Source organism: Limnobaculum parvum (assembly GCF_003096015.2).
Classification (GTDB): domain Bacteria; phylum Pseudomonadota; class Gammaproteobacteria; order Enterobacterales; family Enterobacteriaceae; genus Limnobaculum; species Limnobaculum parvum.
Window position 1 is genome coordinate 1,323,014 of sequence record NZ_CP029185.2, and the last position, 57,671, is coordinate 1,380,684.

51 protein-coding genes, 2 tRNA genes and 1 pseudogene (1 of these 54 cut by a window edge) are annotated in these 57,671 nt (G+C 43.7%); 28 read left to right on the top strand and 26 right to left on the bottom strand.

The window, feature by feature from the left end:
- Positions 1–2,552, top strand: the 3' portion of a protein-coding gene (gene gyrA / locus HYN51_RS05280; protein ID WP_108901875.1) for a DNA topoisomerase (ATP-hydrolyzing) subunit A. The gene continues 100 nt to the left of window position 1, outside the view; 2,552 of the gene's 2,652 nt are visible here — the last part of the coding sequence; the start codon falls outside the window, past its left edge; its stop codon occupies positions 2,550–2,552.
- Positions 2,553–2,621: 69 nt separating this feature from the next.
- Here the strand turns inward: gyrA and HYN51_RS05285 are convergent, their stop codons facing one another.
- Both HYN51_RS05285 and HYN51_RS05290 read right to left on the bottom strand, forming a co-directional pair.
- Positions 2,622–2,864, bottom strand: a complete 243-nt coding sequence (locus HYN51_RS05285; protein WP_108901876.1) for a DinI-like family protein — start codon at positions 2,862–2,864, stop codon at positions 2,622–2,624.
- 253 nt (positions 2,865–3,117) lie between these two features.
- A complete protein-coding gene (locus tag HYN51_RS05290; protein WP_108901877.1) occupies positions 3,118–3,342 on the bottom strand; it encodes a YdcH family protein in 225 nt (74 codons plus the stop codon).
- 196 nt (positions 3,343–3,538) lie between these two features.
- Between HYN51_RS05290 and HYN51_RS05295 the strand changes: the two genes are divergently transcribed.
- Positions 3,539–3,790: a DUF2513 domain-containing protein gene (locus HYN51_RS05295; RefSeq protein WP_157952990.1), complete on the top strand. Its 252-nt coding sequence runs from the start codon at positions 3,539–3,541 to the stop codon at positions 3,788–3,790.
- 330 nt (positions 3,791–4,120) lie between these two features.
- The gene (locus HYN51_RS05300; protein WP_157952991.1) at positions 4,121–6,109 is read left to right on the top strand and encodes a hypothetical protein; all 1,989 of its coding nucleotides are present in this window, start codon (positions 4,121–4,123) and stop codon (positions 6,107–6,109) included.
- Positions 6,110–6,276: 167 nt separating this feature from the next.
- On the opposite strand, the gene HYN51_RS05305 is transcribed toward HYN51_RS05300, so the two are convergent.
- The 4 genes from HYN51_RS05305 to HYN51_RS05325 all read right to left on the bottom strand — a co-directional run bounded on the left by HYN51_RS05305 (position 6,277) and on the right by HYN51_RS05325 (position 9,208).
- Positions 6,277–6,498 carry a hypothetical protein gene (locus tag HYN51_RS05305; protein ID WP_108901880.1) on the bottom strand — a complete coding sequence of 74 codons (222 nt, stop codon included), beginning with the start codon at positions 6,496–6,498 and terminating at the stop codon, positions 6,277–6,279.
- Positions 6,499–7,028: 530 nt separating this feature from the next.
- A tRNA-Pro gene (locus tag HYN51_RS05315) sits at positions 7,029–7,105 on the bottom strand.
- A gap of 72 nt (positions 7,106–7,177) precedes the next feature.
- Entirely contained in the window at positions 7,178–8,959 is a 1,782-nt protein-coding gene (yejM, locus tag HYN51_RS05320; protein WP_108902176.1) for an LPS biosynthesis-modulating metalloenzyme YejM, read from the bottom strand.
- Between the two features lie 21 nt (positions 8,960–8,980).
- A complete protein-coding gene (locus HYN51_RS05325) occupies positions 8,981–9,208 on the bottom strand; it encodes a YejL family protein (protein WP_108902177.1) in 228 nt (75 codons plus the stop codon).
- A 310-nt stretch (positions 9,209–9,518) separates the two neighbouring features.
- On the opposite strand from HYN51_RS05325, the gene yejK reads away from it, so the two are divergent.
- The gene (yejK, locus tag HYN51_RS05330; protein ID WP_108901881.1) at positions 9,519–10,529 is read left to right on the top strand and encodes a nucleoid-associated protein YejK; all 1,011 of its coding nucleotides are present in this window, start codon (positions 9,519–9,521) and stop codon (positions 10,527–10,529) included.
- Positions 10,530–10,618: 89 nt separating this feature from the next.
- Here the strand turns inward: yejK and rplY are convergent, their stop codons facing one another.
- The 3 genes from rplY to HYN51_RS05345 form a co-directional block, all read right to left on the bottom strand.
- Positions 10,619–10,903 carry a 50S ribosomal protein L25 gene (gene rplY / locus HYN51_RS05335; RefSeq protein ID WP_108901882.1) on the bottom strand — a complete coding sequence of 95 codons (285 nt, stop codon included), beginning with the start codon at positions 10,901–10,903 and terminating at the stop codon, positions 10,619–10,621.
- A 125-nt stretch (positions 10,904–11,028) separates the two neighbouring features.
- Positions 11,029–12,783 (bottom strand): DEAD/DEAH box helicase, encoded by a 1,755-nt coding sequence (locus tag HYN51_RS05340; protein WP_108901883.1) that lies wholly within the window; start codon positions 12,781–12,783, stop codon positions 11,029–11,031.
- A complete protein-coding gene (locus HYN51_RS05345) occupies positions 12,783–13,022 on the bottom strand; it encodes a YecH family metal-binding protein (protein WP_108901884.1) in 240 nt (79 codons plus the stop codon). Before HYN51_RS05345 ends, HYN51_RS05340 begins: the two co-directional genes overlap by 1 nt.
- A gap of 124 nt (positions 13,023–13,146) precedes the next feature.
- Here HYN51_RS05345 and rsuA point away from each other — a divergent pair, with 124 nt between their 5' ends.
- From rsuA to HYN51_RS05360, 3 genes are all read left to right on the top strand, one after another.
- Positions 13,147–13,851 (top strand): 16S rRNA pseudouridine(516) synthase RsuA, encoded by a 705-nt coding sequence (gene rsuA / locus HYN51_RS05350; protein ID WP_108902178.1) that lies wholly within the window; start codon positions 13,147–13,149, stop codon positions 13,849–13,851.
- A gap of 133 nt (positions 13,852–13,984) precedes the next feature.
- The gene (locus HYN51_RS05355) at positions 13,985–15,172 is read left to right on the top strand and encodes a Bcr/CflA family multidrug efflux MFS transporter (RefSeq protein WP_108902179.1); all 1,188 of its coding nucleotides are present in this window, start codon (positions 13,985–13,987) and stop codon (positions 15,170–15,172) included.
- A 370-nt stretch (positions 15,173–15,542) separates the two neighbouring features.
- Positions 15,543–15,890: a YejG family protein gene (locus tag HYN51_RS05360; RefSeq protein ID WP_407936336.1), complete on the top strand. Its 348-nt coding sequence runs from the start codon at positions 15,543–15,545 to the stop codon at positions 15,888–15,890.
- A gap of 62 nt (positions 15,891–15,952) precedes the next feature.
- Here the strand turns inward: HYN51_RS05360 and yejF are convergent, their stop codons facing one another.
- The 7 genes from yejF to HYN51_RS05395 all read right to left on the bottom strand — a co-directional run bounded on the left by yejF (position 15,953) and on the right by HYN51_RS05395 (position 24,411).
- Positions 15,953–17,542 (bottom strand): microcin C ABC transporter ATP-binding protein YejF, encoded by a 1,590-nt coding sequence (gene yejF, locus HYN51_RS05365; RefSeq protein WP_108901886.1) that lies wholly within the window; start codon positions 17,540–17,542, stop codon positions 15,953–15,955.
- A gap of 1 nt (position 17,543) precedes the next feature.
- Positions 17,544–18,569, bottom strand: a complete 1,026-nt coding sequence (locus HYN51_RS05370; RefSeq protein ID WP_108901887.1) for an ABC transporter permease — start codon at positions 18,567–18,569, stop codon at positions 17,544–17,546.
- Positions 18,566–19,660 carry a microcin C ABC transporter permease YejB gene (locus HYN51_RS05375; RefSeq protein WP_108901888.1) on the bottom strand — a complete coding sequence of 365 codons (1,095 nt, stop codon included), beginning with the start codon at positions 19,658–19,660 and terminating at the stop codon, positions 18,566–18,568. The genes HYN51_RS05370 and HYN51_RS05375 overlap by 4 nt, the downstream gene beginning before the upstream one ends.
- Before the next feature lie 9 nt (positions 19,661–19,669).
- Positions 19,670–21,538 carry an extracellular solute-binding protein gene (locus HYN51_RS05380; RefSeq protein ID WP_108902180.1) on the bottom strand — a complete coding sequence of 623 codons (1,869 nt, stop codon included), beginning with the start codon at positions 21,536–21,538 and terminating at the stop codon, positions 19,670–19,672.
- 235 nt (positions 21,539–21,773) lie between these two features.
- Entirely contained in the window at positions 21,774–22,349 is a 576-nt protein-coding gene (gene mepS, locus HYN51_RS05385) for a bifunctional murein DD-endopeptidase/murein LD-carboxypeptidase (protein ID WP_108901889.1), read from the bottom strand.
- A 293-nt stretch (positions 22,350–22,642) separates the two neighbouring features.
- Positions 22,643–23,350 carry a phosphatase PAP2 family protein gene (locus HYN51_RS05390; RefSeq protein WP_108901890.1) on the bottom strand — a complete coding sequence of 236 codons (708 nt, stop codon included), beginning with the start codon at positions 23,348–23,350 and terminating at the stop codon, positions 22,643–22,645.
- Positions 23,351–23,439: 89 nt separating this feature from the next.
- Positions 23,440–24,411, bottom strand: coding sequence for a CobW family GTP-binding protein (locus HYN51_RS05395; RefSeq protein WP_108901891.1), 972 nt, complete (start codon positions 24,409–24,411; stop codon positions 23,440–23,442).
- 300 nt (positions 24,412–24,711) lie between these two features.
- Between HYN51_RS05395 and HYN51_RS05400 the strand changes: the two genes are divergently transcribed.
- A complete protein-coding gene (locus tag HYN51_RS05400) occupies positions 24,712–25,035 on the top strand; it encodes a type 1 fimbrial protein (protein ID WP_108901892.1) in 324 nt (107 codons plus the stop codon).
- A gap of 89 nt (positions 25,036–25,124) precedes the next feature.
- On the opposite strand, the gene yeiP is transcribed toward HYN51_RS05400, so the two are convergent.
- The 3 genes from yeiP to HYN51_RS16540 form a co-directional block, all read right to left on the bottom strand.
- The gene (yeiP, locus tag HYN51_RS05405; protein ID WP_108901893.1) at positions 25,125–25,697 is read right to left on the bottom strand and encodes an elongation factor P-like protein YeiP; all 573 of its coding nucleotides are present in this window, start codon (positions 25,695–25,697) and stop codon (positions 25,125–25,127) included.
- Positions 25,698–25,850: 153 nt separating this feature from the next.
- Entirely contained in the window at positions 25,851–27,089 is a 1,239-nt protein-coding gene (gene mtr, locus HYN51_RS05410; RefSeq protein WP_108901894.1) for a tryptophan permease, read from the bottom strand.
- Positions 27,090–27,215: 126 nt separating this feature from the next.
- Complete coding sequence (locus HYN51_RS16540; RefSeq protein WP_230514077.1) at positions 27,216–27,407, bottom strand: hypothetical protein; 192 nt, start codon at positions 27,405–27,407, stop codon at positions 27,216–27,218.
- Between HYN51_RS16540 and HYN51_RS05415 the strand changes: the two genes are divergently transcribed.
- Positions 27,364–27,561: a YkgJ family cysteine cluster protein gene (locus tag HYN51_RS05415; protein WP_230514050.1), complete on the top strand. Its 198-nt coding sequence runs from the start codon at positions 27,364–27,366 to the stop codon at positions 27,559–27,561. The genes HYN51_RS16540 and HYN51_RS05415 overlap by 44 nt on opposite strands.
- Positions 27,562–27,746: 185 nt before the next feature.
- A complete protein-coding gene (gene fruK, locus HYN51_RS05420) occupies positions 27,747–28,685 on the top strand; it encodes a 1-phosphofructokinase (protein ID WP_108901896.1) in 939 nt (312 codons plus the stop codon).
- Positions 28,686–28,923: 238 nt separating this feature from the next.
- Here the strand turns inward: fruK and nfo are convergent, their stop codons facing one another.
- Positions 28,924–29,781, bottom strand: coding sequence for a deoxyribonuclease IV (gene nfo, locus HYN51_RS05425; protein WP_108901897.1), 858 nt, complete (start codon positions 29,779–29,781; stop codon positions 28,924–28,926).
- A 96-nt stretch (positions 29,782–29,877) separates the two neighbouring features.
- Positions 29,878–30,960: a YeiH family protein gene (locus tag HYN51_RS05430; protein WP_108901898.1), complete on the bottom strand. Its 1,083-nt coding sequence runs from the start codon at positions 30,958–30,960 to the stop codon at positions 29,878–29,880.
- Between the two features lie 112 nt (positions 30,961–31,072).
- Between HYN51_RS05430 and yieE the strand changes: the two genes are divergently transcribed.
- The 6 genes from yieE (at position 31,073) to HYN51_RS05460 (ending at position 37,578) form a co-directional block, all read left to right on the top strand.
- The gene (yieE, locus tag HYN51_RS05435; RefSeq protein ID WP_108901899.1) at positions 31,073–31,975 is read left to right on the top strand and encodes a DNA-binding transcriptional regulator YeiE; all 903 of its coding nucleotides are present in this window, start codon (positions 31,073–31,075) and stop codon (positions 31,973–31,975) included.
- Between the two features lie 155 nt (positions 31,976–32,130).
- Positions 32,131–33,630, top strand: a complete 1,500-nt coding sequence (locus tag HYN51_RS05440; protein WP_108901900.1) for an amino acid permease — start codon at positions 32,131–32,133, stop codon at positions 33,628–33,630.
- A 362-nt stretch (positions 33,631–33,992) separates the two neighbouring features.
- A complete protein-coding gene (locus tag HYN51_RS05445) occupies positions 33,993–34,361 on the top strand; it encodes a hypothetical protein (RefSeq protein ID WP_108901901.1) in 369 nt (122 codons plus the stop codon).
- Between the two features lie 5 nt (positions 34,362–34,366).
- The gene (locus HYN51_RS05450) at positions 34,367–35,242 is read left to right on the top strand and encodes a tetratricopeptide repeat protein (RefSeq protein ID WP_108901902.1); all 876 of its coding nucleotides are present in this window, start codon (positions 34,367–34,369) and stop codon (positions 35,240–35,242) included.
- A 468-nt stretch (positions 35,243–35,710) separates the two neighbouring features.
- A complete protein-coding gene (locus tag HYN51_RS05455; RefSeq protein ID WP_108901903.1) occupies positions 35,711–36,793 on the top strand; it encodes a FecCD family ABC transporter permease in 1,083 nt (360 codons plus the stop codon).
- Positions 36,790–37,578 (top strand): ABC transporter ATP-binding protein, encoded by a 789-nt coding sequence (locus HYN51_RS05460; RefSeq protein WP_108901904.1) that lies wholly within the window; start codon positions 36,790–36,792, stop codon positions 37,576–37,578. Before HYN51_RS05455 ends, HYN51_RS05460 begins: the two co-directional genes overlap by 4 nt.
- Before the next feature lie 109 nt (positions 37,579–37,687).
- On the opposite strand, the gene metG is transcribed toward HYN51_RS05460, so the two are convergent.
- Positions 37,688–39,733 carry a methionine--tRNA ligase gene (gene metG, locus HYN51_RS05465; RefSeq protein WP_108901905.1) on the bottom strand — a complete coding sequence of 682 codons (2,046 nt, stop codon included), beginning with the start codon at positions 39,731–39,733 and terminating at the stop codon, positions 37,688–37,690.
- A 289-nt stretch (positions 39,734–40,022) separates the two neighbouring features.
- Here metG and apbC point away from each other — a divergent pair, with 289 nt between their 5' ends.
- The 3 genes from apbC to asmA all read left to right on the top strand — a co-directional run bounded on the left by apbC (position 40,023) and on the right by asmA (position 43,912).
- Positions 40,023–41,138, top strand: a complete 1,116-nt coding sequence (gene apbC / locus HYN51_RS05470) for an iron-sulfur cluster carrier protein ApbC (RefSeq protein ID WP_108901906.1) — start codon at positions 40,023–40,025, stop codon at positions 41,136–41,138.
- Positions 41,139–41,412: 274 nt separating this feature from the next.
- Positions 41,413–41,994, top strand: a complete 582-nt coding sequence (dcd, locus tag HYN51_RS05475; RefSeq protein ID WP_108901907.1) for a dCTP deaminase — start codon at positions 41,413–41,415, stop codon at positions 41,992–41,994.
- A gap of 49 nt (positions 41,995–42,043) precedes the next feature.
- Positions 42,044–43,912, top strand: coding sequence for an outer membrane assembly protein AsmA (gene asmA / locus HYN51_RS05480; protein WP_108901908.1), 1,869 nt, complete (start codon positions 42,044–42,046; stop codon positions 43,910–43,912).
- Between the two features lie 51 nt (positions 43,913–43,963).
- Here the strand turns inward: asmA and HYN51_RS05485 are convergent, their stop codons facing one another.
- Positions 43,964–45,157: an IS4 family transposase gene (locus HYN51_RS05485; protein ID WP_108899754.1), complete on the bottom strand. Its 1,194-nt coding sequence runs from the start codon at positions 45,155–45,157 to the stop codon at positions 43,964–43,966.
- A gap of 144 nt (positions 45,158–45,301) precedes the next feature.
- Positions 45,302–46,882 (bottom strand): TerC family protein, encoded by a 1,581-nt coding sequence (locus HYN51_RS05490; RefSeq protein ID WP_108901909.1) that lies wholly within the window; start codon positions 46,880–46,882, stop codon positions 45,302–45,304.
- 374 nt (positions 46,883–47,256) lie between these two features.
- Between HYN51_RS05490 and gndA the strand changes: the two genes are divergently transcribed.
- The 3 genes from gndA (at position 47,257) to HYN51_RS05505 (ending at position 49,900) form a co-directional block, all read left to right on the top strand.
- Entirely contained in the window at positions 47,257–48,663 is a 1,407-nt protein-coding gene (gene gndA / locus HYN51_RS05495) for an NADP-dependent phosphogluconate dehydrogenase (protein ID WP_108901910.1), read from the top strand.
- A 207-nt stretch (positions 48,664–48,870) separates the two neighbouring features.
- Entirely contained in the window at positions 48,871–49,185 is a 315-nt protein-coding gene (tmaR, locus tag HYN51_RS05500; RefSeq protein WP_108901911.1) for a PTS system regulator TmaR, read from the top strand.
- A 406-nt stretch (positions 49,186–49,591) separates the two neighbouring features.
- Complete coding sequence (locus HYN51_RS05505; RefSeq protein ID WP_108901912.1) at positions 49,592–49,900, top strand: colicin V synthesis protein; 309 nt, start codon at positions 49,592–49,594, stop codon at positions 49,898–49,900.
- A 107-nt stretch (positions 49,901–50,007) separates the two neighbouring features.
- On the opposite strand, the gene ptsG is transcribed toward HYN51_RS05505, so the two are convergent.
- Together ptsG and HYN51_RS05515 are read right to left on the bottom strand one after the other, a co-directional pair.
- Positions 50,008–51,468: a PTS glucose transporter subunit IIBC gene (gene ptsG, locus HYN51_RS05510; protein WP_108901913.1), complete on the bottom strand. Its 1,461-nt coding sequence runs from the start codon at positions 51,466–51,468 to the stop codon at positions 50,008–50,010.
- A gap of 1,027 nt (positions 51,469–52,495) precedes the next feature.
- Positions 52,496–52,571: transfer RNA gene (locus HYN51_RS05515), tRNA-Asn, on the bottom strand.
- A gap of 629 nt (positions 52,572–53,200) precedes the next feature.
- Between HYN51_RS05515 and HYN51_RS05520 the strand changes: the two genes are divergently transcribed.
- The 6 genes and pseudogenes from HYN51_RS05520 to HYN51_RS16790 all read left to right on the top strand — a co-directional run bounded on the left by HYN51_RS05520 (position 53,201) and on the right by HYN51_RS16790 (position 57,486).
- Positions 53,201–53,908, top strand: a complete 708-nt coding sequence (locus HYN51_RS05520; protein WP_108901914.1) for a GntR family transcriptional regulator — start codon at positions 53,201–53,203, stop codon at positions 53,906–53,908.
- An 8-nt stretch (positions 53,909–53,916) separates the two neighbouring features.
- Positions 53,917–54,887: pseudogene (locus tag HYN51_RS05525) on the top strand (sugar phosphate isomerase/epimerase family protein).
- 103 nt (positions 54,888–54,990) lie between these two features.
- Positions 54,991–56,256: an MFS transporter gene (locus tag HYN51_RS05530; protein WP_108901915.1), complete on the top strand. Its 1,266-nt coding sequence runs from the start codon at positions 54,991–54,993 to the stop codon at positions 56,254–56,256.
- Positions 56,257–56,387: 131 nt separating this feature from the next.
- Positions 56,388–56,582 (top strand): transposase, encoded by a 195-nt coding sequence (locus HYN51_RS16785; protein WP_407936343.1) that lies wholly within the window; start codon positions 56,388–56,390, stop codon positions 56,580–56,582.
- A gap of 241 nt (positions 56,583–56,823) precedes the next feature.
- On the top strand, positions 56,824–57,216 hold the full coding sequence (locus HYN51_RS05540) for a DDE-type integrase/transposase/recombinase (protein WP_108901917.1): 393 nt from the start codon (positions 56,824–56,826) through the stop codon (positions 57,214–57,216).
- A 174-nt stretch (positions 57,217–57,390) separates the two neighbouring features.
- Positions 57,391–57,486, top strand: a complete 96-nt coding sequence (locus HYN51_RS16790; RefSeq protein ID WP_407936344.1) for an IS3 family transposase — start codon at positions 57,391–57,393, stop codon at positions 57,484–57,486.
- Positions 57,487–57,671: the final 185 nt, after the last annotated feature.

A 57,671-nucleotide genomic window follows, 5' to 3' on the forward strand; every position in this document is an offset into this window, starting at 1 on the left:
TACCTGATGTTCGAGACGGCCTAAAGCCAGTACACCGCCGCGTATTGTTCGCTATGAACGTGCTTGGTAATGACTGGAACAAACCATATAAAAAATCGGCGCGTGTAGTTGGCGACGTAATCGGTAAATACCACCCACATGGAGATAGCGCGGTCTACGATACCATTGTTCGTATGGCTCAGCCGTTCTCATTGCGCTATATGCTGGTTGATGGTCAGGGGAACTTTGGTTCTATTGACGGCGACTCAGCGGCGGCGATGCGTTATACCGAAATTCGCATGTCTAAAATGGCTCACGACCTGTTGGCGGATCTGGATAAAGAGACCGTTGACTTTGGGCCTAACTACGACGGAACAGAACAGATCCCAACGGTATTACCAACCAGAGTCCCTAACCTGTTGGTTAACGGTTCTTCGGGGATTGCCGTTGGTATGGCAACCAACATACCACCTCACAACTTGGTGGAAGTCATTAACGGTTGTCTGGCCTTTATTGAGGATGAAAATATCAGTCTTGAAGGGCTGATGGAGCACATCCCCGGTCCTGATTTCCCGACGGCAGCCATTATCAATGGTCGTCGCGGTATTGAAGAAGCCTACAGGACAGGCCGCGGTAAAATTTATATTCGCGCCCGTGCAGAAATTGAAGTTGATGAAAAGAGCGGTCGTGAAACTATTCTTGTTCACGAAATACCTTATCAGGTGAACAAGGCTCGGTTAATTGAAAAGATTGCTGAGCTGGTAAAAGATAAGAAAGTTGAGGGTATCAGCGCATTACGTGACGAGTCTGATAAAGACGGTATGCGTGTTGTGATTGAAGTTAAGCGCGACTCGGTAGCGGAAGTGGTGCTGAATAACCTGTATTCGCAAACTCAACTTCAGGTCACGTTTGGTATCAATATGGTGGCACTCCATCAGGGACAGCCAAAGCTGCTGGGCCTGAAAGAGATGCTGGAGGCGTTTGTTCGCCATCGCCGAGAAGTGGTTACCCGCCGGACTATTTTTGAACTGCGTAAAGCGCGTGAACGTGCCCATATTTTGGAAGGTTTGGCTATCGCCTTGGCTAACATCGATCCGATTATTGAGCTGATCCGTGCGGCATCAACGCCATCTGATGCAAAAACAGGGTTATTGGCTCGTCCGTGGGAGTTGGGTAACGTAGCGTCAATGTTAGAGCGTGCCGGCAACGATGCGGCTCGCCCTGAGTGGCTGGAGCCTGAGTATGGTATTCGTGACGGTAAGTATTATCTGACCGAGCCGCAAGCTCAGGCGATTCTTGATTTACGTTTACACCGTCTGACCGGTCTTGAGCATGAAAAACTGTTGGACGAGTATAAAGAACTGCTGCTGCAAATTGCTGCGTTGCTGTTTATTCTTGAAAGCCCGGAACGCTTGATGGAAGTTATTCGTGACGAGCTTAAAGCGATTCGCGATCAGTATAACGATCCTCGTCGTACCGAAATTACGGCTAATACTGCTGATATCAATATCGAAGATCTGATTACTCAGGAAGATGTGGTTGTCACCTTGTCCCATCAGGGCTATGTGAAGTATCAACCGCTGTCTGACTATGAGGCTCAACGTCGTGGTGGTAAAGGTAAGTCAGCAGCGCGTATTAAAGAAGAAGACTTTATTGAACGTCTGTTGGTGGCTAACACCCACGACACCATTTTGTGCTTCTCCAGCCGTGGTCGCTTGTACTGGTTGAAAGTTTATCAGTTACCAGAGGCTAGCCGTGGTGCCCGTGGTCGTCCGATCATTAATATTCTCCCGCTGGAGCAGGATGAACGTATTACCGCTATTCTGCCGGTACGCGAATATGAAGCCGGTCTGAATGTCTTTATGGCTACCGCTAACGGTACCGTGAAGAAAACGCAGTTGACTGAATTTAGCCGTCCACGCAGCGCCGGTATTATTGCCGTCAATCTGAACGAGGGTGATGAGCTGATTGGTGTTGATTTAACAGATGGTACCAATGAGATCATGCTGTTCTCTGCTGAAGGGAAGGTTGTTCGCTTCTTGGAAGAAGAGAAGCTGGAAGACGGTACCATTAAAGGCGTGCGTCCAATGGGCCGTACCGCTGCCGGTGTACGTGGTATCAAACTGAGTGATGACGATCGCGTTGTTTCATTGATTGTTCCACGTGGTGAGGGTGAAATTCTGACCGTAACGCAAAACGGCTACGGTAAACGTACCGGGTTGTCTGATTACCCAACCAAGTCTCGTGCGACTCAGGGCGTGATCTCCATTAAGGTGAGTGAACGTAACGGTCGTGTAGTGGGCGCGGTTCAAGTCGATCAGTGCGATCAGATTATGATGATTACTGATGCGGGCACTTTAGTCCGTACTCGCGTGTCAGAAGTCAGCGTAGTGGGTCGTAATACTCACGGTGTTACCCTGATTCGTACCGCAGAAGATGAGAACGTTGTTGGGCTGCAGCGTGTTGTTGAGCCAGAAGAAGATGATGAAGAAAGCCTCTGCGGTGATGAAAATACCGAAGAGATGCAAGATCAGCCATCGGACGATGTAACCCCGGAGTCTGATGAAGAATAATCTTCAAGGTTAGCGTCTTTTGACAGGTCAAAAGCCCCCAATTTCTGATAAAGAATTGGGGGCTTTTATTTACTGGTAAGCTTCGAACCAGTCGTCAGCACTTTCCCAAGTTTGTTGCAATATTTCAGTGACCAGTTCTTTATCGGTTTTCATACCGCCTAATACGGTCACATCGTTAGCGGTACCACGCCGAACTCTAACGCGAACATCGGCAAAATGACACAGCAGACGTTTTTCCAGCTCTTCTTTTAATGCGGCTTCTGCGCCACCCGGTAACGGATCTTCTTTGCGAATAGAAATTTCAACTTGCATTTTGAACCTCAGTAGCATCCATATAATACTGTATGTATATATAGTACATTGAGGGTATTTTGCAATGCAATAGATATTTTTGAGGAACCGCTACCGGCATCAAAAAAACTGAGTATGGCGCTTGGGGAAATTTTGATAATCGTTTGTTTTTGTTGGGGTAATAGGAAGTTTTCCGTTAGACATTAATAATAAAATCAAAAAATAACCCGCTATTCTTCGGCGGGTTTTTTACATCCGAATGATGATATTACCATTAGGCTCTAGCTTGAGATTCCTCTCGTAAAATACGGTATAGCTCATCTTTAAGGCGTAATTTTTCCTTTTTCAATGTGGCTATTTTGTCGTTAAGACTATTTCCACCCTGAGTTTGTAAACGAAGAACTTCGTGGTCGAGGTCATTATGCTTATTAAACAATGAATGGAAACGAGGGTGGGTTGTTTTAAGCTGAGTGATTAAATCACGGTACTCTGGAAACATAATACATCCCTATTAGTAGCTTAACTGAAATTTGATTATACGAGTTCAAATAGCGCGTAAATTAGAGGGTGGTCACATAGTGAACAGATGATTGTGACATATGAAAAAAATTTGCGGGCTGACTGATGACTGACGGGTGCTTTTTTTACGGGCTGCTAAAATAGTAACAATCCCCGACAGATACATGAGGTGTACGATGAAAAGAGATCTTGAGCTATTGGAAGTCATTTTATTGAAAGTTGAACAACAACCTCTGGGAGCTCCATTTATTACCAATAAAGACTTTTCAAACCGCGATCCGGCATTGGTCGCTGCACATATTCAACTGTTATGTGATAAGCACTACGTCATTGCTGCACAGAACGGAGATGATAAATGGTCGATTTCACGTATCACTTTTGATGGATATGACTATCTCGACTTACTGCGGGGGAGTACGTTGACTTGAATATTATCACTCAATTTGTAGCCCCAGATCACTTTGGGGCTTTCTATTTTGGCTTCTGGCAATCATGAAACTTGTTAGTATATCCCTTCTGATAGTAATCAGTTTTTATTAACTTGAGTTATAAACTCCTAAGCTAAATAATCTCTGGTTCAATATTTTTTATCCATTTGAAATTTAAAGTGAATATAAATAACTGATTTATTATTCAAATTTAACTGTATTTATATACAGTAATTTATCTATGTAGTATTCTGTTTCCCTTTCATTCCTTTATCCATGAAACTGATGATGTTAGTCTATTTTATTTAAACTAATCATAGGATTATACCGATGGATGACACTTATACTAAAACCAGTTACTCATTTATAGACGGATTTACCATAGAGAATAAAAATGAAGTTACAAAATACACTGATGGGAATTACTACCAATACCTTGGAATATTACCTCACATAGTAATGCCTAATACTGTGCCAGTGAAAAATATAAATGGGGGAATGTGGCTTAACGTAGGAGATGGGTCAGCCTTTTCATCTATGGGGTATTTATCGGCTTGGGTTAAAAATAATAATGATATTACAGAGACTATAAATGGTTTGTTATTAGCTAATCAGCGCGTGATAGTTGATAAGGATTATATAGTAAATCAGATTCAGTTGGTTTCTGGGGCGCATATATCAGGTATATCAAAAGCAGAATCAAAACTATTATTAGTACCTCCAAAAGTTCTGGTTGGAAGCGGTGAAACGGCTAATCTTTACCACCGTGCGGATAGTGGAGATCTGTCAGATATTTTGATTGAGCATTTAACTATCGATGGTGGGAGGTGCCCAAATCCGCCACAACAATACCACCATATTATTGGAGTGTGGCTGGGAGGTAGTGAATTAGTGAAAAATATTTCAATCAGAGAGTGTGATTTTAAAAATGCAGGTGAAGATTTTATTAAGTTCTCGGTTTCTTCTAATAGAGCGAAGGTTTCTAATGTCTTCGTTGAAAACTGTAGATTTGTGACTGAAGATGACAAGATCGATTTGCCTGGGTATTCGATGTCTTCATCTGGTAATGCAGTAAGGACTATTTTAACGACTAGCAGCACCAGTAATTACGGAACTGAGGCTATTTATAATGTGAATATAACAGATTGCTTTGCCAAAAGAATACGAACATTAGCTGATTTTAAACGTGGTACTTCGTCCTCACTGGTTAAAAATTGTTATACCGAAGATATGTTCGACTGCCATCATTCAACTGATGGGGCATTTGATATCTGTTTCTCCGATCTAACGTGTTTTACAAGTCTCGATTTCACAAAAGGCACAGCAACTAACTTTATTGAAGCACAAGGTGAAAGACTAACTATTAGTAATATTAGTGGTTTCGGTAATAACGTCACAAAACTGGGAATTTTTATTACAGATTATGGTTTGCCCGCTGAAAATAGCGTAGGCCATCAATCGGTTAATTGCACAATTAGTGATGTAAAATTAGAAGGCTTACTATCTGATGGAATAAAAGTCCAGAACGGTATAAATTGCAATGTATCCAATATTGATATTAAAACTTGCTTGGGGCATTCCGTATTATTTACTTCAGGTATTGCAAGGATTGACTCAAATGGTCTTCGGCTAAAAGGTCAAGGTAATTCTTATGATAACATTTCAGGATGTGGATGGGCTTTCCCTCCTAAATCTCAGGGGATTAATTTTGCTAGAGGTTTAGCTATTAACGAACATGGGCAGGATGATATTTATATACCTGGCACAGTTCTTCGTGTAGCTGAAAACGACTATGGTGATTGGAGTTCGAAATATGAACCAGAAAACTTGATCACAAATCGCTATATGGAATTTATTCCCAACACGACCAGTAATGTCATTGGCATGATGAATGGGCGCTTTTATGAAGAAGTTATTACAGCACCATCCACTCCTTCAGGTGTAATCAGCGCGATAACATTAAATGATGCAAGTAGTGTTTCTTTGCGTGAAATTTATCATCCTCCATTTATGGCTTGGCCAAATGATTTATTTTATTGTCGTATATGGGTAATGAAAGGAACCGCACCATACTTTGCAATAGTGATGCAGGAACTTGATGCCAATAAGACAACAATTAACTCTACATTCTATTCTTATAGCACCGGTTCACTAACTGCATGGACCGAGCTAGTAATGAAGCACAAGATAACAAATGCTAATGCAGCATTTGTTATGGTTGGATTAATTCCTGCGAGTGGTAGTAATAGCCCTCAAAATAAAGGAACAACACATGTTGCTGACTGGCGCTGTGGCAGATCCCCATTTGGCAAGTATTGATGGGTAGAGCTCAAGTTTAATCAGTTCAAAGGGTCGGTTGACGATCCTTTGAATTAGTGAAAATAGGCATTAATATCTTAAATCATTCCTATCTGGGTGAGCACGCAATGCTACTTTGGGAGTAGTACATATCCTTTTGTGTTAAGTATAAAAGATAACAAGAAGCATCAATGATGCGGCCCTTTCTCACTTAATCTATTTAAATCAATAAGTAATGCATTAATACTCTGGTAGGGAATAGTATTAAGCGTTTTCAGCTTACCCTTATCGACAATGCCAAGCATGTGTTGTCCGAATTTGCCATAAATGACAAAGCCATCTGGTGGGGAAGTCGTTATTTCACCATCATAAACGGTAATAGAGATACCTTCATATTCAATAATATCCATAAGTCATCCCCTTGAGTGCATCATCCGTGAAGAATGAGTAAAGAAACGCATTGGATACACAAGCTAAATTGTAGTTGCGATCGCTTTTTTCGGGGGCGAAATGGTTTTTATTAATTGTGAGAGAAGATTACATAAAGAAATCTGGGGGGGGATGGTTTGATAAAGAGCAACACCATTATAGTTGGGTAGAGGATAAAATTGAACTGTACCTTTTAAGCTTAGATTCACATGAGCATTTTAATCAAGGCCAAAAGAAGCACTGAACAGGCCCTGTAAATAATTCTCTTAACCCAGTCTAATCGCTGGTTTTTTCATTTTTAGCCTCTGATAAATATCAACATCCTTTTTTGTGTATAGGTGATTATGTTCGGGGACTACCTATTTATTTAATCTGGTCACTCGGTAGGGGAGATTCAAATAGTTTTGGGCACCGACAAATTAGCGAATAGTTTCACCATTGTTACACCATAGTGATAAAGCAGAGAGAATAAAAAAACCAGCCATAACTGACTGGTTTTTATGGAGGAATTTGGTCGGCACGAGAGGATTTGAACCTCCGACCCCTGACACCCCATGACAGTGCGCTACCAAGCTGCGCTACGTGCCGAAACTAATGTTCAATACTACCGATTCTTGAGTCTAATGCAATATCTAGGCATTACATTTGCTTTAGTTTTAATCAGTTAGCCATAAAACGCTTAACGTCTGTTAGGACTTGTAGCAGTAAAGACAGATTTGGCTTTTCCTTTTCAACCGGCTGAAAATTAACGTCATAGGCTTTATAACGACCATTAGTACTAATAAGGATGGTTTCATCTGGGGTGATGACCACCAGTTGCTTAGCATCACCGGCAGTTACCCAAGGGTAGCGGCGCTGGGCGGTGAACAGGTCTTCACCCTGAGAATAAGTACTGGTGGTATTTTTAACATGCAACAGTCGCTGCATCAGCGTTGCCATAATATCCATGTGGCTGGTCATTTTAACAATTTTTTGTGCCGGAGTTTCTGGCCAGTGAATAATTAACGGAACTTGTAGCTGATTGCGGCTATAGTTTTGACCAAAACCCTGAACGTTTTGCTGAGTATCATTAAACTCAACGCCATGAGCCGCCGTGATAATCACCACCGTTTTTTCCAGCAACCCTTTCTTAGAGAGCGTTTGCATCACGCTATCAATTTGTTGGTCTATGTCATTGACGGAATTACGGTATTTGTTGATAAAGTCAGCCGGTGCTTTATTGGAGTTAGCATTCAGAATGTTATTGTTGCTGTACTGAATATAGGAGAACCACGGGCTACTTCCATTTGGCATAGTCACCCATTCTTGCCACTGCTCAGTGGTTGTACTATTGCTTTGGGCAACCGTTGGCGGCAAAGTGAAATCGGACAACAAGGCCTGACGATAAAGCGGGCTTTTGAACCCAGATGCGGAGAACAGGCCAAACTGATAATTTTGCTGGCTTAATGCAGTAATCAAGGCCGAAGATTTTTTCCCCGCTAGAATACTATCAATATAGGTAGGTGAAATACCGTAAAACAGGCCAAATAGCCCAGTATCTTGCATATTACCTGAACTGTAATGGCGAGTGAATTGCACATTGCTATCAGCCAACGTAGACAGTTTTGGCATATCATTCAGTAGATTCTGATTACGAATACCATCAACCACAATCACTAATAAATTGTATTTGGCTGTGCTGTCGTTATAGCTCAATTTAGCTAATGGGTATTCGACGTCAACGGCTTCTGGATTACCTTGTTGAGTCAACTTATCCTGATAAGCTTGTGCATCCAATAACCCATGCTTTTCCAGAAAACGACGTGCGGTCATCGGGTAAGACAGCGGTAAATTTGCTCGCTGCATGGTAATTGGTCGATAAAAGTTAGCATCCGCCCAAATGTAAGCAATATGGGTAAAGATAAAGGCGGTAATAAATAGGGCAGCCAATGGCTTACCAAACTTTTGCCGGTTTAGGCTGCGTAACTTCTGCCAACTCCAGGTGCCAAACAGTAGCTCAATCAAAAAGATGACTGGAATACAGATAAATACTAACTGCCAGTCACGAACCAGTTCGGTTTCATCTGGATTGATCAGCAAACCCCAAACGGTAGGGTTAAGATGCAGGCGAAAACGGAAAAATACTTCGGTATCGATAATTAAGAGAGTGAGTCCGGCGGTCGCCAGAATGGCCGAAAGTATTCTCATCAGCCGCTGAGACATGATAATAAATGTCAGTGGAAACAGAATGAGAAGATAGACGGCAAAGGTGATAAAGCCGAAATGCCCCAGCCAGCTTACCAGCGCATAGATACGCCCCAGCAAAGTGCCGGGCCAGTCGGTAATAAATAAATAGCGACTGCTCAGTGCGAGGCTGAGAATAATATTAAAGAGCGCAAACCAATGCCCCCAGCTAATCATCTGGGAGACTTTCTCTTTATATTGCTGACGGTTTGTCACCATATTCACTTTTGGGTAAACAAATTAATGGGCTTTATCATCTCTGATCGAAGCCTGTAAAGCCTCAACAAAAGATCGGACGATAGCAGGCCGGGCCGCAGGGGCAACGCTGGTATTAATCAGATTGGTTACCATGTTACCTAAAACCATTAGTGACAGATCGGTAGGTGTCTGATTTTTTTCCAGAACCTGAACCAATTCGCTTAATATCTTTTCTACCAGTTCATCACTGTAACGGGAAGCTTGTGGCATAAATTTGTGCTTAGTGTGTTTATCAGGTGATTTAATGGCGACTATCTTACCGTATCGATTGATTCTTTTCTGTAGTTTATACAGAAAATCTTGCTTCTCTTCCGCAATTTTGCGGGGAAGTGCGAATAATACTGCTTCGAATGGTGAATCAACAACCTTACAAACGATATAGTCTATAGCGCGCAAGGTGGCGAAGCATTCAGTTATTCGTAGATTTAGTTATTACACTGAAAGAGGGGCCTGCTATTATATTCCGATTATCACTGGGTATTTGAGTACGGTACATATTCAGCCGTAGAGAGGAGTCGTTATGAGTCTGGATCTTGACCAGATCGTTTTACATCAGTTGATTAAGCGTGATGAGCAGACGCTTGATGTTGTGTTGCGTGATTCTCCATTGACCAATAATCAGGCCACTGAAGATATGGTGGCGGAGTTGCACCGGGTATATAGCGGAAAAAGTAAAGCTTTTGGGCTATTCAACGGTGAAAGTCAATTTGCCGCCGCACTGAAAGGTTGCCGTAAGGGTGAGGGGAGTTTTCTCGATTTTACTCGCAACAGTACTGAAATGTTACGTAACGAGTTGGCTAAATATCCGTTTGCCGAAGGCGGTATTGTGGTTTTCTGCCAGTATCGCTATCTGGCCGTTGAATATTTACTGGTGGCGGTACTCACTAGCTGTAGCAGCATGTTGGTTAATGAACAGCTAGATATTTCTACCACACATTATCTGGATATCGATCGGGCTGATATCGTTGCCCGAATTGACTTAACCGAGTGGGAAACGAATCCTGAGTCGGCTCGTTATTTGACCTTCCTGAGAGGGCGGGTTGGTAGAAAAGTATCAGACTTTTTCATGGATTTTCTGGCGGCCAGCGAAGGTTTAGATGCCAAGGCACAAAACCGTGGATTACTTCAGGCGGTTGATGATTATTGTGCTGAAGGCCAATTGAATAAAAACGAGCGCCAGTCATATCGCCAGCAGGTGTACACCTATTGTAATGGGCAACTGCAAGCCGGTGAAGAAATTGCCATTGATGAATTGGCAAAAGAGCTACCGACCGTTGGTGAGAAAGATTTTCGTCAGTTTACCCATGAGAATGGTTATGAATTGGAAGAGCATTTTCCTGCGGACCGCAGCACGCTGCGTCAACTGACTAAATTCTCTGGCAGTGGTGGTGGAATTACGTTAGGGTTCGATGCGTTGCTGCTGGGCGAACGGGTATTTTGGGATCCGGCAACGGACACATTAACCATTAAAGGTCTACCGCCAAACCTACGAGATCAACTTCAGCGCCGCTTAAGCGGTGGTGATAAGTAGCCGTTGGTTCAGAACCATAAAAAAACGCCGCATAGCGGCGTTTTTTACGTTCACTGCTGATAATCAGCAGCACTCATGACTGTTGGCAATTAAGCGCGAACGAAGTCGATATGAGCGAATTTTGGTTTGAACGGGTGACGTTGAGCAGCCTGAATTTTCACTTTAGCTGGTTTACCGTCGATAACCAGAGTCAGAACTTCTTCATAGAAGCCTGGCTTGGCTTGAGTGTTCATCAGAACATCTTGATCTAAAGAGATAGCAACTGGCTTCTCAGTTCCACCGTAAACGATAGCTGGGAACTTGTTAGCATGACGCAGGCGGCGGCTCGCACTCTTTCCCTGCTCGGTACGTACTTCAGCATTAATAGTAAACATTTTATTTTCTCTTAAAGAAATTAACTCCCGTTACAGGCGACCCAGCAACGAGGTGAGTGATCTGCTTATAAAGCGGACGGGATTCTAACGGAATTCACGGGTGACAGCAAACAAAACCGTTATTTTTACAGTTCATTGGCCCGACGATAGCGGCCCTGATAGTCAAACATCTTTTCACGTACTCGCCAAAACTCACCTCGTAAGTAAGCGATAACAAAATCAGGATGGCGCAGCCGTTCCTGCTGACGAATCACATCGCTGGCGTCATTCCAGAGAAAAGGCACTCCCGGCGCTCGCTGATGAGGGCGAATAAAAAGTTGTTGAAATGCGGTACGTTGGGCTGGCGTTTTCAACCGAAAGCGTTCAGTTACATCAGCACCATCTTCATCGTAATAGGTGATGCTGAGCCATTCGCCTTGAGCATCCTGCCCTCGCTGAAGTTGCATTCCACTACAGCGTAGTACTTTGGCGTTCTTCAGACGCAGGGCATCTTTCAACATATCGTCCGGATCCACCAGTATTGCCTGACATTGGTGACAGCGCCTTGCAGCGATATCGTTTTCTGCACCGCAGTGAGGGCAGATTTTAAAGCGGAATCGATAGTCACACTGCTCCCGATGGCCTTCATCATCTTCCAGAATACCCTGACAGCGGCGACCAAAATGTTCGATAATTTCTCCTGATGGCGTGCATTTTCCCCAGAATGTATTGGCGAAGCCACAGCCAGGGCAAAATACCTGCACTGGCTGACTATCACTTTGTGGCCGACTGCTGCCCACCTCTGGTGTAAATAGGTCATAGGGGTTACCGGCATAGTCTAGAATCAGGCAATCCTCTTTTCCCGGGGAGAGGCGCAGCCCACGGCCAATAATTTGTTGATACAGGCTGATTGACTCCGTCGGGCGGAGAATAGCAATGAGATCCACGTGCGGTGCGTCAAAGCCGGTAGTTAATACCGCAACATTGACCAAAAAGTGTAGCTTTTGTTGTTTGAATTCATCTATCAGACGGTCACGTTCATCTCCCGGTGTATCTGCACTGATAAATGCAGCTTGACCAGCAGGAAGCAAGCCATATATTTCTTTGGCATGTTCAACGGTAGCGGCAAAAATCATCACGCCTTTACGGGTTTCGGCGTACTCCATAATCTGGCTGACGATGTGTGGTGTGATTCGCTGCTGCTGTTTTAGCTCCCGATTGAGGTCTACCTCACGGAACAGACCATTGCTACTGGCTTCTAAACGGCTGAAGTCGTATTGAACGATGGGCATATCCAGTCTTTCTGGCGGAACAAGAAAGTGATGCTTGATCATGTAGCGTAGCGGTAACTCATAGATGCAGTCGCGGAACAGGCAGTTTTCATCACCGCGAATCATACCGTGATAGTGATATTGATAAATCCACCCTTGGCCTAATCGATAAGGCGTGGCGGTTAATCCTAATAGACAAAGTTTGGGGTTTTGCTGACGTAAGTGCCCGATAATCTGCTGATATTGACTGTCACTGTCGTCACTAATACGGTGACATTCATCGATAATCAATAAAGAGAATGTATCGCTAAAAGCATCTAAATTTCTGGCAACGGACTGAATACTGCCAAATACCACTTTGGCTGAACTCTGTTTTTTGTTGAGTCCGGCTGAGAAAATGTCGGCATCCAACCCATAAGCGCAATATTTGGCATGGTTTTGGGCAACCAGCTCTTTTACATGCGCTAATACCAACACTTTCCCCCGAGCCAATCGAGCTAGTTCAGCGATCACCAAGCTTTTACCTGCACCCGTAGGCAAAACGATCACCGCAGGTTCTTGATGGGTGCGGAAATAGTTCAGGGTAGCATCAACCGCTTCCTGCTGGTATGGCCGCAGTGTAAACGCCATTAATGGTTGCAGATTTTATCAGCGTGAGTAGTAAAACCGTCATTGGCAGGAATAAATTTACCTTTGGATGCTAAAAATTCAACCAGTTCAGCCGCAGTTAAATCCTGCTTTGAACAGGTATGAAAGCGGGCATCGGCACCAAAACGTTGAATGATAGCTTCGATAAGACTGGCAGTGGTATAGGGTTGTTCGGATGCAATCATCATCTCTAAAACCTGGTGACCATGAACAGAAGACATTTTTTCTCTCTTAATATGTTAACTATAAACTGGGCATATTATGCCTTTAGCGGCTATTCAGGGCGAGTCTTTATACTCAGGTTTGTTATACTGCACCGCCATTTCAACATCAGGTATCTATTGCATGCGTTTGGATAAGTTTTTGTCACAGCAGTTAGGGATTAGCCGCAATTTAGTTGGGCGGGAGCTAAGGGCCGGTCTGGTAACGATCAATGATGAGATCGTTAAGAGTGGTTCTTATAAAATTTTGCCGGAAGATGAAGTCGCCTATGACGGAAATCCACTGGTACAACTTACCGGGCCCCGCTATTTCATGCTGAATAAGCCAGAAGGATATGTCTGTTCCACCGACGATCCTGTTAACCCGACTATACTTTATTTTATTGATGAACCAGTGGCGGATAAGCTCCATGCGGCAGGACGGCTGGACATGGATACCACCGGATTAGTCTTACTGACGGATGATGGTCAGTGGTCACACCGAATTACTTCTCCGCGCCACCACTGTGAAAAAACGTATCTGGTTACTTTAGAACATCCATTGGCGGCCAATACCGCGGAGTTGTTCACCGCAGGAGTTCAGCTTCACGGTGAAAAGAGTCTGACCAAGCCCGCGTTGTTAGAGTCGGTTGATGAGACAACGGTTCGTTTGACCATTTCAGAAGGGCGTTATCATCAGGTCAAAAGAATGTTTGCCGCGGTGGGTAACCACGTTGTGGCGCTACATCGTGAACGTATCGGTGATATCTTTTTGGATCCAGATTTGGAACCGGGAGAGTACCGGGCGCTAACGCCACAAGAGGTCGACAGCGTTGGTTCTGTCCGATAAACGGATTTGAATTATGGTGCTAGCTGCGGGTTGCCAGCCTGAAGATTGCAACATTCTCTAATACGCTAGTAGCGGGAGATTATTCTGCGTGTCTAATTCGTTATCTCAGTCAGACCCTCAACCATCAACAGCCATGCCTCCGAGTATGTCTAAGCGCTGGCTGATCTTTATTCTCGGCCTGTTGTCTATGCTGATGCCGTTGTCCATCGATATGTATTTACCTGCAATGCCAGGCATTGCAGCGGACTTCGGCGTTGGTGATGGTATGGTTCAACTTACCTTAAGCGCCTACATTATTGGGTTTGCTGTCGGCCAGCTATTTTATGGACCGATGGCTGATAGCCTTGGACGGAAGCCTGTCATCATCGGTGGGGTGTTGGTATTTTCTGTGGCTGCTGCGGGTTGTGCTTTAGCACAGAGCGTTGAGCAGTTGATTTTGTTGCGTTGCCTGCATGGTCTAGCTGCGGCATCTGCTAGCGTTGTGATCAGTGCATTGATGCGGGATATGTTCAGTAAGGATGAGTTTTCACGCATGATGTCTTTTGTGACATTAGTGATGACTATCGCGCCTTTAATGGCCCCGATTATTGGTGGTTTTTTGCTGGTCTGGATGGACTGGCATGCTATTTTTTGGGTGCTCAGTGCCGTAGCATTAATTGCCGTGGTGATGGTGAAATTCTGTATCCCGGAAACGCTGCATAAACAGAATCGCCAGAAATTCCACTTTATGACGACGTTACGCAATTTTGCATCGTTGTTTCGCCACCGTCGGGTTATTAACTACATGTTGGCCAGTGCATTTTCATTTGCCGGTATGTTCTCTTTTTTAAGCGCCGGGCCTTTTGTCTATATTGATTTAAATGGGGTCTCGCCACAGAACTTTGGCTATTACTTTGCCCTGAATATTTTTTGCCTGTTTGTTATGACGACTATCAATAGCCGTCATGTTAGGCGTATGGGTGCAGCAAAAATGATGCGGCTGGGCCTGACAGTTCAGTTTGTCATGGGGATGTGGTTGGTGTTTGCTCAAGTGACAGGGCTGGGATTCTGGGCCATGGTGGTGGGTGTGGCTGGTTATATGGGATGTATCTCGATGATCTCTTCTAATGCAATGGCAATTATTTTGGAAGACTTCCCACATATGGCGGGTACGGCAGCGTCATTGGCTGGAACGTTGCGGTTTGGCGTAGGTGCTGCTGTTGGCGGAATACTGGCATTAGTGGCAAGCCAGTCGGCTTGGCCGATGGTTATCTCTATGGCGTGCTGTGTCATTGGAGCGGTGTTTTTCTATTGGCGTTCTATGGCTAAAAGTACACATTAATTTAACTAAAGTTTAAATATTATCCCTCAGTATAATGCCGTCATTATGGCGGCATAACCATTGTAAAATATTTCAAGACGTACGCTTATCATTTAGCCCATACTTATTTTGATTTAAAAATTTCTTATAAAAATCAATACTAAATCCATACTACAAGAATATGTAGGGATATCGAGATATGGGATGACTATTTTTCTTAAAAGATTATTGAAGTCGCTTTTATTGATATAAGTAGGAAGTGATATTGAGGTTTATCAGACAAGCAGGGGGTATTTATACAAAAACGACAGAATAAAGGCTAAGGCTCTTTACCATGTGAGGGATTTGTGAAAAAATTGTATATTGTTTCCAGTCGTATTGAGTGAGAATTATGAAGCTATCTGTTCTTCAGCGTTTACCTGAGTTTTACCATTGGTATGCCGGAGAAATAGGGAGCAGGGTGGAGCCCACACGATTACCTGAATTATCTAATGAAGCTGACCATGATGATAACCTGATTGGTTTGAAGCTCCTAAGCTATCCAGATCGTCAGGTGTGGGAAGTGATGCATAAGATTAGTCAGTACCTGAATGGAATTGGTATTGATAATAGCATCATTGAAAATGAAGGAGAGCCTTGTCTGTTTATAAACTCTCAGGATGAGCCAATTGCACTATGCCGTTTGAAAAATATAGGTATTGCCATCGCTGATTTTATTCCAGTTAACTCTTCTTTTTAATTGCCACCTTACTGCCCGTTTCTCTGTCGGCCTTTGGTTAATCTAAGGCTACTTATCTGCTGTCAGCGAGAGTCTTCCAGCAGATTTTGGGTATAGGGATGTTGTGGTGAATCAAATACGGTTTCACACTCACCCTGCTCAACAATTTCTCCCTGCCGCATCACAATAATTTGGTGACAAAGCGAACGAATCACCTGTAAGTCGTGGCTGATAAATAGGTAAGTTAGCTGATGCTGTTGTTGCAGTTTTTTTAGCAGCTCCAGAATTTGAGCCTGTACTGAGCGATCCAGCGATGAGGTTGGTTCATCAAGAATTAACAACTCAGGTTGCAAAATTAACGCTCTGGCAATAGAAATTCGCTGCCGTTGCCCACCGGAGAATTCGGTTGGGTAACGATGGCGGGTTGCCGGATCCAGTCCTACTTCCTGCATGGTCGCGATCACTTTCTCTTCCCGCTCTTGAGGCGTAAAGTGGTAATGCACTTCTAGACCTTCAGCAATAATTTGGCTGATACTCTGGCGAGGGTTGAGTGCAGAAAACGGATCCTGAAATACGATCTGTATTCGACTACGGTAAGGTAGCATTTGACGCATATTCAACGTATGCAGCGGCTGCCCGTCAAACCAGATCTCTCCTTGGGATTTCAACAAACGAAGTAGCGCTAGACCGGTAGTGCTTTTCCCTGAACCGGACTCACCAACCAGCCCCAGACTTTCACCTTTGCGAATAGTGAAGCTGATACCGTTGACCACAGTATTGTCAATCTTCGGTCTGAACAGGCCCGCCGCACGAGGAAAACCGATAGTCAGGTTTTTTATCTCCAACAAATTACGGCTGTTTTCCTGTGCCGGGAAAGGACGCCCCTTAGGTTCAGAATCCAGTAGTTTTTGGGTATAAGCATGCTGAGGCTGGCTAAATAGCATGGCCCGGGAGTTTTGTTCAACCAGTTTTCCTTGGCACATAACGGCCACATTATCTGCCAACTTACGCACGATATTTAGGTCGTGCGTGATAAACAGTAAGCTCATGTTCAATTCTTGCTTGAGTTCTTTCAACAACAGCAGGATCTGTGCCTGAACAGTGACGTCCAGTGCGGTAGTGGGTTCATCGGCGATTAATAATTTAGGCTTGGTCAGAATCGCCATGGCGATCATTACCCGCTGGCGTTCACCACCGGAGAGTTGATGAGGATAGGCATTGAGCCGTTTTTTGGTATCTCTCAGCCTGACTCGTTCAAGTACTTCAACAATTTCATCTCTGGCGGCCTGTTTCCCCATACCGCGATGGATCAGCAAAACTTCAGATAACTGTTTTTCAATGGTATGTAACGGATTGAGAGAAACCATCGGCTCCTGAAAAATCATTGAAATGCTGTTGCCTCGATGATGACGTAACGTCTTATCATCGGCATGCAGCAATGATTCCCCATTAAACAGAATATCCCCCGTTGGGTAGGCCACTGGCGGGGTAGGTAGCAAACGTAAAACAGATAGGGCGGTGACACTCTTTCCTGAACCGGACTCACCCACCAGTGCCATCGTTTCCCCCGCAGCCACCTGCAAAGAAATCTGATCGACAACCCGGTTTTCCTGTCCATTTTGTCGGAAGGCGATGCTCAGATTTTGAATATCCAGTATTGGCATAGTGGTCATATTAATAGGCCTTAGCAGGGTCGAATGCATCACGTATAGCTTCACCGATAAAGATCAGCAGAGAGAGTAGTAGCGCCAGAACGATAAAACCGCTGATGCCCAGCCACGGTGCCTGAAGGTTATTTTTACCCTGTAGCAGTAATCCGCCTAAGGAAGGGGAACCCATCGGCAGGCCAAAACCCAGAAAATCGAGGGATGTTAACAGGGTAATCGATGCACACAGCGTGAAGGGTAAGTAAGTCAGGGTCGCTACCATCGCATTAGGCAAAATATGGCGGCCCATAATGATTCGGTCTTTCACGCCCATGGCTCTGGCGGCTCTGACATAGTCAAAGTTGCGGGTACGCAAAAACTCTGCTCGTACAATACCGACCAATCCCATCCAGCCAAACAGGACGGTAATGGCTAATAACCACCAGAAGTTAGGTTGGATCACGCTGGACATCAGAATAATCAGGAATAGCGTGGGCATTCCAGACCAGACTTCAATCAGCCGCTGACCGACTAAATCTATTTTACCACCGTAGTAGCCTTGAGTGGCGCCAACGGCAATACCTATCAGGCTGGAGATCAGTGTCAGTGATAAACCAAACAGAATCGAGATGCGAAAGCCATAGAGAACATTGGCCAGTACATCTTGCCCACGATCGTCCGTTCCCAAAAGATTAGAGGTCGATGGGGACGCAGGGAAAGGAGAGGGGCTCTGGAAGTTAATCGTGTCATAACTAAAGCGGATCGGTGGCCAGATGGCCCAGCCATTTTCATCGATCAGGCTCACCAGATAAGGATCACGGTAATCAGCCTTGGTGTTAAATTCCCCACCAAAGGTGGCTTCGCTATAGTTGACCAGAAATGGCGTATACACCTCGCCTTTGTAGCTAACCAGCAGCGGTTTATCATTGGCAATCAGCTCCGCAGCCATACTGATAATAAACAAGATGGCAAAAATCCATAGTGACCAATAGCCACGGCGATTGCGTTTAAACTTAAGCCAGCGGGCTTGATTGATGGGGCTTAATCTGCTCATCCGCGTGCCTCAAAGTCAATTCTTGGATCCACCAGCGTATAGGTGATATCGCTGATGATACTTAACACTAATCCAATCAGCGTGAAGATATACAAGGTTCCGAACATGACGGGATAGTCTCGCTGCAGCGTAGCATCATAGCCCAGTAGTCCCAATCCGTTGAGAGAGAAAATCACTTCAATCAATAACGATCCGGTAAAAAACATACCGATGAAGGTGGCAGGAAAACTGGCAATAACCAGCAGCATGGCGTTTCTAAATACATGACCGTACAGAATGCGTTTTTCTTCTAGGCCTTTAGCTCTGGCGGTGATGACATACTGTTTATGGATCTCATCCAAAAAGGAATTTTTCGTCAGCATAGTCAGGGTGGCAAACCCTCCGATCACTGTGGCTAATACGGGTAGGACAATGTGCCATAGATAATCGGTAATTTTGCTGTACCACGGCAGGCTGTCAAAATTATTGGACACTAAGCCGCGCAAGGGGAACCAGTCAAGATAACCGCCTCCGGCAAACACAATAATCAGTAAAACGGCGAACAAAAATGAGGGAATGGCATAACCGATAATAATCAGGCTGCTGCTCCAGATATCAAAAGCGGAACCATTACGTACTGCCTTTTTGATGCCTAGCGGAATCGAGATAAGGTAGGTAATTAACATGCTCCATAACCCAAGGGTAATGGAAACCGGCATCGACTGTTTGATTAATTCCATCACCGATGCGCCGCGAAATAAGCTGTCGCCAAAATCAAAGCGGATATAGTTCCAGAGCATTTCAAAATAGCGTTGGTGCAGCGGTTTATCAAAACCAAAACGTTTTTTAATCGCTTCAATGACTTCCGGATCGAGGCCTCTGGATCCTTGATACTGACGATCGCCCACCGGCACTTGACTCATTTTTCCACCACCGGTGAGGTTTGGTCCGGAACCACCGCCAAAACCGCTTTGATGGCCCAGTTCTATAGTAGCAATGGCTTGATCGACAGGACCGCCCGGGGCAATTTGCACAATAAAAAAGTTGAGGGTAATAATGGCCCACAGGGTGGGAATTAGCAGCAGTAGCCTGCGAAGTATATACCGTGTCATTCAGGCTCCTTAGCGACGCTGTTCTGGTAAGTGGGCGGCTTTATTCACGTCGTACCACCAAGTATCAATGCCCAGCGAGCTTTTTGGCCTAATTTTAGGCATAGCATATTTATCCCAGTAGGCGAATCGATCATTATTGGAATACCACATAGGTATCATCAGATGATGCCAAGTTAATACGCGATCTAATGCTCTACCCAGTGACAATAATGGTTTTTCTTGCCCCTGATAGGTCACAATAAGCTGGGTTAGCTCATCGACGGCAGGATCGCTAAGCCCTGGACGATTATAGGTAGAATCGATGTAGGCAGAGTTCCAGAGAATCATCAAACTGACCGGAGAAGGATATTCCATGGCTGAATAACGCTGTGGGATCATATCAAAGTCGCGAGAACGCAAACGGCTGACAAACTGTGAACTGTCGACATAGCGCGCTTCCATTTTAATGCCTAATTTAGTTAAATTTTGCTGGAAGGGTAAAACATACATAGCGTTACTTTCCATGCCGCTCTGTAGCAACAACTCAAACGTAAATGGTTGACCGGACTGACTGTTGATCAACACGTTATCTTTGATTTCCCATCCCGCTTCTTTTAATAGCTGAGTAGCATGAAGCAGGTTTTCCCGATTAAAGCCGGAACCATCGGTGACCGGTGGTTGATAAGATTGGGTAAACACATTGGCAGGTATTTTATCTTTCAGCGGCATTAACCATGTTAGTTCATCTTTATCGGGCAGGCCGGTAGCCGCATAAATCGTATTTTGAAAATAACTGCGCGGTTGTTGATAGGAACTATAAAATAGCGCCTTATTCATCCACTGAAAATCAAACGCCAGTGTAATAGCTTCACGTACTTTGGGGTTAGAAAAGATGGGGCGTTGGATATTAAAGGCGAGCCAGCGCGTGTCTTGGGCGGCCTGATTTTCCCAATCTTTTTTTACAATATAGCCCAAGTCAAAGTTCTTTCCTTGATATTGGGTAGTCCATTTTTTGGGGGAAGATTCAACGCGAAAATCATAGGCTCCGGCTTTAAAGGCTTCTAAAGCAACGTTATCGTCCAAGTAGTAGTCGTAACGGATAATGTCGAAATTGTAGCGGCCTTTATTAACCGGCAGATCGGCAGCCCAATAATCATTTACGCGTTTATATACAATATATTGACCCAGCTTATAGCTATCAATCGTATAAGGGCCTGCGCTAAGGGGCGGGGTATTTAGCGGTTCACCAAGATTGTGTTGTTGCCAGAATTTTTTTGAAAATACCGGTAGGCCACCCACTAAGCCAAACATCTGTTCCCGGTCTGGCTTTGGTAAGTCAAAGCGCACAACGAGTGGTGACAGTGCGGTAACTTTTACCCCTTTATACACGCTACGAAATTGAGGGACACCCTCAGTCATGAATTTTTCAAAGGTATACGCCACGTCTTCTGCGGTAATCGGAGTACCGTCTTGGAAATGGGCCAGTGGATTAATCTGAACTTCCATCCACTGATAGTTATCAACATAGCGGGCTGAGGTGGCAATAAGTGGATAAAGACTGTTGATTTCATCTTCTGAAGACGCAAATAGCGTGTCACTAAGACGTTCACTGCCATCCAGAGGATTACCGCGTAGCGCATAGCGGTTGAAGTTATCATAAGTACCGATAGCCGCTACGGTAATCTGGCCCCCTCTAGGGGCTTGTGGGTTGGTATAGTCAAAGTGTTGGAAATCGTCCGGGTACTTAGGGGCACCGATTAGAGAAAGCGTGGTTCCCTGTTTAATGACTTCTTTTTTATCTTCAGCGTAACCGCCGGGGGAGGCAAATAGTGATGCAAGCACTAAAACGAATAGAAGAGATGAGGTGGCGAAGTTCTTCCATTGATTTGACTGCAACATATTCATAAAGAGTTCTGCTCAACATTAAGACCATGAGTTGTGCCGCTGAAGTTTTTAGCTTGTTAGCCAGACGGTTTCACAGTAGATGATACAAATTATCTTTTAGTATATAGCATGTTATTGAGGGTTGCGATAAAAGGGATGGTTGCAGGGCAGAGAATCAAAAGAGGATAGAATAATAGGTAGACAAAAACCTGAACTGAATAAATATTCAGCTCAGGTTTTTGATAGCGAATTAACCTTTGCTCAGGATACGGCGACCCTGATGATAACGCGAATTCCAGTACCTTTCGTTGAGGCTAGAAATAATCACACCGTTGCTGGTGGATGCGTGTACAAAGTTATCGTTCCCAATATAAATACCCACGTGACGGCCAGTAGAGCCGGAACGGAATAGAACGATATCGCCAGGACGCAGTTTTTCACGCTTAATTTGCTGACCTAAGTTTTGTTGCATTGATGTTGAGCGCGGTAGCGCTAAACCAAATTGCTCACGAAAAGTGATCTGAACAAAACTGGAACAGTCTACGCCACTTTTGTTGGTACCGCCCATGCGATAGCGGACACCTTTCCAGCCAGCGTATTGGTTAAGAATTTTTGACTTAATGTCAACGTTCTTAACCATGGATTCGAATTCATCCTGAGTAGATTGTAGTGACAGTCCTTGTCTCTCTTTTTGTGCCTGAGCATGCTTTGAATTAGATGCTTCAGCCGTTGATGAGAGTGAGCCACAGCCAGATAACATTACGATTGCGGCTACGGCAGGCGCTAATCGTAGAACGTATCTCAGAATCGGTTGAGATTTGACCATTTGTGTGGAATTCCTGTGTAGTCCTTAACGACACCGTCGTTATAAAAAGTTATTTACATGGTCCGTGACCGCCAAGCTGCCGAAGATCAATTTTGATTGGCAGAAAGAGCCATAAACAGGCTCCTGACATTGCCAATAGCACGCAATGAACACGAGCAAACGCTGGGAAGACTACTTGATTCGCTAATTGATTGCGAGTTTTTTCTACCAAGAAAGCGTGCCTGAGCACATTTTTAGATCCTTAATGATCCGTAAAACCGGTAGCTAAAATAGCTACCGGCCTAATTATAGTGCTAATTTTTTGGTTTGCCTCTATTGGGGATCGATCGATTAATGAAATTGATCGTTGCATCACTGGCTGGGGTTAATAACCACCAGCTTAAACCAACACAAGCCATACTTAACGCTCCAACATAAATATCGGTAAACCAATGAGCGCCAACCATAATTCTTGGTAAAGAGAAGACAATGATGTAGCCAACAGCGATGTAAAATGCCCAACGGGTAAAGTAACGCAGCATAAATGCGGCGAAAGTCATTAGCATCAAACCGTGGTCTCCGGGGAAACTATCCTGTGAAGAATCTTTGGTTGGAATGCCGGATAATTCACTAACCCGATTTATGCCGCTGAAGGTTAACGTTGGACTGTGGCGTTCTACCGGTAGTAAACGACCAGATTGATTGAGCAGTACCGCGGTTAATAGCATTACGATACCCATGATGATCATCTGGCGCTTACCGGCCGCACCTTGTTTAACAAAGAAGTAAAGAAAAAGTAGCCCCATCGCCAGAAGTGATACGCTGTCAAAGGCTCGATTGTTGGTGATAGCAACCAGTTTTAAGAAACTGCTGCTGGTAGCCAAATGCTGATTAAAATAATGGAAAATAGATGAATCAATAGGGAACCAAAAACCGTGGTTTTCTGGTAAATACCAAGAGAGGAATAAACCGATTCCAAATGCATTCAATAGCAAAATTGCAGGGAGATTACGCAAACCCATCAAAATACCTTCAAAAGTTAACCAATAAACAAGTTGTTAATTAATAGAATAGAATCTATTTTGTACTAAATATAGATTGTTACAGCATGTTAAATTCGTGTTTTTAGCAATGCACTTTGCAGTTCATTCCAAGGCGCTTCACGGGTATGGATCAGTTCTACTCGACTATCCAGTGGGGCAACTGGTTGGGTTTCGATTTTAAAATCAAATCCTTGTCGGTTGACAATGAGTGTTCCCTCCGGGATCCGCATAACGCCTTTAACTCGATCAACGGGGGATAGACGTACCCAGTCGAGTAGATCTGAGGTTGAAAAACAGGTTTCGCTATCAAATATCCAACCACAACTGGTATAACCCTGACCTTGATTTAGTGCCCGCCGCCACCCCTGATTACCCGGTAAACTCAATGTAGCCAAACCGTTAGGCCTTGAATGGCTATGATGATGGGGATTATCAGGTAAAGATTGCCGATTAGTGCGCTCTGTGTTTAACAATGCACTATCAACTTTTCCCTGTTCAATCCGATACAGTGGTCGGTTAAGTGGGTCTTGGTTATGCCATTGAGTTAATGCATTGATATCGTGCTGACTGTATGTATCAGATTTGTTAGCCAGAATAATATCGGCAGCGGCTAACTGGTCGCGAAAGTTGTCATTTCCCGTGTAGCGGGGTTCTGATAGTTGACGGGCATCAAGCAGGCAGAAGGTGGCCTGAAGCGTCAAAAAAGGTTGATAAACTTCGGAGGTTAGTAAGTTAAGAATTTGTTTAGGATGCCCTAATCCGGTAGGTTCAATCAGCAGACGGTCAGGGTTAGTCTGCTTTAATAACATGTTCAAGCCCACCTGCATTGGCAATCCATTAACACAACACATACAGCCACCCGGTATCTCTTTCAGCGTAGCGCCCCGATTAGCTAATAGGGCTCCATCAATACCTATTTCGCCAAATTCATTAACCAGAATTGCCCAGTTTTCACTTTCCGGTTTCTGCTGAAGCAAATGTTGGATAGTAGTGGTTTTGCCACTGCCCAGAAAGCCGGTAATGAGGTTAATGTTTGTCACAGAGAAATTACCTTAAAGTGAATATATGAGAATGATAAGTAATGAGCGTGAAATAATCGAGCGATTATTAATGTGTTGAAAGCAGTGATGGACAAATAGAGCTATATCTTATGAGAGGGCATTTACATTATCGTAAATGCTCCATGCTTATTATTCGTTAGGACGTGGTAAAGCATAGCACATCGCTAATTGTCGATATAAGTAGGGCTCTTTGGTATCGAATGGATATGAATAATGTACGGTGAGGAGATAACGGCTAAAGGTTCATGATAAATAAACATGAGACTGGAGATATTGTGTATGAAATATCAACACTGGTTTTTAGCAAAAGCAGGTTGGTTATTGATTGCATGGACAGCGTCGTTATCAATGGTATCTGCAAATGAAAGTGGTCGCATTATTTTTACTGGGACAGTAGTAGAAGGGGGGTGTCAGCTTTCCAGCAATCAATCTGAGGTTGTTCAAAGCTGTATTCGCGATAATCGGCTAGTGAAAAGCCATTTGCCAATTGGCAAAATCGAGCAAAGCACAATGTTAGTGCCAACGAATGGCAATAATAAGATGCGTTTTCGCTGGATTGATAAATCGAAAGGATTAGGGATCACTGAAATTGAATATAACTAGCAATATAAATTAGTTATTCAAATTTTAACTGATGGGCATCGGATACGATAACGCCATCACCGGAAGGTGATGGCGTTATTATTCATCGGTTAGTCGGCACGGCCCATATAGCGGCGCTCAGGAATATGGATACGGATTTTTTCGCCTGAATCCAGATATTCCGGTACCTGAATAATCAAACCGGTACTCATCGTCGCTGGTTTGTTACGAGCACTGGCGGATGCACCTTTGATACCGGGAGCTGTTTCAATAATTTCCATATCAACGGTTTGCGGTAATTCCAGTGCAATAACACGTCCTTCAACGGTTAATACTTGAATACCGGGCATGCCACCTTCTGGAATAAACAGAAGCTCTTCTTCAATTTGCTCTTGCTTGAAGATATAAGGTGTATAGTCTTCATTATCCATAAAGACATATTCGTCGCCATCAATATAAGAAAAGGTAACCTGACGACGGCTCAGGTTGATTTCTTCAATAATATCATCGCCTTTAAAGCGTTCTTCAACTTTCAATCCGGTAACAATATCGGAAAAGCGCATTTTATACAGAGTACTGGCACCGCGTGCACTTGGACTTTGTACTTCAATATCGCGTACCAGCAACATTTTACCATTGTAGTTAACCGCCATACCGCGTTTTATTTCATTAGCTTTTGGCATAAAAATGACCTGTTCTCACTGATTAAATGACTGGCGACAAATTACTCGTGACAGGTAAAACAGGCAAGCAGAATTCACCGTATATAGAGAAAAAATAGCGGGAGAAGAAAAGGCATCAGAAACAGAGGCGTTGTACCTGATGCCGATAGACGGTTATTTATAAACCGGAAGTAGGTTTATGGTTGAAGCTATGTGGGCCACAATGTTTATCAGGCCAAATAAAATAACAAAATAAACCATAGAGTTACCACCAGGGGCGTGATAAGTCGCTTGCGGGAATTTTTTACGGCTAGCGCGAGCTAACATGGCCGGTACGATAACGGCCCAAATGGTTGCCGCGAGACCGGCAAAACCGATGGCGTACAGGAAACCGTCAGGGAACAGCAAGGCAGCCACTGTAGGTGGTACAAATGTCACCAGCGCAGATTTAGTTCGGCCTGCTGGGGTATCTTCAAATTTGAAGAAGTCAGCAATGTAATCCAGCAACCCAAGAGAAACGCCAAGGAATGAACTGGCTAGTGCCATATAAGAGAAAGCATTCAACAGTTGTTTAACTAATGGGGTAACAACGCCATTATCAAGCTGGGCCAGCAGATTACCAATGTTTCCGCCTTCAGCAATCACCTGCTTAAAGCCTGCACGAGGGATATTGCCCTGAATAACGTACTGCCATAACAGATAGATAACCAGTGCGATGAGGGTACCAATCAGCAGGCTGTGCACCACGGATTTTGCATCTTGATGATAGTATTTAGCCAGCCCCGGAATATTGCCGTGATAGCCAAACGAGGCCAGCAAATAGGGGAATGCGGCTAATGCATAAGGCAGGTATTCAGCGTTACTTTCATTGCGGTTAAATAGAATTTCTGGCTGAACCTGAGCAAACATATCGCTAACGGAAAAAACAAAGGTAATCACCATGCCGCCGATCAAAATGGTATTAATGCGGTCAACGGCTTTGGTGGATAGCCAAACAATGAAGGCAACCAGAATAGCAAACAGTAATCCAGCCATAGTCTGGTTGATACTGAATACTGAAGTCAGGGTATGACTGATTATTGAACCACCCGCAGAAATGTAAGCATAGGTCAGAATATAAAGCACAAATGCCACCGACAGGCCGTTAATGCTGTTCCAGATGTTACCTAACAGATCTTTTACCATCGTATGGAAACTGGAACCAACCGGGTAGTTAAGGTTTGCCTCCAGCAGCATCAGCCCGGACATAAACATACAAAACCAGGTATAAACCAGCATCAGGGTTGAACCGCTGAACCAAACGCCAGAAGTGACAATAGGTATAGAGAACATACCGGCACCGACAGCGGTTCCGGCAATAATCATCGCTCCACCAAATACAGAAGGGCGTTTAATCGGCGTTGTTTGGGACATGTGTTTGCTTTCCTGATTGAGTTATATTTTTGTACTAGTCGAATGATACGTGCTTGTATGTTTTTGTAAACAACTATTTCTTCATAATCAGTAAGTGGCAATAGAGGATTGGCTATCGAGGGGAGACTATTTTTCCAGCGTAGTAGCAAATAACTGGTTATCGTCACACCGTACTGCTATGGTCAGGCACCAGAATCGTTGAGCGCGGATCGTTAAAATGGAATGTCGCACGGGTTGCGGAGCATGTTGTATCGGATTATCAATATCCAGTCCTATTCCCGGCATGCCTGATGGCAAACCGGCAGATGTTCTTTGCATCCATCTTGATGAATCTTTTCGCTGCAAAATTTTTCATCATCCCGATCGGCCCAAAGTGTGTGCACAATTAAAGCCCCGTGAAGATATGTGTCTTTCCAATCGTAATGAGGCTTTGCGCTACTTGCGCCAGTTGGAAATTCTGACCTCACCCTAGTTACTGTCTGAAGAATTTTGCATCATGCGTCTCAAATATTCGGGGAATATTAGAGCAATTGAGCAAAAATAGCGCTAGAATCGCCTGAAACGATCCACCAGCCGAAAACAGGGAAACGCATCTGCGTTTTTTTTGCTTTTCTGACGGTGTTGAAAAGCGAAACAGAAGCAAAAAAGAAGAAATAGATGAACAGACGTGTAGCAACCATAACCTTGAATCCGGCTTATGACTTAGTTGGCTATTGCCCAAATATCGTTTTGGGGGATGTCAATCGGGTAAAAACGGCGGGATTACATGCAGCCGGTAAAGGCATTAACGTAGCAAAAGTACTGAAAGATCTGGGTATTGATGTCACCGTTGGTGGGTTTCTTGGCAAAGAGAATCAGGATGGTTTTCAGCAACTGTTCAGTGAATTAGGTATCGCTAACCGCTTTCAGGTCGTGCCGGGGCGTACGCGTATCAACGTTAAGCTGACCGAAGCCAGCAATGAAGTGACTGATTTCAATTTTTCTGGTTTTGAAGTTAGCCAGAATGACTGGCAGCGTTTTATGGTTGATTCGCTCACATGGCTGGGGCAGTTTGATATGGTGGCGGTGAGCGGTAGTTTACCCGTGGGTGTCGATCCAGACTCATTTAGTGACTGGATGCGTCAACTGCGTAGCATCTGCCCTTGTATTATTTTTGATAGCAGTCGCGAGGCTTTTGCTGCCGGGTTGAAAGCATCCCCATGGCTGGTAAAACCTAATCGTCGTGAGCTGGAAATCTGGATGGGACGGCCACTTCCAACGCTGGAAGATGTGGTAGAAGCTGCCCATGCACTGCGCGAAGACGGTATTGCTCATGTCGTGATATCTCTGGGTGTGGAAGGGGCGCTGTGGGTTAATGCTTCAGGTGCTTGGCTGGCAAAACCCCCAATTTGTGAAGTAGTGAGTACGGTAGGTGCGGGAGACTCAATGGTTGGTGGTTTGATCTATGGCCTGCTGATGCGTGAATCCAGTGAACATACTTTACGGTTAGCAACGGCAGTTGCGGTGTTGGCAGTTAGTCAAAGTAATGTAGGGATTAAAGATAGGATGCAACTGGCGTCGATGATGTCGCAGGTTGAGTTGAAACCGTTTAATTGATGAGTGCCGCTAAAAGAGGCTGAGAGACATTGCGTCATCATGCCAACAAATCTGGTAAATCGGCATCTATGTATATTCCGGTCGTAAAATCTGAAGTGTTTATATTGGCTTTGTGCTCGACCGGAAGGTCGCCTGTGCTCCGCCGCAGAGCGAGTCGACCCCAACGGCGGTCTCTCTCTCTGATGGGTTATTTTAAGGTCTAAAGCTAAACTATCAGATAAACTGATTGGCGCTTTGATCAAACCGCTTCGGCGACTTTTTGCTGGCTCTTTAACCAGGCTATTTCATCTTTCCAGATATCCGGATTGATGGTTTCCAGAATCAGTGGAATATTGTCAAAACGTTCATCGCGCATGATATAGCTAAAAACGGTTTTGCCAATATTCCCTTCACCTAGGCTGTTATGACGATCAACTCGGCTGCCGAACTCGCTTTTAGCATCATTCAAGTGCATACCGCGTAGATAATTAAATCCAACAATATTGCTGAAATGCGTAAAGGTCTTCTCACAGTCTTCTTCCGTACGTAGGTCGTAACCTGCTGCGAAAGCATGACAGGTATCGATACAGACACCAACCCGACTTTTATCTTCAACACCATCAATAATGGCAGCCAGATGTTCAAACTTAAAGCCCAAATTACTGCCTTGGCCTGCGGTGTTTTCTATCACGGCAACAACGTTTTGGGTTCTGTCTAATGCAATATTAATGGATTCTGCAATACGTTTAAGGCATTGATCTTCATCTATCTGCATCAGGTGGCTGCCGGGATGAAAGTTCAGCAGTGTCAGCCCTAATTGTTGGCAGCGTTCCATTTCGTCAATGAAGGCATCTCGGGATTTTTGCAGTGCGTCTTCCACTGGATGACCAAGATTAATCAAATAACTGTCATGAGGTAAAATTTGAGCGGGGCTGTAGTGATACTGTTCGCAGGCGCCGCGAAAATCAGAGATCACCTCTTCGTTTAGTGGGGCGGCTCGCCACTGGCGCTGGTTTTTGGTAAACAGCGCGAAAGCTGTTGCTTCAAGCTCATGGGCTCGGATAACGGCCTGATCTAATCCACCTGATGCACTAACGTGTGCGCCAACAAACTTCATATCTATTCTCCTGAGTTGCCAACCATCATTATCTCACATTTTGGGTAGCAACATCTATTAACAAATAATTAACGTTAATCGTAAATAGACAGTCGACTAAAGACCACACTGGTGAACCGCAAGATTAATCAGCGCTCCCCCTGCAATTAACCAGACAAAGAGTAGAGTGGCGAGTAACAGCGGTTTTATCCCCGCTTGGCGAATAGCGCTGATGTGAGTGGTAAGTCCCAGCGCCGCCATTGCCATCGAGAGTAAAATAGTATCCAGATCGATTAGGTTTTTTACTGCTACATGGGGAAGCAGGTTCAGAGAGTTAAACCCGGCAACCACGATAAACAGTACGGCGAACCAAGGGATTACGATAGCGCTTTTTTGTGCTTCCAATGATGAGTTGTTTTTCTCACGACGATTAAGATAGCTGGAGAGTAATAATAGGAAGGGGGCCAGCATCATAACGCGGATCATTTTAACAATGACTGCACTGTTACCGGCATCATCAGAAATAGCGCGGCCGGCGGCTACAACCTGAGCCACTTCATGCACGGTGGAGCCAATATAGATACCAAAATCGTTATCAGAAAATCCCAACAGATGAAATTTCATCTCTAGCTGATACAGCCATGGGTAAAGAAACATAGCGATAGTGCCAAAGATAACTACTGTTGCGACAGCAACAGCCACTTTACTGGATTCTGACTTAACTATCGGATCTGCTGCCATAATCGCTGCTGCACCACAAATACTGCTGCCAGCACCAATTAGCAGGGTAGTTTGTCTGTCCAGACCAAAGAGATGCTTTCCCGCCCAGCAGGCCAGAAAGAAGGTGGAAGTCAGAGTAAGGATATCAATAACGATACCGCTGGTGCCTACATCAGCGATTTGTTGAAAGGTCAGGCGGAACCCGTACAAAATGATACCCAATCTCAATAATTTCTGTTTGGCTAGATGCACACCAGGATTGCAAACAGAAGACATTGCAGGGTAGATCAAATTCCCTACTACCATGCCAATCACAATAGCCAACGTTAAGGCACTGAGGCCTAAGCGAGCTACCGTCGGTTGGTTTGCCGCATAAATAGAGATCAAAGTGATGGTGCCAGTGAGTAATAAACCCGGCAACAGTGGTGTTGCTGATTTAGACAATGACGGCTTGAGCGTCGCTAAATGACTCTGCTGCATATATGACGACCTGACTAACAGTGAATAGGCTTACAAAAATAAAGTAATTGGCTATAAAAGAGAAATTGATTATATATTTATAACTAATCGAAATAAGTGGTAAGGAGCAGCAATGCATATCACATTGCGTCAGCTTGAGATATTTGTTGAAGTAGTAAAAAGTGGCTCAACCACACAGGCATCCTCCGTTTTAGCATTGTCGCAGTCAGCGGTGAGTGCTGCACTGGCTGATTTAGAAAAACAGCTTAATGCGGCGTTATTTGATAGGGTGGGTAAGCGACTGGTAGTGAATGAAAATGGTCGATTACTCTATCCTAAAGCACTCTCTTTGTTGGAAAGAACCATGGAGGTTGAGCAGCTTTTTCAACAACAGGATGGTGCGTTGCGAATTGCAGCGAGTACCACGATTGGCAACTATATGCTGCCGGAAATGATTGCCAATTATCGTCAGGATTTTCAGTCCACGCCATTGGAGCTGATTGTTGCCAATAGCCGGGAAGTCATTCAATTAGTGTCTGATTTTCGTGCCGATTTAGGGTTAATTGAAGGGCAGTGTCATAGCCCTGAGTTGATATCCCGACCGTGGGTGAGTGATGAGTTGGTGGTGTTTGCCGCAGCGGGACATGCGCTAACCCAAAAGCTCGTGACGGTAGATGACCTGATTAGTGCGCCGTGGATACTGCGTGAGTCAGGTTCGGGTACTCGGGATGTGCTGGAATACAGTCTGATGTCCCATTTACCGGGCGCTAGGCCAATTATGGAGCTGGGCAATTCTGAAGCAATTAAACACGCAGTACGCCATGGTATTGGTATTAGTTGCTTGTCACATAGAGTCGTGGCAGAGCAGTTAGAGAGTGGTGCTCTGGTTGAATTGAAGATTCCTTTTGCACCTCTTGAGCGCCGACTATATCTGATTTATCACCGTCAGAAACATATTTCTGCCAGCTTATTACGTTTCTTATCTTATTGTCGGGTCGTTCCCCAGATATTGACAGAAATTCAGCGGTCTGCTTAAAAAATAATCAAAAATACATTATAGGGTTTTGCTAATAAGATCTTCAGAATTATGAACGAATCTTATATTGAGAGGTTTGATGTTATCCCGCGATCTATCCTTTGCTACAATCGCGCTCTTTTTAGTAACAGACAAGTAAATAGAATAGGTTAAGAATGGCTCTGGTCGATACAAAAGATTCAAAGGAAAAAAACGTACCGGGATTACGTCGGGTGCTGAAAGCGCGTCATTTAACAATGATTGCTGTCGGCGGTTCGATCGGTACCGGTTTGTTTGTTGCATCTGGTGCGACTATTGCTCAGGCAGGTCCGGGTGGTGCACTGCTTTCCTATGCGCTGATTGGCCTGATGGTTTATTTCTTAATGACCAGTTTGGGTGAACTTGCTTCTTATATGCCGGTTTCTGGTTCATTTTCTACTTACGGTGCTAATTATGTTGAGCCGGGTTTTGGCTTCGCTTTGGGGTGGAACTATTGGTATAACTGGGCGGTGACCGTTGCAGTTGACTTGGTTGCTGCTCAATTAGTGATGCAATATTGGTTTCCTGAAACCCCACTTGGGTTGCCTAGTTGGATCTGGAGTGCACTGTTCCTGAGCTTTATATTTTTACTTAATTACATTTCAGTGAAAGGATTTGGTGAGGCTGAATTCTGGTTTGCGCTGATTAAAGTGGTTACGGTAGTGATATTTATTGGTCTTGGCCTTCTGATGATTTTTGGCATTATGAAAGGTGGACCAATGTCAGGCTGGCATAACTGGACTATCGGTGATGCGCCGTTTTCCGGTGGTTTCTCGGCCATGATTGGGGTGGCGATGATCGTTGGTTTCTCTTTCCAAGGGACGGAACTTATCGGTATTGCTGCGGGTGAATCTGCCGATCCGGCTCGTAATATTCCACGGGCTGTGCGTCAGGTATTCTGGCGTATTTTGTTGTTTTATATTTTTGCGATTCTGATTGTCAGCGTATTAATTCCTTATACTGATCCAAGTCTGCTACGCAATAATGAAACAGATATTAGTGTGAGTCCGTTCACGCTGGTATTCCAGCATGCAGGTTTATTGTCTGCGGCGGCGGTTATGAATGCGGTTATTTTGACCTCCGTACTTTCTGCAGGTAACTCAGGTATGTATGCTTCTACCCGTATGCTGTATGCTCTGGCATCGGAAGGTAAAGCCCCCAAGATTTTTGCTAAACTGTCCTCCGGTGGTGTACCTCGTAATGCACTCATTGCCACCACGGTTGTGGCAGGACTTTGCTTTCTGACCTCAATGTTTGGTAATCAGCAGGTTTATTTATGGTTGCTGAATACCTCAGGGATGACAGGCTTCATTGCTTGGTTAGGTATTGCTATCAGTCATTACCGTTTCCGTCGCGGTTATATTGCGCAGGGGCATTCACTGGATGCATTGCCATATCGTTCAGGCTTCTTCCCATTAGGGCCAATTTTTGCTTTTGTGTTGTGTTTGATTATTACTTTAGGGCAGAATTACCAAGCCTTCTTGGAAGATAATATTGACTGGGGTGGCGTTGCGGCTACCTATATCGGTATTCCAGTGTTTTTGGCAATTTGGTTTGGATATAAAATAATTAAAAGAACAAAATTTGTCCGCTATAAAGATATGGATTTTCCAAAAACAGAAATCAGGGAAGAGTAATTAGTCACTGTAATATTTAAGAGCGGCATATTATACGCCGCTTTTTAGTGGAGATAGTTATCAAGATGTATTATTGCTTTTGGGTACAAAATTCCAAAAGTGTGATCGGCTTGTTTGATAAATACTATATTCATATCTCTTTTCACGGTGTTATATTAAACTGTGCTAAGATTGGATAGGTTTCGCTTTGGCGAGGTTGCGCTGCTTTTCGTTTTGTATCTTTAATTGTTATCAGAACGATCTGAAGTTGTTTAGCGATACTCATTTTATTGCTTGCGTTATATGCGTTCGACCTTGGTTTGTATCATGCGATACATCTATAATTTATAAAACTGCAATCAATTTTTTAAGGTAACAGATTGATGAAAAGAACATTGATGTTGGCCGCAGTAGGGCTGGTCCTTATTAGCATCAACGGTTGTGCGAAGTTCGAAAAAAAGAACCCTCCACAGGCTAATAGTGGCGAAGCGTCATATAACCAGCGTTTTCAAGGATGCCTTGTTCGTTTGGAGACGTTGCAAAAGCTTGATTTTAATAGTTATAATCAGAGCAAAACCATGATGGATTCGAACATGGAAACGGCAACCAAGTATCTTGCCATGCGTTCAACATTGGGGCCGGATACAGTAAATGTAATGGATAGCGTTTACCAGGCTAAACTTGCCAGAACCTGTCAGCATATCGATGGTCAAATTTACTCATTATTGTTAGAGCAAGCAGACAGGAAATAATATCTATGTTAATTAAGCGTTATCACTGTGCATTGATTCTAAGCGTTTTAACACTAATGGTGTCTGGTTGCGTCGACAAAAAACAAAACGATGACGCATCTTCTGCATTTGGTCAGCCAATTGATCCCTCACAACAAAATATGTTAGGTGGTCTGCAGCAGTACCTTTCTCAAATTCAAAAGCAGGGGAATGCAGGCGATCAATTAGCGCAGCGCCGGATGGGTGATATCCTTTTAGCGTCAGGCGAAAAAGTTAAAGGATTGGAGTGGATTAAATCCTCAGCAATCAGTGGTAATGTTGATTCTCAGCTTCAATTGGCGGATATGTACGCGAATGGCATAGATATGATGCCTGACCCTAATGAAGCGTTTATTTGGTATAAAAAAGCAGCTGAGCAGGGTAATGCGCGTGCTCAGGGGCAAGTCGCTTCGGCCTATTTGAATGGCAAGGGCGTAGAGTACAACCTTGAGCAATCCATTAATTGGGATAGTTTGGCAGCCAAGCAGGGCATTGCGAATTCTCAGAATAATCTGGGTGCAGCTTATACTCACGGTGAAGGCGTTCCACAGGATGCTGAACAAGCAGTATACTGGTACACTAAAGCCGCTAATCAAGGCGTTACCGAAGCTCAGTTCAATTTAGCTGGTTCTTATTACTTAGGTCAGGGCATTGCAAAAGACGATCAGCAAGCTTATGCCTGGTACGCAACCGTTGCTCAATACGGTGATAGTGATATTGCTGGTACCGCGAAGATGGTGATGGAAAAACTGACCCCAGTTCTGAGTAAAGCCGGTAAGCTGGCTTCTTCGAAGAGTCTGGCTCAGCAGTATATTTCGATGTATTCACCAACAAGAAAAAAATTAGTTTTCACCGAGTATTGATACCGTTTTCAGATAAGGTCGGAAAGCCTGTATTGTTATTTAATTGATAATACAAGGTTTCCGGCTTTATTGTTTTTTGTTTAGTTATTATTGATAAACTATCCTTCTCCCATTTCCAACGCTTTTATCATGTATGACAGACCTCTCTCTTTTGGTATCCCTTTGGCTTTTATTATTGATAATCATTCTCTTTTGCATTATTGTTTGCATCTTTGAAGCAATAGGGAAGAGGCATCATTTATGAGGCAACTTATTGGCATAGCTTCTATAACTCACCGTATACTGTATTGGCTATTCAGGAGTTCAGTAAGTGACTCTATCTTGAGAAATTTAAACATATTAATACTGACGAGACCGTGAAGACTTCATATAAAGGCTTCATGGCTATTGAACCAACAGGTACCTACTGGGTAGGTGCTGTTGTTGAAAAGAATAAATAATCTATAAAGCAGCAATGGTTGTCATTGAATGAGCATAAGTAGCAATTCGGCAGTAAAAGCTAATACCCCGGCTGAAGTGGGTGTAATGGGTCGTTATCATCGCATTTTGCGTAAGCGCCTGATGATTTTAGCCATTGTTTTATTGGCGATTATTGGATCTCTCGTGCTTGATTTTATCATGGGGCCTTCGAGCCTTACGATTGCAGAACTGTGGAAAACATTGTTGCATCCTGAAACGGTCGACGCTGGAACCCAAGTCATCGTTTGGGATATTCGCCTGCCTTATGCCCTGATGGCAATAGTCGTAGGACTGGCTTTGGGTTTGGCGGGGGCAGAAATGCAAACCATCTTGAATAACCCACTGGCAAGCCCTTTCACTTTAGGGGTTTCTTCTGCGGCTGCTTTTGGTGCTGCGCTGGCTATCGTGTTGGGGATTGGTATCCCTGGAATTGATCCTCAATGGTTTATTTCTGCCAATGCGTTCATTTTTGCCTTACTGGCTGCATTTATGCTGGATGCAGTAACTCGTTGGACTCAGGTTGCTACATCGGGCGTGGTGCTGTTTGGTATTGCATTGGTGTTCACCTTCAATGCACTGGTTTCCATGATGCAGTTTATCGCTTCTGAAGATACCCTTCAGGGGTTGGTTTTCTGGACGATGGGTAGCCTAGCGCGGGCAACTTGGATTAAGTTAGGTATTCTGATAGCGGTATTCTTGGTTCTGTTCCCGTGGTCAATGATGAATGCTTGGAAGCTAACGGCGCTAAGATTGGGTGAAGATAGGGCCATTAGTTTTGGTATCGATGTTCGTCGCTTACGCCTGACAACGCTACTACGTATCAGTATGTTATCTGCGTTGGCGGTGGCGTTTGTTGGGCCGATAGGATTTATAGGTCTGGTTGCACCACATATTGCTCGTCTGATTTTTGGTGAAGACCATCGTTTTTATCTACCAGCCAGTGCGTTAATTGGCGCATTGGTATTGTCGATGGCTTCTGTGGCCTCTAAAAACCTGATCCCAGGTGTCATTATTCCAGTTGGTATTGTAACGTCATTGGTTGGCGTTCCGTTCTTTCTGAGCATCATTTTGCGCCACAGAGGGCAAATATGATGACTGGGTTACAAGCAAATCACTTTAATGCGGGCTATCCGAGAAAAAAAATCATCACCGACCTGTCGATTCCTAGGTTATCGAGAGGGGAAATCACTGTTCTGTTAGGACCTAACGGCAGCGGAAAATCGACGCTACTACGTTCTTTAGCCGGGTTGAATCATGCCACTGGTGAGCTATTGCTGGATGGGCAGGATTTAATGAAGCAGCCTTTTGCCCAACGGGCAAAGAGCGTGGTTTATCTGCCTCAGTCATTACCTGCCGGTGTGCATCTACATGTGCTTGAATCTATTGTGGTTGCTCAGCGAGCTTCCGGTGGTAGCCAGACTGAAAAAGGCGAAGCCGAGGTGATGGCTCTACTGCAACAACTGGGTATTTCTCATTTGGCGCTAAGCTATTTGGATCAGCTCTCAGGTGGGCAGAAGCAGTTGGTTGGATTAGCTCAGTCACTGATTCGCCAACCTTCGCTATTGCTGCTTGATGAGCCATTGAGCGCATTAGATCTTAATTATCAGTTCCACGTTATGGATTTGGTACGCAAAGAGACGATTAAACGTAATATCATCACTGTGGTGGTGGTTCATGATATTAATATTGCTTTGCATCATGCAGATCATGTCTTGATGCTGCAAAGTGGCAAACTTATTGCTGATGGTAAGCCTGATGAAGTGATTACGCCAGAAAGTTTGGCACAAGTGTATGGCGTTCGTGGTCGTATCGAACGTTGTTCTCAAGGTCGTCCACAGGTATTAATTGATGGTTTGGTAGAACACCCAATGTCTTGATAGAACCCAAAATCGTGAGATTTTTCACCGCGTGTTTACCGCATTTATCGGTATGTTAAGGGCTATGAAATTTTCATAGCCCTTATTTTAATATGACAAGAGAACAGAATTACTTAACCGACATTCCCGGTTGGGCACCGCTATCCGGCGTTAAGAGGAAGATATCATTACCACCAGGGCCTGCGGCCATTACCATGCCTTCTGATATACCAAAACGCATTTTTCGAGGTGCAAGATTAGCTACCATCACGGTCAGGCGACCTTCAAGGGCTTTCGGGTCGGGATAGGCGCTCTTAATTCCAGAGAACACCTGACGAATTTCACCGCCCAGATCCAGCGTTAAACGCAGCAGCTTGTCTGAACCTTCGACTTCTTCAGCTTGTTTGATCAACGCGACACGCAAATCAACTTTAGCAAAATCATCAAAGGTAATCGTTTCAGCAATTGGGTCATCGGCTAACGGGCCCGTGGTTGCTGCTTTTGGAGCACCAGACTGCATGGCCTGTAGATCGGCTTTAGATGACTCAACCATCGCATCAACCTTATCGCTATCGATGCGATTAAAGAGCGCTTTGAATCCGTTAACTTTATGACCTAATAACGGTTTTTCAATTTCATCCCAATGCAGTTCTTTATTTAGGAAAGCTTCTGCGCGTTCAGTCAGAGATGGCAGAACCGGCTTCAGATAGGTCATCAATATGCGGAACATATTGATACCCATAGAGCAAATCAGTTGCAGATCTTCATCCCGGCCTTCTTCTTTAGCCACTACCCAAGGTGCTTGTTCATCAACGTAACGGTTAGCAATATCGGCCAGTGCCATAATTTCGCGAATCGCTTTATTGAATTCACGCTGGTCATAGTATTCAGCAATGATTTTTGCCGAATGGATAAAGGTTTTGTACAGCTCTGAATCAGCCAGTTTAGTGGATAATTGACCATCAAAACGCTTATTGATAAAACCAGCGTTACGAGATGCCAGATTCACGACTTTATTAACGATATCGGCATTAACTCGCTGAACAAAATCTTCTAGGTTGAGATCGATATCATCAATGCGGGAAGAGAGCTTCGCCGCGTAGTAGTAACGCAGGCAGTCTGGATCCAGATGCTTCAGATAGGTACTTGCCTGAATAAAGGTACCACGCGATTTAGACATCTTAGCACCATTAACCGTGACATAGCCGTGCACAAACAGATTGCTTGGCTTACGGAACTGACTGCCTTCCAGCATGGCTGGCCAAAACAGGCTGTGGAAGTAGACGATATCTTTACCGATAAAGTGGTAAAGCTCGGCGTCGGAACCTTCTCGCCAATATTCATCAAAATTTAAATCATCACGCTTGTTGCACAGGTTTTTAAAAGAACCCATGTAGCCAATTGGTGCATCCAGCCAAACATAGAAGTATTTGCCAGGTGCATCCGGAATTTCAAAACCGAAATAAGGCGAATCACGGGTGATATCCCACTGTTGCAGACCGGTATCAAACCATTCTTGCATCTTGTTAGCCACTTGCTCCTGCAATGCACCTGAACGGGTCCAAGCCTGAAGCATTTCCTGAAATGCGGGCAAATCAAAGAAGAAGTGCTCGGTTTCACGCATTTCTGGTGTCGCACCGGAAACCACGGAGCGCGGGTTAATCAGCTCGGTAGGGCTGTAAGTTGCACCACAAACTTCGCAGTTATCACCGTATTGATCTGGCGCTTTACATCTCGGGCAGGTGCCTTTGACAAAACGGTCTGGTAGAAACATTGATTTCTCAGGATCGTACAGCTGAGAAATGGTACGGTTTTTAATAAATCCGTTAGATTTTAACCGACCATAGATAAGCTCGGATAACTCACGGTTCTCTTTACTGTGCGTTGAGTGATAGTTATCGTAACTGATAGAGAAGCCTGCGAAATCCTGCTGGTGTTCACGGCTCATCTCATCAATCATGCTCTCAGGGGTAACACCAAGCTGCTGAGCTTTCAGCATGATCGGTGTGCCGTGGGCATCATCAGCACAGATAAAGTTAACCTGATGTCCGCGCATTCGCTGATAACGAACCCAAATATCTGCTTGAATATGCTCGAGAATATGACCGAGATGAATTGAACCGTTTGCGTATGGTAGCGCACAGGTCACCAGTATTTTTTTCGCGACTTGAGCCATAGTTAGTGTCTTATCTCTTATCTTTTGTTAAGTGGAACGAATGGGATCGTTGATGTTAACTGATTGAATCACACTCGGCTAGGTGCTATTTCCTTCTGATGACGATAATTTTTTGGTTGAGTACAGGTATCGCTTATTTTTTAATGAAACACTTTATTGATGCGTGATGACGATAGAACAAGGTTACGTGTTTTTATTCCTCATCTGTTATGCTAATAGGCAGTATGAGTCGTCATACATGCATTGCCATGTTTGTCGTAAAACTAGCTGATAATAAAGAGGAGTAGGGATGAACCAACAATCCCAAGGGCCAGTGACGCCAGAGGCGTTAAACCATCAGGTTACGGAGCTGCTCGCCACGTTTACCCATCCAACATTAAAGAAAAACGTGAGCCAGCTTAAAGCGCTTCATCACTGCACAATGTTAGATAACGTATTGCATATCGAACTGCATATGCCATTTGCTTGGAAGACCGGGTTTGAAGCGTTAAAAGCGGAAAAGAGTGCTGAGCTGATTAAAGCCACAGGCGCTGCTTCCGTTGAGTGGCGCTTGCATAACAATGTTGTCACGTTGAAGCGTGCTAACGATCAGGCCGGAGTGAAAGGCGTAAAAAATATTATTGCTGTGAGTTCCGGTAAGGGTGGCGTGGGTAAATCCAGTACTGCCGTGAATCTGGCGTTAGCGCTGGCAGCCGAAGGCGTAAAGGTTGGTATTCTCGATGCTGATATTTATGGACCTTCGATTCCAACCATGTTGGGTACGGCTCATGAGCGGCCAACCTCGCCGGATGGTGAACATATGGCACCTATCATGGCACATGGACTGGCAACCAACTCTATTGGTTATCTAGTGGAAGATGGCAACGCTATGGTATGGCGTGGGCCAATGGCCAGTAAAGCGTTGTTACAACTGCTGCAAGATACTTTATGGCCTGATTTGGACTATTTGGTCATTGATATGCCGCCGGGAACCGGTGATATTCAACTGACTCTATCTCAGAATATTCCAGTGACGGGGGCCGTTATCGTTACGACTCCGCAGGACGTAGCATTGGTGGATGCCATGAAAGGGCTAGTGATGTTTGAGAAGGTCCACGTCCCGGTGCTAGGTATTGTTGAAAATATGAGTATTCATATTTGTAGCAATTGCGGTCATCAGGAAGCTATTTTTGGAACCGGTGGGGCAGAAAAGCTCATTGCTAAACACGGTAGTCAACTGTTAGGCCAATTACCGCTGCATATTACTATTCGTGAAGATCTGGATCGCGGTCAACCGACAGTGATTTCAAATCCTGATAGTGAGTTCAGTGAGTTGTACCGTCAGGTTGCGGCTAAGATCGCTGCGGAGCTCTACTGGCAGGGACATACCATCCCATCTGAAATTAATATCAGAACCATGCTGTAACTTGCCGTTTGTTTGAGATATGCCAGCGTCCGCTTTGGTGCTGGCATATGCCTTCCGAAATATTTTCCGGTTTTATCTTTGCCACATGCATGGTTTCAGATACGACACATTGCCGTTATTCTTTGAATAATAAAACATCTGTTAATGGGGTCCCGCTATTATTAGAGGGATACTCTGGCAAACTGATGATAATATATCGAGATTATTGATTTTAGTTATTTGAAATCATAGCAAGTACTGAATCGAAGCAACTAAAGACAGGAGAGTTACCGCCATGAGATTATGCGATCGGGATATTGAAGCCTACCTTGATAGCGGCAAGCTGAAAATGACGCCCCGTCCGCCTGTTGAGCGAATTAATGGCGCAACCGTCGATGTCCGCTTAGGTAATCAGTTTCGCGTATTTCTTGGACATACTGCGGCTTATATCGATCTGAGTGGACCAAAAGAAGACGTGTCAGCCGCCCTCGAAAAGGTCATGAGTGATGAAATCAATCTGACAGACGAACAGCCTTTTTTCCTGCATCCTGGTGAGTTAGCTTTGGCGGTTACGTTGGAGTCAGTCTCGCTTCCTGATGATATTGTTGGTTGGTTGGATGGACGCTCTTCACTGGCCCGTTTAGGCCTTATGGTCCACGTTACTGCTCATCGAATCGATCCTGGCTGGCAGGGCAAGATTGTGTTGGAGTTTTATAATTCAGGTAAATTACCGTTAGCACTGCGTCCGGGGATGGTGATTGGTGCATTAAGTTTTGAACCTTTGAGCGGGCCAGCAGCTCGGCCTTACAACCGTCGTGAAGATGCAAAATATAAAGAGCAGCAGGGCGCCGTAGCCAGCCGCATTGATAAAGACTAACTGATTAATTTGATGGATTAAACGTGCTAACCGTTGGGGACAGTATTCCATGAGACGATTCTTGACCACATTGGCGATCATTCTGGTGGTAGTAGTTGCCGGAATGACAGCGCTGATTCTTTTGATTAATCCGAATGATTTTCGTGATTACATGGTGAAAAACGTCGAGGATAAAACCGGCTATCAGCTAAAAATTGAAGGTGACCTGCGTTGGCATGTCTGGCCTCAGTTAAGTATTCTGACTGGGCAAATGAGCCTGACGGCACCCGGCGCTTCTCAACCGATAATTGGTGCAGAGAATGTTCGTCTGGATGTTGAACTGTTCCCACTATTGTCTCACCAGTTAATTGTTAAGAACGTGGTTTTAAAAGGCGGCGTTATTCAATTAATTCCGGAAACTCAAAGTCAAAAATCACAGAATGCGCCGATTGCTCCGGCAGGTACTCATTCTGCTAAATCTCCCGCGGAATCAACGGCGTCAGACTGGTCTCTGGAACTGAGTAAGGTGAAAATAGCAGATAGCCTGCTGGTTTGGCAGCACAGTGAAAACGATATTATCAATATACGGGATATCAATCTGACATTGACCCGCACCGATGCCCGTAAGGCCGATATTAGCGCGAAGGCACGTATCAATCGCGATCAGCGAGAGTTAAGCTTTTCTCTGGACGGTGGGTTAAATCTGAATCACTTTCCACAAGGCTTAGAACTCGCGGTCAACAACCTTGATTATCAGTTACAGGGTGCCGATATTCCGGTGGGCGGTATTCAGGGTAATGGTAATTTTAATCTGGCTTACCTTAGCTCACCGCAGAGTATGAAGATATCCCCGTTGGCGTTAACCTTTAATGGTAATCACGTTACTGCGGATATCTCAGCCTCACTGGATGACACACCAGTTTATGCCTTGACGGTGAAGGCGGATACGCTGAATTTGGATCAGCTCTTCCCTCCGGCGGTGACCAACGGTAGTCGTGAAGAAGGTGAAACCGCCAGTGCCAAAGAAACGCCTGCGCCTGTTACTTCTTCTGCCAATGGATTGGTCATTCAGCCTGATTTAACCTTTCTACAATCATTTAATGCTCAACTGGATCTCGAAATTAACAATCTGGTTTATCACGGTGTTCCAGCCAGCGCTGTCGTGATGAAGGGAAGTAATCAACAGGGGAATGCAGTGATTGATACCCTACAGGCAGTCATCGCGGGTGGTTCTGTCAAGGCCACTGGAACGATAGATGCAACCTCTGCAATGCCGAAAATTACCATCAAACCAATGGTACAGGATGTGGCACTGGGAGATTTGTTGAAAACACTGAATTATCCACAAACCTTAACTGGGGCAATGACTGCTCAGGGTACTTTCAATAACGTGAATAGCAATATCAACGATTTTGAAAAAGGTTGGCAAGGATATGCACATGTCAATATTAATCAGGCGCGCCTGCATGGATTAAATATTCAACAGTTAATTCAACAAGCTGCTTCCCGTAGCAATAGCGATGTGAAGGGTATGGAACATTATGAGCGTTATACTGAAGTGAAAAATCTGGTGGTTGATACGGTCTTCAATCAGGGACAACTTAAAGTGACGCGGATGAATGGCGCGTCAGAGTTCCTGACAGTAGCGGGAACGGGAATATTGAATCTGCCGGATCAATCCTGCGATATGAGATTAAATATCAATGTAATGCAAGGCTGGCAGGGCAAATCTGAAATTGTCTCACTGCTGCAAAAGAGTGTTATTCCTTTACGCATTTATGGACCTTGGAACAAGCTGAACTATCAGTTGAACGTAGAACAAATTCTGAAAGATCAACTGAAAGGGGAAGTGGGTAAAGCTATCGATAAGTGGATGGATAAGAATAAAGATAAGCAAGAGAGCAAAGACCTTCAGAAGCTGTTAGACAAAGTAAGATAAGGATGAAAAAAGAAGGCGCATATGCGCTGAGGGATCCCCACAAAATCAGCGCTAATAAACCAACACCATACTCTGGTAGGTTTTGGCGAGATGATTAAGAACAGTGCTCAGTACTGTTCGTCTTAAAATTAGCGGTGAGTGTCGCAAGACATTCTCCGCTAATGTCAGATAAGAAATTACCCGCCGCGATTTAATACTGTTGGCCTGGTATCTCAGATGTAACCCTCTATTTTCAGCGTGATAACCAATAAGCCACAACACTATTGTGCTCAGTGTTGCCAGCAGGCTCAGTACCCTCATTCTGCCCGCCGAACGGCTGTAACTGGCTCGCAGGCCGAACCCAAAGCGTTCGCTTTTCTCATCCCGAAAGTTCTGCTCTATCTGCATACGACGACTGTATAACTTCATGATTTCACGTGGCTTAAAATCATTCGTGTTGCTGAAAATAAGCCAAGGTTCTCTTGCTGCGTTACGGGCGTCATTTACCTGTGAAAGCCTTGTGGGTCGGCAACGGGAACGTTTGTAGTGCCTCCCTTTTGACGCTTTTTTATGAAGGTAAAAATGACCGTCACACCGGGCATATTCGGCCCGCGCAAGCGTACCCGGCCCCAGATATTCTGGTTTGCTGCTGGCCTGTAATTCCTGACGCCTGAACCAGTATTCTCCTTTGCTGTCTAGGCGCATCTGAATATTGCCTCTGACACGGCCGATAAAATCCCATCCGAGTGACTGGATATGCCGGAACCATGCATTCTGGAAGCCTGCATCGGTAACGATAATAACCCTGGCCTTTGGGTTCACGGCTCCGGCAAGGGCATCAAGGAAAGCTTTCTGTATCTGTGAGTTCTGCTGTTTTTCTGAGGAAACAATCCAGCTTAACAGGGGAAGTGAACGTCCGTCACAAAGCAGACTGGCACGAAGCACATGATATTGCTGAGAAGGATAACCGCTCCAGTCAACCGCAATAACACACAGCGATAATTTTTGGGTCAGCATGGTGATAATACCTTTGAAAATAAGAGGGATATCACGATGAAGTGATTCATTACCCAGCAGACGGTCAACTCGTTTGATTTTATTTTTGACCTGAGCCGCACCGGGTAAATAACGGCCAATACTGGTCAGCGTCAGTGATGCACCGCTGATTAAGGCAATAGTGGCATCCAGCAGAGCATTTTGTCGGTATTTGTGAGATGGGGATAGAGCATCGCGGAAAAACTTCTGACATACTTGGTAAACAGGCATAGAGGTGATCTCATTGAATTGATAGCACAATCAGTAGATCACAAAACTCTATGCCTGTCTTTTTTTACCTGCTCATTACTGGGGATTCCTCAGCGCATATGCGCCTTCTTCATTTATTATTTATTGCAGAGTAGGCAGCTAAACTTACTCGTCTTCTGGCGATGGTTCTGCCAGCGACGTAATCCTAACTTTCAGAATACGGTGGCTGTTAACTTCCAGAGGCTCGTATAGCCACTCACCAATTCTTACCTGCTCACCTTCGCCCGGAATCCGTTGAGTATGCTCCATAAGTAAACCGGCTAAAGTGTGATATTCACGCTTCTCTTCAATTTCGATTGGGATGTAAACCACCAAATCGTCTAGCGGCATATAACCGTTTGCAATCCAACTGCCGTCAGCCTCGTGTTGAATATCATGACGAGCATCGATGTTTTCACCATCAACCGGAAGATTACCCGCAATGGTTTCCATAACGTCAGTCAGAGTAACAATACCTTCCACCGAACCAAATTCATCAACCACAAAAGCAAAGTGTGTTTTAGCTTTACGGAATTGCTCTAACGCCATCAGCAACGATACGGTTTCCGGGAATATCAATGGCTGTTTAATCAGCGCACGGATATTTAAGTCAGGATGTTCCAAATGGTGTTTTAGCAAATCATTAACATGAACCACACCTAATGGCTCATCGACAGAACCATCTTCCGTGACCACCATGCGTGTATGTTGGTTTTTGTGTAGCAACTGACGAATGATGGCTTCTGGCTCACTTAAATCTAGGTTCTCAATATCATGGCGAGAAGTCATGATGCTGCCAACAGAGCGCTGGGCCATGCCTAACACGCGTTCAATCATACGACGTTCTTGTTGGTTAAACAGCCCGTCATCTTCCTTGGTATCGGCAATCAGATTTGCACTATAGTTATCCAGCTCGGCATCTTCATGTTTTCCACTCAACATCCGCAAAACAGCTTCTGCAGTGCGTTGGCGTAACGGGCGGCTGGATGACAGATATTTACGGCGGTTGGCTATTGATAGTTGATTAAACACTTCAATCAGAATAGAGAAACCAATCGCGGCGTACAGATAACCTTTCGGAATATGGAAGCCAAATCCGTCTGCAACCAGACTGAAACCAATCATTAACAGGAAGCTGAGACACAAAATAACAATGGTTGGATGTGCGTTCACAAAGCGTGTTAGTGGCTTGCTGGCCAGTAACATCAGACCCATTGCGATACAGACGGCAAGCATCATAACGGCCAGATGCTCGACCATACCAACGGCAGTAATGACGGAGTCCAATGAGAATACGGCATCCAGCACCACAATCTGTGTAACAACCGCCCAGAATTTGGCACCTTTTTGCTGGGTTTGATCGTCTTGGTCTTTCCCTTCTAACTGTTCATTCAATTCCATGGTCGCTTTAAACAGCAGGAAGAAACCTCCGATCAACATGATCAGGTCACGTCCACTAAAAGGATGTTCAAGCAGGTGGAATAGCGGTGCAGTTAGCGTAGCGAGCCAAGAAATACTGGCAAGTAATCCTAGGCGCATAACTAACGCCAAAACCAAACCGACAACGCGTGCGCGGTCTCGTTGATGTTTAGGGAGCTTGTCAGCCAGAATGGCTATGAAGATGAGGTTATCAATACCCAGAACGATTTCGAGCACAACCAGCGTTGCTAGGCCGGCCCAAATTGTTGGATCAGCGATCCATTCCATAAGTCAGGTGGTTACCTTCAGGTTACACAGCACATGCTGCTTGAATAATTGTATGGTGTAAACGCGATGACGACAATAATTTATGTCATTGTAAATCATAGCAGAAGTTAATCGGTCGATAAGTGTACAGTGGCATCTTATTTTTTAGGATAAAAATGATTGTTTTTTATCAAGAAAAAATAGGTGTGAATCGCCCGTGAGACAGGGATTCGAGTGAAATACTAATGGTCATAAGATTTACGCCAACAATTTCTGTGATAGTAATTTCTGTCGTACCAATTGTAACTTTGCTGGGGTATCATAATTGTTATGAATAAGTTGTTCACTTGTCGTTATTTTAGCGGGTGAATTTGTCCGGTCAGCCAGGAGTTTTTATGTCTAAACAACAAATTGGTGTCGTTGGAATGGCGGTTATGGGCCGCAATTTGGCGTTGAATATTGAAAGTCGCGGTTATTCCGTTTCTGTTTTTAACCGCTCCGGCGATAAAACTGATGAGGTTATTGCTGAGAATCCGGGTAAAAAACTGGTTCCTTGTTATAGCGTTGAAGAGTTTGTTAACTCACTAGAAACTCCCCGTCGTATTTTATTAATGGTGAAAGCGGGTGAAGCAACGGATAAAACCATTGAATCACTGAAGCCTTATCTGGCTAAAGGCGACATACTGATTGATGGCGGTAACACCTATTACAAAGATACCATCCGTCGTAATAAAGAGTTATCTGCAGAAGGCTTCAACTTTATTGGCACTGGCGTGTCCGGCGGTGAAGAGGGCGCATTGAAAGGGCCTTCAATTATGCCGGGTGGACAAAAAGAAGCGTATGAGTTGGTCGCGCCAATTCTGGAAAAAATTGCTGCCAGAGCTAACGGTGAGCCTTGCATCACCTATATCGGTTCAGACGGTGCTGGTCACTATGTCAAAATGGTGCATAACGGCATTGAGTATGGCGATATGCAATTGATAGCAGAAGCTTACTCTCTGTTGAAGCAAGCGGTGGGTTTGTCGAATGCTGAATTGGCAGAAACCTTTACCGAGTGGAATAAAGGCGAGTTGGACAGCTATTTGGTCGAAATTACCGCAGATATCTTCCGTAAGAAAGATGAAGAGGGTAATTATCTGGTCGACGTTATTTTGGATGAAGCGGCACAAAAAGGTACCGGTAAATGGACTAGCCAGAGCTCCCTCGACCTTGGCGTTCCATTATCTCTGATTACTGAATCGGTATTTGCCCGCTTCCTCTCTGCACTAAAAGATGAGCGTGTTGCGGCATCTAAAGTATTAAGTGGACCAAAAGCTCAGGTGTTTAGCGGTGATAAAGCGGAGTTTGTTGAGAAAGTTCGCCGCGCGCTCTATTTGGGTAAAATCGTCTCTTATGCTCAGGGCTTTGCTCAACTGAAATCAGCCTCTGATGAATATAACTGGGATCTGAATTATGGGGAAATCGCTAAGATTTTCCGTGCCGGTTGTATCATTCGCGCTCAGTTTCTGCAGAAAATTACTGATGCCTATGCTGAGAATGGCAAGATTGCCAACCTGCTGCTGGCCAGCTACTTTAAGAAAACAGCCGATGAGTATCAGCAATCTCTGCGTGATGTTGTAGCCTATGCGGTACAACATGGTATTCCAACGCCAACCCTGTCTGCTGCCATTGCTTACTATGATAGTTACCGTGCGGCGGTATTACCCGCTAACCTGATTCAGGCACAGCGTGACTACTTTGGTGCACATACTTACAAACGCACTGACAAAGAGGGCGTATTCCATACTGAGTGGATGGAATAATCCCTTCTTCAATAATAAGATAAAAATTTGGCATCGTTGAACTGCATCCCAAACGTTGGATATCCAATAAGTCAGGGTGCAGTTTTTATTGATACTGTAATAATGTAGAAAATTATCTTTTCAGTAGCAGATCGCGTCCGACTTCCGTACTATCGTAGACAGCTTATATTATTCAAAACTGTTTATTTATTAAGTAAGGGTACTATGATGGAAAACGCTAAACCTTCATTTCAAAATGTTCTGGAGTACGTACGCCTGTCCCGCCGTAAAAACAAACTGAAGCGTGAAATTGTGGATAATGAGAAGAAGATCCGCGATAACCAGAAACGTGTATTGTTGCTGGAAAACTTGGGTGAGTATATCAAGCCTGGAATGAGTATTGAGGATATCCAAGCTATTATTGCCAATATGAAGAGCGATTATGAAGAACGCGTGGATGAGTACATTATCAAAAATGCAGAATTGTCTAAAGAACGTCGTGATATTTCACAGAAAATGAAAGCGAAATCAGACGTTAAATAAAAAAATAATATCAGCCAGCCTTTAAGGTTGGCTGATGTTAACCCGCCAAGAAATCCCTCGATATATCTAGCGTCTCTGTCCCAGTTAACTCATTAATTAAGCTAATAATATTTTGAATTTCATTTTTGAAAAAATTCATTAATTATTAATGAGATAATGTTTCCTGTTATTCTATCGATTAATTAGATGTGCGCGTAGGTATATTTACGTATTTATTAAATATTGATTAAAATAAATCTTATGATTAATAAGTAATGAATTTTAATGATTTGGTTGGCTAGTAAATATAATAAATGAAGCTAAAGAAAATAATATAGTGATGATATCCTCGGCAGGAAATCATATTGGGTCATATGACGACTGTTATAATTAAATATCAAATTAAACATAAGTTAGAGGAATATAAATGCGCGAGTTGAACTGTAGTGAAATGGTTATTGTTAATGGTGGTTGGGCCGCAAATTTGAGTGATTCGATGGAAGGAGCTCTGTCTGGTTTTGGCCAAGGTAGTATGATCGGCTTTCTCGGTGGGGCTAAAGTAGGTGGTGAGGCTGGCGGCGGTATTCTGGGTGTTGGTGTTATTGGTTCACTTGCGGGGGCATTCATGGGCGGTGCCATTGGTTCTCTTGCATTTCTAGGTGGAATGATTTTAGGTAAGGATGAAATTAACCAACTCGCTAAAGAATATATCGACGCTTATACCAGCTATAAATAATTTGAGTCTTAATTTATATTCAACAGAGAGCAGAACTCTCTGTTTTTTGTAATTAAAAGCCATCGTTATAATCGATGGCTTTTAATATTCAAGACAGAAAACTATGACTAGTGATTACGGATGTATTCATCCATATCACTCTTCAGATTGTCAGATTTGGTTCCAAAGATAGCCTGAATACCTGAACCTGCAACTACGACACCGGCAGCACCTAAACTTTTCAACTTATCCTGATCTACCTGTGTGACATCAGCTACGCCAACGCGTAGACGAGTAATACAAGCATCTAAGTTAGTGATGTTACCTTTACCACCAAATGCGGCAACCAGTTCACGAGCCATGTCGGTACTGCTACCACTGGTCATTTCGGTTGCGGAATCTTCTTCACGACCTGGGGTTTTCAGATTCAGCTTGATGATTGCAAAGCGGAAAACGACATAGTAGAACAGGGCGTATAGAGGGCCAAGGATAAAGAACATCCAACCTTTGGTAGACAGGTGATAGAACAGAGTGAAGTCGATAGCACCGTGAGAGAAGGTCATACCGTGCTTAACACCTAACAGGATAGTAATGACATAAGCTAAACCTGCTAACAGCGCATGGATAACATACAGAACCGGAGCAACGAACAGGAAAGCAAACTCGATTGGTTCAGTAATACCCGTCAGGAATGAGGTCAGGGCCGCAGAGACCATGATTCCACCTACTTTAGCGCGGTTTTCTGGTTTAGCAGTATGCCACATGGCAATCGCAGCAGCAGGTAGGCCCCACATTTTAAACAGGTAGCCACCGGCCATATTACCCGCAGTTTTATCCCCTAAAAGGTAGCGTTGGATTTCACCGGTGATCCAGCGGCCATTTTCAGCTTTACATGCAGCTTCGCTGGCGATAGTAGTGACAATCTTGCTATCAATGACACAAGCTTGGCCTGCTTCATAGAAGAAAGGAACGTTCCATATATGGTGTAAACCAAAAGGAATTAATGAACGTTCAACTACACCATAAATACCGAAGGCTAAAGCCGGGTTTTGATAAGCAGCCCACTGTGAGAATGAACTGATGGCATTACCAATTGGAGGCCAAATAAATGAAAGCACAATCCCCAGTGCAATACAGATGAAGCCAGTAATAATAGGAACAAAGCGTTTGCCGGCAAAGAAACCTAAATAGTCAGGCAACTGGATGCGATAGAAGCGGTTGAATAGATAACCCGCCAGACCGCCAACCAAAATACCACCTAATACGCCGGTATCGATTTTGGCAACGCCCAGCACTTCGGCCATCACGTTCAGTGTTGCGGCCATAACACCATATCCAACGATAGATGCTAGACCAGCAACACCGTCGTTATTGGTAAAGCCAAGTGCTACACCAACAGCAAATAGCAGAGGCATTTGTTCAAAGATCGAACCACCAGCTTGCTGCATAACTTTAGAAACAATGGTTGGTAACCAGCTAAAGTCAGCGGCACCTACACCGAGTAAAATACCGGCAATAGGTAACACTGATACTGGTAACATCAGTGCTTTACCGACTTTTTGCAAATTTGCAAAGAGATTTTTAAACATGGAAAGAGCTCCGGGATAACGTCTGTTTTAGTCAGGACGGATTAAGAACAATGGGTCTGAAATTCAGCTTAGGGTATTTATTTCATAGCGTAAAATAAATACCTGAGACATAAGGTGATAGTTGTCACAATTTCTTAAAATTGTGTAAATACCGAACATAACCCAGTAATTATAAATTATTTAATTATCTTTTTAACCCCATAAAATTTATATAAAAATGAGATCGATATGTCATAAATAGAGTATGGATAAGTATAGTTGCTGCGAATTTATTTGTTAGAAAAAATAGGGTAGAAATAACGTTTATCCGTTAAAAAATGAATGAATAAAGAACGCCCCAATCAAGAGTTGCTAGCTAATTGATTTTATTGTGAAAAAAAGATAATTTCATATGTATAAAAAAACAGTATTGACAAGTGCACGTAAAGGGTTAGATTGGTCCGTAACGCAGGCGCAATCAATCTTTCGGGTGATTTTGTAGCGTCGGTGTTTTGTCTAAAAAACGCGATAAAGGCCTCGAAGTTAACGCACGTTAATGAGAAGAAGCCGCGATTCGGGTATCAATAGTTGTCATTGCGGCAGAAGTCGGGTCACGAAATTTAGAGTATCATCGCGTACTGGGAACGAAAGGGCGCGTGACAGTTTCAGACTGATGATGAATTGAGAACCTGTTGCGTAGGTGGTGTACTGAAGTTAGTTAAACCCAATAAAGCAAACTAACTTGATGGTTTAAATGTGCAGAAAATTATAGTGTTTCGGTCAATAAATCGGAGGGATTTTTAGCTATAAATACTTAATTTTTCTCTTATGTAAAACGTGTACATCTAGTTTTTAGTAGTAATGATTTGTTGAAGTATTAATGTTTAACTCACAATTTGTTTTACCCTAAAGCCCTGGCTAACACTAGTCAGGGCTTTTTCATTGGTAACCAGCACGACTCAATACATCAATGCGGTATTATTGTGATACGTATTTAATTGAATTCTGAAAAACAAAAAGCCCGCTAAAAAGCGGGCTTCTCTAAATATGGCTCCTCTGACTGGACTTGAACCAGTGACATACGGATTAACAGTCCGCCGTTCTACCGACTGAACTACAGAGGAATCGTGTGAACAGGGCGAATGATATCTGCCATTACTAACGGTGTCAACCGCTCAACATGGGAAAATAGCGCGTTTGATTATACTTCACGCAAAATGTCAGGTAATTGCTTCTGTTTTAGTCAATTAGTTCAATTGTTGTTCATGTAATTAACGATAACAGTTTTAATCTTGCCTACTTAAAGGTTGCTGGGTATTGATAGATCCCTGCCGACACCATTTTGCTTGAAAAGGGGGCTATTGTTAGTGAACAACGGGGGCGAATATGTGCATTAGGTGTTTAGGTCACCATTGATGATTTTGGGTCTGGATTTTTCAGCCTCTCTTATTTATTACCCAATAAATTTGGCGTGTTTTATAAGTGGCAGACTACACGGGCTCACACAGTATGTTTTAGTCTACGCCGCGAGTTTTGTGATTGTGCGGATTGCTGCAAGATAATCAACATGAACAGTCAATGAAGACGTGAGCCTATTTCCCTCATGAATTTTTATGTCTCCGATATTGGCAATATCCATATTTTTTGTGATTTTAATCACAATTGAGTAGTAATCAGTGAAGCATCCATTGTCATCTCTTCTAACTCACTGTAACGTCACCTTCAATCTGGTTTAAACCAATTGGGTTAATTCATGGAAAGTAATTCAACTGTAGAATTTGCGAAACACAAGCTTAATGATTGGCTGAACACTGGCAACGTATCGCCTGGAAGTAAGTTGCCTTCTGAGAGAGAACTTGAGGAGTTGCTGGGAATAAAGCGCATGACTTTGCGTCAGGCATTACTTTATTTGGAAGGTGAATCGAAAATCTTTCGTAAAGATCGACGGGGTTGGTTTGTTGCGCTCCCTCGATTCAATTACAGCCCTAACGCCTCTACTAGCTTCAAGCAAGCGGCGGTTGAACAAGGGCGATTGCCGTCTTGGGGTTATCTGGAAAAAGAATGCACTCGTACAGCAGCCCCTGAGATTTTGTTTCTGCTTGGTGTTGAAGAGGGGCATGAGGTTTACAAAATTTGTGGTTGGGGAGCGTTGGATAATCATAAAGTTTTTTACCATGAAACATTTATCAACGCACAGATTGCTCCAGGTTTTATTGATGTGTTGGGTGAGCATTCATTTGCTGAAGTATGGGAAAAAACCTACGAAAAATTTACGCATACTCAGCATTTGGAATTTAAACCTAGTCGTTTTTTAAGCGGGGCTGATAAAGGGATGGGGGGAACCGCGGGAACTCCTTCTATTCGTGTAAAAAAATATCGTGCAGATGAAACAAATAGAGTTGTTCAGATCGATATAGAGTATTGGCGTTTTGAGTCCGTAGAATTTTTTATCGACTTATAAGGAGCTTTATGAATCGTTTACAAGCTACAAAAATTCTTCAGCGTGTACAAGATATTCCACTGTATTTACATGCTTATGCATTTCATTTAAATATGAGAATGGAAAAATATTACCTGAAGATTTATTGGATATTGCCAGCCAACAACAATTGAAGGGGGTGAAAATCCACGTTCTTGATGGTGAGAGTCAATCTTTGGGTTGTGCGAGTGATGAACAGTTGAACCATTTTGGCGATAAAGCTCGCAGGTTAGGACTTGATGTTCATATCGAAACCAGTTCTTCTGATGCTAAATCAATTGATCATGCTGTAGCCATTGCAAATAAATCCGGCGCTTCCTCTGTGAGGTTTTACCCACGTTATGAGGGGTATTTGGATGAGGTGTTGGCGAAAATTGCACAGGATATTCAATATATTAAAGCAAACTACCAACATAGTGGCCTCACTTTTACACTAGAACAACATGAAGATCTGAAAAGTCACGAATTAGTTAGTTTAGTTTCAGATGCCGATTTCCCTCAGCTTTCTCTATTGTTTGATTTTGCAAATATGATCAATGCAAATGAAGAGCCGCTGTTCGCATTAGCTGAAATGGCAACACAAATAACACAAGTACATATTAAAGATGCGCTGATTACACATGAAACTAATGGGTTAGGGCATAAAGCCTGTATTTCTGGACAAGGTGATTTGCCATTTAAAGAATTACTCTTACAACTCATTTGTTTAGGTGAGAATGAACCTCAGGTTATGGCATATGGGCTCGAGGAAGAAGTCGATTATTATGCCCCACCATTCCGCTTTGACGGTGAAGGTAATAACCCATGGATACCATGGCGAGAAATGAGTGAAACCCCACTTCCTGAAGAAGAGCTAGATATAAGATTGGTTAAAGAATTAAAGGATGCATTAAACCAAATAAATTATGTGCATAATATTATTAATGAATTAAAACAGGATGCATTAACTGTTCTTAATTAAATAAAGATTTAATACATCAGGGTGATACATCCTATTTAATCTGGGGTGATTCCATTATTTAAAAATTTAAGTAACACCATTATATCTAATGGTGGGGGGAACTATGCTAACAAAAAAGAAATGGACCATATTTAGTCTGCTTGTTTTATGTGGGGGTACTATTTATAAACTGCCTTCATTAAAGGATGCGTTTTATGTCCCGATGCAAGAGTATTTTAATCTTACCAATGGTGAAATTGGGAATGCGATGTCAGTTAACTCCATAGTGACGACCATCGGTTTCTTTTTATCTATTTATTTTTCTGACCGTTTGCCTCGTCGTTTTACTATGTCTGTATCATTGATTACGACAGGGTTATTAGGCGTATATTTATCTACGATGCCAGGCTATTGGGGAATCCTTTTTGTTTGGGCATTGTTTGGTGTTACCTGCGACATGTTGAACTGGCCAGTATTGCTTAAATCGGTCAGTCTGTTAGGGGACAAAACTCAACAAGGCCGGTTATTTGGTTTTTTTGAAACCGGGCGAGGAGTCGTAGATACCGTTGTTGCCTTCAGTGCTTTAGGGGTTTTCGCATGGTTTGGTGGCGGATATTTAGGGTTTAAAGCGGGTATTTTGTTTTATTCTTCAATTGCCATAATAGTGGGCATCATTTTATTTTTTGCCATGAAAGGGAATGTTGAAGAAGCAGAACTGGCCAAGCAGGAAGAAAAGAAGAAGGCTGAGAAACCAGGATTAGGAGGTGTATTAAAAAACAAGACGGTTTGGTTAATTGCCTTTAGTGTCTTCTGTGTTTATGCCGTTTATTGTGGACTAACCTTCTTTATTCCATTCTTAAGCAATGTGTATGCTCTGCCTATTGCGTTGGTAGGAGCGTATGGAATTATTAACCAATATTGTTTGAAAATGGTTGGTGGCCCGATCGGTGGTTTGATTGCAGATAATGTTTTGAAATCACCAAGTAAGTACCTCTTTTATACATTTATTATTAGTGTTGTTTTATTAGTTGTATTGATTATTTTACCTCATGAGCATATGTCTGTTTATTTAGGTATGGTGTGTACGTTGGTATTCGGAGCGGTAGTATTTACTCAGCGGGCAGTATTCTTTGCACCTATCGGTGAGGCGGGAATTAGCGAGAAAAATACTGGGGCAGCGATGGCGCTTGGTAGCTTTATTGGTTATGCACCGGCAATGTTTTGCTACAGTCTATATGGTTATATATTAGATGGTTACCCAGGACTTCTTGGTTACCAAATTGTCTTTGGTTTGATGGCTGTGTTTGCCTGTATGGGAATCTGTATTTCGGCTATGCTCATCAAGAGTATTCGCCAGGATAAGCAATCTACCTCATTGCAATCCGCATAATAAAACTTTCATCTTGGCGTACCCAGTGAGGGTGCGCCAATAAAATATTAAGTAATAACAGAAGTGATCTGTCCTTGATTTAATACCTACCTTGTTTTCAAATCAATCAGCGAAAACGAAGTTATTACATGATGACAAGACAACTTTATACTCCTGAATTTAAGCGCAGAGCCGTTGCATTACTACTTGAAAGCGATAAATTTGTTGCTCGTATGGATCAAGATATTGATATCAAAGAAAATACACTCTATAACTGGAAAAATTGTATCAGGATAAGCCTGATTCTGCCTTTCCTAATTCACTTCAACTGTCTGAGCAAGAATTAGAAATTCGTCGTCTAAAGGCGAAAATCGCTGAACTAGAGGAGGATAAAAATATCCTAAAAAAAACAGCGGCATTTTTTGCGCGGGAAAGCCGTTGAAATATGCCATGGTCACTCAATTATCGGCTTTCCATTCTGTTAATCGTCTTTGTCGGCTGCTGAATATCAGCGCCCGTGGTTATTGGGCATAGTGTGGGCGGGCACCTTGTACCCGCAAGCAATTAGATGGTTTTCTTATTGCAAGAATGACTCAGTTGCACCAAAACAGCCGTGGAAGCTATGGTATCCGTCGCTTACAAAGTGATTTAAAGGATGCGCCGTGTTTTCATGGCAAGACACGGCTTAGTCGACTAATGAAACTGGCTGGTTTGAAAGCCGCTAATCAGCCCCGCTATAAAGTGACAACCAATAGCCGACATAATCACGGCATTGCACCTAATTTATTAGACCGTGACTTCAACCCCATAGCGACAAATATTGCCTGGATACCCGATATCACGTACATAAAAACGGACGAAGGCTGGTTGTATTTAGCCACGGTACTTGACCTATTCAGTCGAAAAATCATTGGCTGGAGCTTAAGCCCGCGTTTAAAAACGCCCTTAATTATTGATGCGCTGAACATGGCGGTAAAATAGCGGCAAGCGGGTGAAAAAGTGATAATTCATTCAGATAGAGGTAGCCAATATGCTAGCCACAACTATCAAAAAGCGTTAGGGAAATAGGGTTTTATCTGCTCAATGAGTGGCAAGGGCTGTTGCTATGATAATGCGGTGATGGAGAGCTTTTACCACATGTTAAAAATAGAGCTAATGCAGGGAAAAGCATTTGTTACCCGAGCCGCGGCAATGAATTCAATATTCGATTATATTGAAGTGTTCTACAATCGCCGTCGCAAGCATTGGTAAGTACCCCACCAAAACGCCCCATTCACTTTTAGAGATCTTCTGACATATTGATTATGTCCCCTGAGATTGTAAGTACCCCATCAAAACGAGCCATTCACTTTTAGAGATCTTCTGACATACTGATTATATCCCCAGAGGAGATCACCATGCGTAAAATCCGATTCACAGAGCACCAGATAATCGCC

What these genes read in the sequence shown, in the direction of transcription:
- fruK (WP_108901896.1), top strand. Translation starts at nt 27,747, where the DNA reads ATGAACAGACGTGTAGCAACCATAACCTTGAATCCGGCTTATGACTTA.
- dcd (WP_108901907.1), top strand. Translation starts at nt 41,413, where the DNA reads ATGAGATTATGCGATCGGGATATTGAAGCCTACCTTGATAGCGGCAAG.
- HYN51_RS05285 (WP_108901876.1), bottom strand. Translation starts at nt 2,864, where the DNA reads ATGCAAGTTGAAATTTCTATTCGCAAAGAAGATCCGTTACCGGGTGGC.
- HYN51_RS05520 (WP_108901914.1), top strand. Translation starts at nt 53,201, where the DNA reads ATGGAAAGTAATTCAACTGTAGAATTTGCGAAACACAAGCTTAATGAT.
- mtr (WP_108901894.1), bottom strand. Translation starts at nt 27,089, where the DNA reads ATGTCCCAAACAACGCCGATTAAACGCCCTTCTGTATTTGGTGGAGCG.
- HYN51_RS16785 (WP_407936343.1), top strand. Translation starts at nt 56,388, where the DNA reads ATGACAAGACAACTTTATACTCCTGAATTTAAGCGCAGAGCCGTTGCA.
- HYN51_RS05450 (WP_108901902.1), top strand. Translation starts at nt 34,367, where the DNA reads ATGTTAATTAAGCGTTATCACTGTGCATTGATTCTAAGCGTTTTAACA.
- mepS (WP_108901889.1), bottom strand. Translation starts at nt 22,349, where the DNA reads ATGGTCAAATCTCAACCGATTCTGAGATACGTTCTACGATTAGCGCCT.
- HYN51_RS05300 (WP_157952991.1), top strand. Translation starts at nt 4,121, where the DNA reads ATGGATGACACTTATACTAAAACCAGTTACTCATTTATAGACGGATTT.
- HYN51_RS05430 (WP_108901898.1), bottom strand. Translation starts at nt 30,960, where the DNA reads ATGCAGCAGAGTCATTTAGCGACGCTCAAGCCGTCATTGTCTAAATCA.
- HYN51_RS05355 (WP_108902179.1), top strand. Translation starts at nt 13,985, where the DNA reads ATGCCTCCGAGTATGTCTAAGCGCTGGCTGATCTTTATTCTCGGCCTG.
- HYN51_RS05370 (WP_108901887.1), bottom strand. Translation starts at nt 18,569, where the DNA reads ATGAGCAGATTAAGCCCCATCAATCAAGCCCGCTGGCTTAAGTTTAAA.
- rsuA (WP_108902178.1), top strand. Translation starts at nt 13,147, where the DNA reads ATGCGTTTGGATAAGTTTTTGTCACAGCAGTTAGGGATTAGCCGCAAT.
- HYN51_RS05295 (WP_157952990.1), top strand. Translation starts at nt 3,539, where the DNA reads ATGAAAAGAGATCTTGAGCTATTGGAAGTCATTTTATTGAAAGTTGAA.
- yieE (WP_108901899.1), top strand. Translation starts at nt 31,073, where the DNA reads ATGCATATCACATTGCGTCAGCTTGAGATATTTGTTGAAGTAGTAAAA.
- HYN51_RS05340 (WP_108901883.1), bottom strand. Translation starts at nt 12,783, where the DNA reads ATGGCGTTTACACTGCGGCCATACCAGCAGGAAGCGGTTGATGCTACC.
- metG (WP_108901905.1), bottom strand. Translation starts at nt 39,733, where the DNA reads ATGGCTCAAGTCGCGAAAAAAATACTGGTGACCTGTGCGCTACCATAC.
- HYN51_RS05530 (WP_108901915.1), top strand. Translation starts at nt 54,991, where the DNA reads ATGCTAACAAAAAAGAAATGGACCATATTTAGTCTGCTTGTTTTATGT.
- HYN51_RS05390 (WP_108901890.1), bottom strand. Translation starts at nt 23,350, where the DNA reads ATGGGTTTGCGTAATCTCCCTGCAATTTTGCTATTGAATGCATTTGGA.
- rplY (WP_108901882.1), bottom strand. Translation starts at nt 10,903, where the DNA reads ATGTTTACTATTAATGCTGAAGTACGTACCGAGCAGGGAAAGAGTGCG.
- yejK (WP_108901881.1), top strand. Translation starts at nt 9,519, where the DNA reads ATGAGTCTGGATCTTGACCAGATCGTTTTACATCAGTTGATTAAGCGT.
- HYN51_RS05540 (WP_108901917.1), top strand. Translation starts at nt 56,824, where the DNA reads ATGACTCAGTTGCACCAAAACAGCCGTGGAAGCTATGGTATCCGTCGC.
- HYN51_RS05400 (WP_108901892.1), top strand. Translation starts at nt 24,712, where the DNA reads ATGAAATATCAACACTGGTTTTTAGCAAAAGCAGGTTGGTTATTGATT.
- ptsG (WP_108901913.1), bottom strand. Translation starts at nt 51,468, where the DNA reads ATGTTTAAAAATCTCTTTGCAAATTTGCAAAAAGTCGGTAAAGCACTG.
- HYN51_RS05380 (WP_108902180.1), bottom strand. Translation starts at nt 21,538, where the DNA reads ATGTTGCAGTCAAATCAATGGAAGAACTTCGCCACCTCATCTCTTCTA.
- HYN51_RS05485 (WP_108899754.1), bottom strand. Translation starts at nt 45,157, where the DNA reads ATGCCTGTTTACCAAGTATGTCAGAAGTTTTTCCGCGATGCTCTATCC.
- HYN51_RS05445 (WP_108901901.1), top strand. Translation starts at nt 33,993, where the DNA reads ATGAAAAGAACATTGATGTTGGCCGCAGTAGGGCTGGTCCTTATTAGC.
- HYN51_RS05460 (WP_108901904.1), top strand. Translation starts at nt 36,790, where the DNA reads ATGATGACTGGGTTACAAGCAAATCACTTTAATGCGGGCTATCCGAGA.
- HYN51_RS05375 (WP_108901888.1), bottom strand. Translation starts at nt 19,660, where the DNA reads ATGACACGGTATATACTTCGCAGGCTACTGCTGCTAATTCCCACCCTG.
- tmaR (WP_108901911.1), top strand. Translation starts at nt 48,871, where the DNA reads ATGGAAAACGCTAAACCTTCATTTCAAAATGTTCTGGAGTACGTACGC.
- HYN51_RS05455 (WP_108901903.1), top strand. Translation starts at nt 35,711, where the DNA reads ATGAGCATAAGTAGCAATTCGGCAGTAAAAGCTAATACCCCGGCTGAA.
- HYN51_RS16790 (WP_407936344.1), top strand. Translation starts at nt 57,391, where the DNA reads ATGCAGGGAAAAGCATTTGTTACCCGAGCCGCGGCAATGAATTCAATA.
- HYN51_RS05440 (WP_108901900.1), top strand. Translation starts at nt 32,131, where the DNA reads ATGGCTCTGGTCGATACAAAAGATTCAAAGGAAAAAAACGTACCGGGA.
- HYN51_RS05325 (WP_108902177.1), bottom strand. Translation starts at nt 9,208, where the DNA reads ATGCCACAAGCTTCCCGTTACAGTGATGAACTGGTAGAAAAGATATTA.
- yeiP (WP_108901893.1), bottom strand. Translation starts at nt 25,697, where the DNA reads ATGCCAAAAGCTAATGAAATAAAACGCGGTATGGCGGTTAACTACAAT.
- asmA (WP_108901908.1), top strand. Translation starts at nt 42,044, where the DNA reads ATGAGACGATTCTTGACCACATTGGCGATCATTCTGGTGGTAGTAGTT.
- nfo (WP_108901897.1), bottom strand. Translation starts at nt 29,781, where the DNA reads ATGAAGTTTGTTGGCGCACACGTTAGTGCATCAGGTGGATTAGATCAG.
- HYN51_RS05505 (WP_108901912.1), top strand. Translation starts at nt 49,592, where the DNA reads ATGCGCGAGTTGAACTGTAGTGAAATGGTTATTGTTAATGGTGGTTGG.
- yejF (WP_108901886.1), bottom strand. Translation starts at nt 17,542, where the DNA reads ATGACCACTATGCCAATACTGGATATTCAAAATCTGAGCATCGCCTTC.
- HYN51_RS16540 (WP_230514077.1), bottom strand. Translation starts at nt 27,407, where the DNA reads ATGCAAAGAACATCTGCCGGTTTGCCATCAGGCATGCCGGGAATAGGA.
- HYN51_RS05360 (WP_407936336.1), top strand. Translation starts at nt 15,543, where the DNA reads ATGAAGCTATCTGTTCTTCAGCGTTTACCTGAGTTTTACCATTGGTAT.
- apbC (WP_108901906.1), top strand. Translation starts at nt 40,023, where the DNA reads ATGAACCAACAATCCCAAGGGCCAGTGACGCCAGAGGCGTTAAACCAT.
- HYN51_RS05345 (WP_108901884.1), bottom strand. Translation starts at nt 13,022, where the DNA reads ATGTCTTCTGTTCATGGTCACCAGGTTTTAGAGATGATGATTGCATCC.
- HYN51_RS05490 (WP_108901909.1), bottom strand. Translation starts at nt 46,882, where the DNA reads ATGGAATGGATCGCTGATCCAACAATTTGGGCCGGCCTAGCAACGCTG.
- yejM (WP_108902176.1), bottom strand. Translation starts at nt 8,959, where the DNA reads ATGGTGACAAACCGTCAGCAATATAAAGAGAAAGTCTCCCAGATGATT.
- HYN51_RS05305 (WP_108901880.1), bottom strand. Translation starts at nt 6,498, where the DNA reads ATGGATATTATTGAATATGAAGGTATCTCTATTACCGTTTATGATGGT.
- HYN51_RS05290 (WP_108901877.1), bottom strand. Translation starts at nt 3,342, where the DNA reads ATGTTTCCAGAGTACCGTGATTTAATCACTCAGCTTAAAACAACCCAC.
- gndA (WP_108901910.1), top strand. Translation starts at nt 47,257, where the DNA reads ATGTCTAAACAACAAATTGGTGTCGTTGGAATGGCGGTTATGGGCCGC.